Origin of the sequence: Bradyrhizobium sp. (genome assembly GCF_035935975.1) — a bacterium.
Lineage (GTDB): Bacteria > Pseudomonadota > Alphaproteobacteria > Rhizobiales > Xanthobacteraceae > Bradyrhizobium.
Genome location: NZ_DASYWN010000036.1, coordinates 1 through 55,037, shown reverse-complemented (window position 1 = coordinate 55,037; position 55,037 = coordinate 1). Strand labels below are relative to the sequence as shown.

The following is a 55,037-nucleotide window of genomic DNA, read 5'->3' as shown; positions in this document are numbered from 1 at the left end:
CGGCACCACCGCCGAAGGCGACTTCCTGATCGGCGCCGACGGCGTGCACTCGATCGCGCGGCGTCAGGTCGTGCCTGACGGGCCGCAACCCTTCAACACCGGCCTGATCGGCTTCGGCGGCTTCGTACCGCACGCCGTGCTCGACGGCCGGCCGATCGGCCGGCATGTCGAGACCACGTTCGGGCAGAGCGGCTTCTTCGGCTACGGCTATTGCAGCCCCGATCCGACCGACGGCGTGATGTGGTGGAGCACGCAGCCCGCCCACGGCATGGACGCCGCGATGTTCCGCGCGCTCGACCAGGCGACGCTGAAGCAGCATCTGCGCGGCTTCCACCACGGCTGGCGCGATCCGATCCCCGACATCATCCACGCCGCCGAGAACATCGTGGTCACCGACACGCTCGACGTCGCAACCCTGCCGACCTGGTCGCGCAAGCGCTCGCTGCTGATCGGGGACGCCGCGCATGCTACCAGCCCCCATGCCGGCCAGGGCGCCTCGCTCGCGCTGGAAGATGCGATGCGGCTCGCTCGTCTGATGCAGGAGGGCCAGGAACTCGGCGCGACCTTCCAGGCTTTCGAGGCCGAGCGGCGCCCGCGCACTGAAAAGATCGTCGCCATCGCCCGCCGCAATGGCAACAGCAAACGCGAGTTCAGCGCCACCGGCGCGTTTATCCGCAATCAGATGCTGAAATGGCTGTTGCCGCTGGGCTCGAAGAGCATGGATTTCATGTACGCGTATGATGCGCGTGCGGCGTAACGACACGAACGCTGCCGTAGAGTGGGCAAAGGCGCAACGCACCGTGCCCACCATCTCTCTCCAATCGCGACAATGGTGGGCACGCTTCCGCCTTCGCTCTTTGAGCTACGGCGGACAAGTCGCTTTGCCCACTCTACGACACTGAGCTAGCTCTCTAGCGCGAACCTCAGCCCCGCATGCTCCCGCAAGCGCTTGATCAGCTTGTGCTGCATCGCCGCGCCGGGCGTCCAGAGGCCAGCCGGGACATCGGGCGTGTCGCGCAGCAGGCAGATCGCGCATTCGGAGATCATCTTCGCCGTCGACGCGTAACCCGGATCGAGATCGCCCTTCACCGCCGCACGCACCTGACGGCCGTCGGGCGCGATCGCGACATAGAGCAGGTCGTAATGGCCGTTGGCGCGCTCTTCCTTCGACGGCCCCTCGCCGGGCTTGAGTGCTTCGGGGCCGGTCTTTTCGCTGTTGGCGGCCATCACGAGCTTGGCGTTGGCCTGTCCCTCGTCCCCCGCTCCCGTCAGCACCATCTCGTCGTAGACGAAATCCCTGCCATACGGGAATCCCATCAGCATGTTGGAGCGGTGGACATTGCGGGTGTTCAGCGTCGCCATCGCGAACGGAGCGGACCAGGATTGCAGGTCTTCCTCGAAAACAGGCTTGTTGCCGCGCGGCTGTTTCGGCCCTTCGAAGCCGGGTGTGAATGCAAAGGGGTCCTTGAGGACCGACACCAGGCTGAGGTCCTGCGCAACCGCCGCGAACGTGACCCTTGCGCTCGCCGAGGTGCCGCCGGAGAACTTCCAGCTGAGGTCGCGAACGCGTCCCTTGACGCGCGGCACCGGCGCTCCAAACACGCGCCTGGCTTCCTCCTGGACGAAGAACGCACCGAGCTCGAACGGAATGGAATCGAAGCCGCAGGAGAACATGATGCGCGCACCGCTCGCCTTAGCGGCGGCCTCATGCCTGTCGATCATCTGCTTCAACCAGATCGGCTCGCCGCAGAGATCCATGTAGTCGGTGCCCGAGGCGACGCAGGCGGCAACCAGGTCGGAACCGTAGAGCTGGTAAGGACCAACGGTGGTGATGACCAGCTTCGCCTGATCAACCATCGCCTGCAGCGACGCTGGATCGGCTGCATCCGCGACGATGAGCGGCGTGTCAGCGGGCGCGCCGATCGCATCGCGAACGGACGCGAGCTTGTCCCCGCTGCGTCCCGCCATCGCCCAGGTCGGTGCGCCGTCACCGACATAGTGCGCGGCGAGATATTCGGCGACGAGTTGGCCGGTGTAGCCGGTTGCGCCGTAGACGACGATGTCGAACTTCGCTGACACGGATCGCGCTTCCTGCAACGCCGTGGACTTTACGGCTCGACCCTGAACGTCAGCCCGGCATTGTCCTGCAGCCGCTTGATCAGCTTGTGCTGCATCGCTGCGCCCGGCGTCCAGAATCCGGCTGCAACGTCCGTCGTATCGCGCAGCATGCAGATCGCGCATTCGGAGATCATCTTCGAGGTCGAGCCGTAGCCGGGATCGCGGTCGCCGGTGACGCCGGCGCGGACCGCGCGGCCGTCGGGCGCGATCGCGACATAGAGCAAATTGAAGAGCCCGTTCTCCCGCTCCTCCTTCGACGGCCCCTCGCCCGGCTTCGGCGCGTTCGGGCCTGTCTTCTCGGCGTTGGCGGCCATCACGCGCTTGGCGTTGGCCTCGCCCTTCTCGCCTGGACCGGTCAAAACCATCTCGTCGTAGACGAAGTCCTGGCCGTAGGGAAAGCCCATCAACATATTGGAGCGATGGACGTTGCGGGTGTTGATCAGCGCCATCATGAAGGGCGCCGCCCATGATTGCAGGTCCTCCTCGAGCAACGACCTGTTGCCCTTCGGCTGCTTCGGACCTGTGAAGCCGGGCGTCAGCGCGAACGGATCGTTCAGGATCGCGATGAGGCTGATGTCCTTGGCGACTGCATCGAATGTCGCCTTGGCGCTCGCCGCGGTGCCGCCCGAGAGCGTGCCGCGCATGTCGCGCACACGGCCCTTCACGCGCGCGGCGGGCGCGCCGAACACGCGCTTGGCCTCTTCCTGCACGAAGAAAGCACCGAGCTCGAACGGCACGGAATCGAAGCCGCAGGAAAATACGATGCGCGCGCCGCTCTCTTTCGCCGCGGCCTCGTACTTGTCGATCATCTGCCGCATCCAGATCGGCTCGCCACAGAGATCGAAATAATCCGTGCCGGTGTCGACGCAGGCCGCGAGCAGTTGCTCGCCGTAAAGCTGATACGGACCAACCGTCGTGATCACCGACATCGTGCGCTCCGCCATCGCCTTCAGCGAGGCGGCGTCCGATGCATCCGCGACAATCAGCTGCGTATTCCCGGGCGCGCCGATCGCATCGCGCACCGATTTCAGCTTGCCGAGGCTGCGGCCCGCCATCGCCCATTTGAGTGTCCTGTCGCTCTTATAATGCTGAGTCAGATACTCAGCGACGAGTTGGCCGGTGAAACCGGTCGCGCCGTAGACGACGATGTCGAATTTCTCAGAGCTCATGGTCGGCCTTCACTTCTTCGCGTAACTCACGCCCATGCCGGCACGGACGTCGCTTTGAATACCATAGGGCGGGATCGGATAGCGCAGCCCGTTCCTGGCCAGCGCCTTCATGCCCTCGATCGCCTTGGCGAGATGCGCCGGCTTCAGGGCCATCAGCATCTCCTCGTCCGGCACGCCGCCATAGCGCCGTTCGGCATAGCATGGCAAGGACAGGCTCGGCTCGCCGGTTTTCAGCGCCCGCCCCCAGGAATCCGCGCAGGCCGTCTCGCCGACCACGCCCCATTCGAACTTCTTGTAGCCGGTATATTGCAGCCCGTTGATCAGGATGATCATTTGCCCCGGCGTCGCATAGACGAGGCAGATGTCGGGCGGATCGAGCCGGCCGCTGGCGAGCGGACTGACCGCGAGGGCCTGATAGTGACCGAACGGAACCACATCCAGCGCCTCCTGGCGCTTGCGTGCGTCCTCCGCGGTACCGTGCCAGACCCCGACATAGTTCTCGCCGGCGAGCCATTTGTCGTCCTGCGGGCTGAGGCCAATCACCGCGCGGCACTGCGCGCCGACGAGATCGTCACCGGTGATGCCGACGGTCCAGCCGAGCCGCGAGGCCATGCTGACGATCTGGTCGGTGGTGTGAACCGCATTCGGCCGCCGGATCTTCGGGATCGCCTCCATCTCCGCGGCCTGCGCGAACAGCTTCATGCCGATCACGGTCGTCTTCAGCCGCAACAGGCTGTTGAGATCGGCAACGAGACCGGCAAGATCGATCCTGTCTGCGCTTTGCTGCTGCATGGCGTCCTCCCGGCCGGCAATCCACGCGCCGGTGCTGTGTTGTTGTTTCCCTCGTTCTAGTCCTTGCCCGGCCCCGGAAGCAACTCGCCGGTTCGGCCCATGACGCGGTATGCGGCGAGGCCGATCCATTCCCGCATCGCGACGTCGGTCTTCTCGAGCCCCTCCCGTCCGTTACGGGTAAAGGCGAAAAGCTCGTCACGGCCGCCCATGCGCCAGTCGACGGGATAGGCTTCGACGTCAAACCCGGCCTTGCGAAAGATCCCCATCGAGCGCGGCATGTGGAAGGCCGACGTGACCAGCAGCCAGCGCTCGCCCGGCTTCGGCGCGACCATTTGCTTCGTGAAGATCGCGTTCTCCCAGGTGTTGCGGGAGTCGCGCTCGAGGATGATGCGCTCTTTCGGGATGCCGAGGTTCTCCAGGATCGGCGCGGAATAGTCGGCTTCCCTCGCCTCGGTCGCGATCAGGTTCGACGTACCCCCGGTGAAGACGATGCGTGCTTTCGGATAGCGGCGCGCGAGGTCGGCCGGCGCCAGCATCCGATCGGCCGCGTACGCGACGACCGGCGTGCGATGCGCCGCCGACAGATCGGTGTCGACGGAGCCACCGAGCACGATGATTCCGTCGGGCGCGCCGCGCGACGGGTCCCATGCCGGAAAGCGCGACTCCAGCGGATACAGCAGGAGATTGCCGAGCGGCGAGAACGCGGACAGTGCCAGCAGGATCAGCGTGGCTACGGCAAGCTTGCGGCCGAGCGCGACAAAGCGCGTCGCCATCAACAGCAGCGACAGGATCCCGAGCTCGACCAGGAGATTGATCGGCAGCAATGCGGTGCCGAGGGTCTTGGAGAGAACGAAATACAGGGGAGCCTCGCTGGAATGACCGTGCCGGGCTTGACCGGCCCGTCCATCTTCAGAAATCCTTTGAAAGAGGATCGATCGCCCGGTCAAGCCCGGGCATAACAGGTTCTCATGACGAGAGCTGATGAAACCGGACGGACGCGGCAAATGACCCATCACCACCTGCATTCCAGCCCCGAGACCTGCCATTGGGGCTTCTTCGAAGCCGCGCTCAAGCCCGTGCTCACCGTCAAGAGCGGCGACGAGGTGACGGTCGACACCATCAGCGGCGGCCCGGACATGCTGCCCGACCGCGACAAGTTTCACATTCCGCCGGAGATGCACGACGTTCACGCCCGGAGCGAGCGCCTGCTGCCCGGCCACATCCTCACCGGCCCGATCGCCGTCGAGGGCGCCGAGCCCGGCGACGTGCTGGCGGTCGAGATCCTCGACGCCCAGCTCCGGCAGGACTGGGGCTGGAACATGATCAAGCCGCTGTCCGGCACCCTGCCCGACGATTTCCACGAGACGCGCGTCCTCAACATCCCGCTGGACCGGACGCGGATGGTCGGCCGCATGCCCTGGGGCCTCGACCTGCCGCTCAAGCCGTTCTTCGGGGTGATGGGCGTGTCCCCGCCGCCGGCCTGGGGCCGGATCTCCTCGCTGATCCCGCGCGCGATGGGCGGCAATCTCGACAATAAGGAGCTCGGCGCCGGCGCGACCTTGTACCTGCCGGTGTTCGTCCCGGGCGCAATGTTCTCCTGCGGCGACGGCCATGGCGTGCAGGGCGACGGCGAGGTCTGCGTCACCGCGATCGAGACCGCGCTGCAGGGCCGCTTCCGCCTGACGCTGCGCAAGGACCTCAGGCTAAATTATCCCCGCGCCGAGACGGCGAGCCACTACATCACCATGGCGATGGACCCCGACCTCGACCAGTGCGCGGTGCGCGCGCTGCGCGACATGATCGTGCTGCTCGGCGAGAAGCGAAACCTGTCGCGCGAGGACGCCTACACGCTGTGCAGCCTTGCCGCCGATCTCAGGGTGACCCAGACCGTGAACGGCTCCAAGGGCATCCATTGCATGATCGAAAAGGCGCTGGTGCACGGCTGAGCCGGCCCGGCATTTCCTGACCCGTTGACGCCACGTCGCCGCCCGGCCGTCCGCGCGGCGCGCTGAATCGCGTAAAATTTCTCCTGTGATTCCAATCGGATAAACGTCAAGCGCAGGTTGCATTTGACTTCTGGCCATGGACCTAAATAGAGTCTTAATCGTTACTTTTATGTACCCGAGTAAGAGGCTAGCGTTCGGGCCATGGCCACCGAAAAAGCCGAGACTGACCGCATCCCCGTAACCTTGGCGCTCTCGACCATCACCTATCTGGAGAAATTGGTGAGACAGGGCACCCACGGCACCAGCGTTCCCGGCGTCGCACGTACCTTGATCGAGGAAGGCATCCGTCTCGCCATCAAGGACGGGCTTTTGTCGATTCGCGACAATGGCAGGACGTGAGCGCGCGCCGAACGTGAAGCGGACGGATCTCGGATGCGGATGGCCGACATCTGCAACCTGGGACCGTTACAATGCCTGTTCTCTCACCAACCTGGACTGACGAACGAATTGAAATCCTGAGGCGGCACTTCGACGCCGGCCTCACCTGCAGCGAGATCGCCGCCGACATCGGCGTCAGCCGCAACGCCGTGATCGGCAAATTGTCCCGGCTCAATCTCACGCGCGGACGCACGCTCGACGACCGCAAGGTTCACGACAGGAGCACCGCGCGCGCCTCGAGGGCGGTGCCGCGGCTGCAATATGAGATGCTCGCCTCGATCTATGGCGAGACTGATGCGCCGGTGGCCACAGGCCCGATCGACGAGGCCAATCGCTGCTCGCTGCTGGAACTCGCGGAGAACCGCTGCCGCTGGCCGATCTCGACGCCGGGCGCGGAGGATTTCTGCTTCTGCGGCAACACTGCGCCCGACGGCCAGTCCTATTGCGCAGGCCACAGCCGTCTCGCCTACCGGCCGAACTCGCGCGCCCGCATGATGCGCGGCTAAAGGTTGGTTCGAGGCGTTTTCCTGATGCGAAGCGGAACCGCTTCGCTCGAAGATGCCCTGCTGCAAAACGAAAAACCTCCGGCGGGGCATCACCGGAGGTTTCTGGAGGCTTAGCGTGAAGCTAAGAGCCGCAACTTTCGTATTCGGCTGAGAGCTATATAGCTGATCAACTCAGGTAAGTAAATAAATTTGAGCGCGATCGAATCGCATAGCTCGTCTTCGTCTCGCGCACGGGAAAAACGGATTTTCCGAACCCCCCTCTCCCCAAGAAAAAGCCCCGGCGGTTTCCCGCCGGGGCTTCGTCAAGTCCGAAGACCTCTGGGCTTACCAGTTGCGCTGGGCGCGCAGCAGCAGGCTGTAGGTGTCCTGGTCCTTCAGCTCGTAGGTCGCGGCCGGCTTGGCAACGCTCGTCAGCGCACCGGTCGTGATCACGCCCGAGTACTTCTGGTCGAGGTGGCTGTAGGTGAAGTCAGCCGAGAAGGTCAGGTTCTTCACCGGGGTCCAGCGGGTGATGACACCGACCTGACCGATGTTGAAGTCCGGGTTGCAGGTGCCGGTCAGGGTCGCGAACGCAGCGCTACCGCAGATCAGGCCCTTCGCCGTGCTGCTGTAGTTGACCGCAGCCCACGCGCCGTACAGCGCCGTGTTCCAGTACGGGCTCCAGTTGTGGGTGTAGGCGCCACGGAAGCCGTAGGTCTTGGTCAGTTCGAGGCCGCCGCCGGGACCGTACACCGCGTCAGACACGCCGGCGAAGCCGATGCTCTGATACGCGCCGCTGGAGCTGCCGAACATCGAGTAGCTGGTCGCAGCCAGCTCCTGGAAGTTGTAGCGGCTCGCGCCGTCGGTGTAGACGCCCGAAACGTTGATCACGTCGCCAGCACCGGTCGGGATGTTCTTGATCTGCAAGGCCAGCTGAACGGCCCAGCCCCACTTGTCTTCGGGGTGACCGGTGACTTCGGTCGCGCCGTAGTAGCCGACGTGGTTGTCGTGCGCGGCAACCGAAGCCTGGAACAGGCCCCAGGCCTGGTCGACGCGGACCGCGCCGACGAGGTCGGGAGCCCTGCTGCCGCCGAGAGCGTTCGAACCGTAGGCACCGCCGAGAACGCCCGTGGTGGACATGCCGGCGGTGTTCCAGAGGTTGGTCTGGAAGACCTGCGTCTGGTCCTGCGCCGAGAAGATCGCCGTGATGCCCTGGCCGAAGTCAGCCGTGTAGGTGAACTGGGCAACACCGTTGGTGGTGCCGCTGCCGCCGACCAGCTGGTCGAAGTTGTTGCCGGGATAGTTGATCCAGGGTGCGTCGAACTGCGACACGGCCTTACCCATGGTGAAGCCGGCGAACTGGATGAAGGCGTAGTAGACGCCGAGCGCGCCGCCGGAGATACCGCCGTCGGTGCCGTTGACTGCGCCGCCGCTCGAGCCGGTGAGGGCAGTGCCGGCCGCGTTGAGGCCGAGCGTGCCGCTGTACTGGGTTCCGCCCGTCGCCGAGCCGTTGCCGACATAGTTGCCAGTCGTCCAGGTGAAGACCGCATCGAAATAGGTGCGGACCACGCCGTACTCGGTCGCGGTACGCGTGTCGATGTTGAGATCTTCACGAGCGCGCATCGAATAGTAGTTCGTCAGGCGGTTGTTGGCCGCGAAAACGTTGTTGTACTGGGCGCTGTAGTTGCCGCCGGCGTTGAGCGCGACTTCCGCGCGCAGATAGCCGCCGAGCTTGATGCAGGTGTCGGTGCCCGGGATGTAGTAGAAACCCGCGCCATAGAGCGAGCAGATCTTCACGTATTCGACCGCCTTGGCCTTGACCGGAAGATCAGCCGCCTGAGCTCCACCGACGGCGATCAGACCCGCCGCAGTGCCGAGCAAAAGGCTCTTCACCACTTTCATTTAAAACCTCCAAGTTGCTCATTTTACGGAGACCGGACCGTGAGGCCCCCCAGATCCCCGTCTCTTCAAATCCGCTCGGCCGCTGCGCGCTTTCGGACACACCCGCATTCGACGCGAGGGACGTGAGCGAACCACCTGTAACGGGACGATCGAGTACCCCCCACCGTCACGAGCCAATATGCCTGCGCCGTTCGGCTAATCAAAATAGTTTATTAGATCAGCTTTGTGGTTTCACTAAGCCTGTGCCCCGCGGGCAACACCCGGGTGCGACAAAGATGCTGATCTGCTCATCTTTGTAATTTTAGTGACAAAATTACCCTGCTCTGCACTTGCGTCAGGGCAGGCTTGCGTGGACTATGACCTCCCACGACGGCAGCCGGAAGAATCTAGTTCACGGGAGTGACGCTGTGTCCGCGACGAGGAAGGAAGGAGCGCGCATGCGCTCCGTCGGCAACCTGGATATCATCAGGCGCTTCACCTGGGAGATATCGTCGATCAACATGCATCTCGAGGAGCTGCGTCAGTTCTGGGCGAGGACGCTCGGCATCAGCGGCCCGCAATGGTTGATCCTGATGGCGATCTCCGACCTCGACAAGGACGACGGCGTTCCGGTCAACGTGGTCTCCAAGCTGCTCCACGTCGACCCGTCCTTCGTCACCACCCAGTCCAAGCTTCTGGAGAAGAAGGGCCTGCTGCGCCGCCGCCCCTCGCCGACCGATGCCCGCGTGGTGCGGCTATCGCTGGTCGACAAGACGCAGAAGCACATCGCGAGCCTCAACGAACAGTACAAGACGATTCGCGAATTCGTCTTCCAGGAGTTCGACGAGAACGAGCTGACGGAATTCACCGCAAAGCTCGCAACGCTGAAGACCCGCCTCGAGAAGGCCTGCGTGAGAATCTCGCTCGACTTCTGAGCTTCAGGGACTGCCGATCAGATCCGCCGGCCGGCGGCGCCGAGTCGCGTTTCCAGCCAGTCGAAGATGTACTCGTTGGCAAGGCTCGGATTGTCCGCGTGGGCCTGCGCCGCGCCGGTCTCCGCCGCCGTGAACACCTTCAGCACGATATCCGTGCTGCCGAACTGCGATTTCTGCACGATCTGGCGCGCCCGGTCGGCCTTGAGCCAGCCGTCCTCGCCGAGCGTGATCAGCACGGGGCAGTCGGCGCTGGAAGCCATCAGCGGCGTATGCGGCACCGGGACGATGCTGAGATCGCTCATCGCAAAGCGGCTGGCGAAGAAGGATCGTTCATGCAGATCCCACAGCCCGCCGTCGCAGACGGCCGCGGCCAGCCGCGGCTCCTGCAGCACCGCACGCGCCACGAAGGAAGAGCCCCACCCGTCCGCCACGATCGCGACGCGATCGAAATCGACGTCGCCGCGCGTCTCCAGATAGTCCATGGCGCTGGCGATCGCGCTCTCGAGATCGCGGCGCTGCAGAAGCGTATCGGTGTAATCGTCGCGCTCGGTGCCGAGCAGGTCGAGCGCAAGCATCGACAAGCCGCGCTCGCGCGCATGCGGCGCAAGCTTGAACAGAAACTCTTCCTTGCGGTGACCGGGCTCTCCGATGCAGATCACGGTCGGAGCCCGACCGCCCGACGACGACGCGGGCAGGAAGTAACCCTGCAGCGCATGATCCTCGACCCACGGGATGGTCACGACCTCGCCGCCCGGCGCGCGCGCCGTGAGATAGCGGCGGGCGCATTCCTGCATCGCCAGCACGGCGACCCAGCGGCGCTCGTCCGCCTGGTCGAGCGGCATTGCGGCTGCACCGTAGTAATTCAGGGCGCGCAGCCAGTTGCGCTGCGCGGTCGCCATGTGGCCTTCGGCGAAAGCCGCCTCGGCACGATGGCGGTTGGCCCGTGCCAGCTTCTTCCACTCGCGATGCCAGGATTGTTCGTCGCCGCGCTTGAGCTGCCGTGCGATCATCAGGCATTCCGCGATCGTGGCCCCACCCTCCTGGGCTGCTGTGAGGAGCCGCGTGAACTCAGCGGAAATGTCCTCTCTCTCCGGGCAGAGGATCCAGTCGTCGGAGAGGCATGCGGGTATCATCGGAGCTACGCTCTATCATCGCGTTACCCCTGATTCACTAAACTATTTTGGTTCCCCAACCAAGCCGCCGTGCGCCGAATGAGACCCGTTTGCCATCACCATCGCTTGAACGATGCTTGATGGCCAACGGCGTCGCATGCGTGACATTCGAATTTGTCATGCGACGGCAACATTGGCAGGAGATGGCACGTAAAATTACCGGGCGCATCTCTTGCCATGACGATCATCATACCTACATCGGCGCGCGATCGTTGACGATCTCAGCCAACGGGAATTCAGCCGAGTCGCCAGCCGACCTCCTGCGTAAAGCTTTCGTAGAAGCTGCGGTCGTAGGCCTGCTCGGGTGTTGCCCGCACGCGCTCGTCAAGACGTTTTGCGTCCTCGCCCACAAGAATGCGCCAACGCTCCGCCTTGACCCCGTCGAGGATGATTTTTGCGGCCTGCGCGGCCGTCGTCGGCGCATCCTCCAGGAAGCTGCGGGCACGCTCGGCGAACACCGCCTGGATGTCCTCGTCCGACATCTTGTCGGCATCCGGCACGCCGGCCGCGACCATGCGCTTGCGCGTCAGCGCGACCTCGTCGGCGTTGAGCCGCTCCGAGCCGTCACTGCTCTGCACCTTGCGCGAGTTGGAGACGATCGAGGTGCCGATGTGGCCTGGCATCACCACCGAGCATTTGACATGCGGCGCGTGCAGGCGAAGGTCGTTGATCAACGCTTCGGTAAATCCTTTCACCGCGAACTTGGCCGAGCTGTAGGCGGTGTGCGCCTGGCCCATGCCGATCGAGGCCCAGAAGCCGTTGACGCTGGCGGTGTTGACGATGTGGGCCTCGTCGGCTGCGACCAGCATCGGCAGGAAGGTGCGCACGCCGAGATAGACGCCGCCCCAGCAGATGTTGAAGGTGCGCTCCCATTGCTCGCGCGTGTTTGTGAACAGGCTGCCGCCGCCACCGATGCCGGCATTGTTGAACAGCAGATGGATCCGGTCGGTCTTCTGCTGCTCGGCGAGCTCGTCGCGAAAACGCTTGAGATGATCCTCGATCGAGACGTCGGCGACATGCGTGGTGACGCGCAGGCCCTGCGGCAGCTTCTCGACTTCACAAAGCCGCTTGGTCTCGGCCATGGCGGCTTCCGAGACGTCGCACATCGCCACATTGCAGCCCTCGGCAACGAGCTGCCGCGCGAGCTCGCGTCCCATTCCCGTACCGCCGCCGGTGATGACGGCGATCTTTCCTGCAAAATCCTTCATGGGACTTCAGTCCCTCCCCTTGTCGGTATGTTTCTTCACAGCTAGCGCGGTTGGCCGCGGCGCGCGCAAAATGTAGCAGCGCCGCATCCGCAGGTAAAAGCGGATCGGCGCTGCTTTTCGACATCCGTTATTTCGGCGGACGGACTATTCGGCCGCTTCGACGCGCTTCCCGCCCAGCGCCCCGAGCGCCTCCAGCGCCTTGCGGGTCGCAGCCTGCTGCGCGCTCGAGGCTTCCGGCATCGGCGCCCGCGGATACGTCTTCGGCAGGCCCTGGAGCATCTGCGCGTAGCGCGTGCAGGCCGGCAGATTGTCGCCAATGATCGCGTTCCACAGCGTCAGCAGCTTCTTGTGCAGCTCGAGCGCGCGCGGATGATCGCCGGCCTTCACCGCATCCCACAGCGCGACGGAGGCATGCGGCGCCGCGGTCAGGATCGCAGCGATCGAGCCATGGGCCCCGAGCGTATAGGACGGATACATCAGGGCATCGACCGCGCTGTAGATCAGCTTGTCCGGCGCCATCATCATGAGGTCCGCGAACAGCTTGAGATCGCCCGCGCTCTGCTTGACGCCGACCACCAGCGGCACCTCGGTCATGATCCGCGTCAGCAGCGCCGGCGAGAGATACGACCACGGCACGACGTTGTAGATGATGATCGGCATGCCGGTCTCATCAGCCATGGCGCGGAAATGCGCGACCATCGCCTCGTCATCGGGCTTGAACAGGTAATGCACCGGCGTGACCTGGAGGGCCGCGACATTCATGTCGCGCACCAGCTTGCCGCGGCGGATCGCATCGCGCGTGGAGTCCACGATGATGCCGGCGATGACGGGTATGCGCCCGTTCACCGCCTCCACCGTCGCTGCCATCAGGTCGCGATATTCCTCGTGATCGAGCGTGTGGCCCTCGCCGGTCGAGCCGCCGGCGGCAACGCCATGCGCGCCGGCGCCGATCATCCAGTCGACCTGGGGCGCCACCAGCTTGTAATCGATCTCGCCGTCTTTGCGGAACGGCGTCGTCATCGGCGGGATCACGCCGGTCGGTCTCACCTTCATGCTTCAGCCCTCGCGTTTCCAATGTCGTGTGGCGGTCCCGCTCTTTTGACGAGTATCCGCGCGCATCGAAGGGTATCGGCCCGGCCAGACTTGTGAAGGGGTCGCTCGTGCAGCACTGCCCCCACAATCGCTCATTCCGGCGCATTTCCCAGTGAATTTCCCCCGGGTTCCCCGTAGTTGCCCGGCTTCGGTTTAGGGGCAGTTTTTTTACAATCCGAATCGCCAAATGGGGTTGGACGCTGGGTCGAGTCGGCCAGGCCAGCGTGTTGTTCGCGCCACAGGCTCTGGCACTCCACTTGCATCCTCTTCGTGGTCTGAAACTACCGATGAGGTGACTGGAATGTTCGTGACCGTCGTAGCCGTGCTCTGCCGGCTTAGCGCAGCTAGCTCAGGCAGTTGCGTCGAGGAAATCGTGACCGACAGCAACATGACGCCCGAGATTTCGATGATGCAGTGTGCGGTCGGCGCACAGGCACCGCTTGCGAAATGGATGGGCGAGCATCCGATCTATCACGCCAATTGGCGCCTCGAGCGCTACAAATGCGTGCCGGGTCACTACGAGATCAAGGGCCACGCTTAAGGTTCCGCAAAACTACTGGTACCAGGACGACTGATACCAAGACCACGCGAGGAAACGCCCGGGGGCCGCCTTATCCCTCCGCGCGGACGTGCCGGCGCCAGGCCCCGCGTGGCGGCGCGGCCTGTGACATCCGTCACGCTTTTCCCTCACGCCACCGCACGCAGGATCATCGCACGCGCCCGCCGTCCCTCCGGCGTCGGCATCAGCGCATAATTATGCGGCTGGTCGCGGAGCAGATGCAGCTCGACCGGCACGCCCACCGCCCTCGCGCGCTCCGCAAGATCGACGCTATCAGGGTAGAGCAGATCGCGCGTGCCCGAGAAGATCGTCATCGGCGCGAGCGCGCGGAACGCGCCGTTGAGCGGGCTGACGAAAGGATGGCCGAGATCGAGATCGCCGGCATAGAGCCGCCCCGCTTCGACGATCCCCGGAATGTCCTGGATCGGATCGCGCGCCGCGATCGCGACCTGCTCGGGACGGCTCACCGACGCATCTGCCGCGGGCGAGATCAGCATCAGCCGGTTCGGCTGGCGGTGGCCACGATCACGCAGCCATTGGCACGCCGCGAGCGCAAGGCCCGCGCCGGCGGAATTGCCGACCACCGTGACCTTTGCAGACCCCGCATCTTCCAACAGCATCCGCAGCAGCTCGGCCGTCGCCGGCACGACATCCTTCGCCGTGGCGCGCGGCGCCAGCGGATAGATCGGCACGACGCAGACGACGCCCGCCTTGCGCGTCATCTGGCCGACGAAGCGCCAATGCGCCGGCACGATCTCGTTGATGTAGCCGCCGCCATGCAGGAACATGACGAAGTTGCAGCCCTCATGGCCCGAGGACGGCGCGGTGTAATAGACCGGCCATCCGCCCATCTTGGTCAGCGTCGCCTCCACGCCGCGGCCCAGCCCCGTCGGCTCGAACGTTACAGGCTCCAATGCGAGCTTCTGCACATGCGACAGCACGGCCTCAGCGGAGGCAAGCTGCTGCTTGTAGGGGAGCTGCCCGAGCAGCAGGTTGAAGGCGCGACTCTGCAGGCTCGGTGCGGGATCGCGGGGCGCCCGCGCGCCAAACACGCAGCCTCCCGGACAAAACTGCAAAGCCGACACAAGTCTTGCAACGCTCATGATCCGTTCTCCGCGTGGCTCGGCATCCATATGGCGACAGAGGAGGGTTGCCGGAAGGTTGCCGCGCGTGGATATAATGCGAGCATTCGCTCGCTTTTTCCACTCGCATTCGGGACCGCATCGCCATGGCGCGCAAGCCGCCGACAAATCCCCGGAAAAATGCCTCGCAGGCGCGCTCGCGCGCCACCGTCGACGCACTGGTCGAGGCGACTGCTCGCATTCTGGTCCATGACGGTTTCGAGAAGACGAGCACCAACCGGATCGCCGAGGTCGCCGGCGTCAGCGTCGGCTCGCTCTACCAGTATTTTCCAAGCAAGGAGGCGCTCGTCGCCGCCGTGATCGACCGTCACAACGAAGAGATCATGGGCATCGTCCGCGCGGCCCTCAGCGAGGTCGCCGACCTGCCGGTCGACAAAGCCGTACGAAAACTGGTGACCGTCGCGATCGAGGCCCACCGCATCGACCCGAAACTGCATCGCGTGCTGGCCGAGCAGATCCCGCGCACCGGCCAGCTCGCCGACGTCGAAGCCTTCAACCGCGAGGTCCACACGCTGGTGCGCACCTATCTCGAAAGCCGCCGCAAGGAGATGCGCAAGATCGACCTCGACATCGCAACCTTCATCTGCGTCAGCTCGATCGAATCCGTCGCGCACAACACGGTGCTGAACCAGGCCGAGATGCTGACGGAGAAGACGGTGAAGGTGCTGGTGGACGAGACGACGCGGATGGTGGTGGGGTATTTGAGATAGATTGACGTCCGTACCACAACGCGCGTCGTCTCGCCGGTCGCGGGCAAGAGGCAGCGGGTGTTACTTCTGTGGAGCGAGCGGTTAGGAGCACCCCCTAAGCAAACGTACGCCTATCGAGGCAGCATGTAGCGGAGCGTGAAGGATGGCCCGTCCCCAGCTGGAGGGGCATGAATCACCTCGTCCGACGGCTTCTGAAATTCTCGCATCGCAGCGCAAGCCATCGGATGCCGGTTCTCCGACGGGCTAACAACGCGGTGCAACTCGCCCGCGTTGATTTCGACATGCGGTCTTCCTTGTCTAATTGCTCGCTTGATCTGGGCCTGCAACTCTTCGCGGAAATCGTTCATAGTCACCATGATCGCCCCTTGGCTGATCGGCAACATAGCGCTCGAAGCGCTAATGCGCGCCACGGCTTACAAGGAAATAAATCTGGATCAAACAAAAGAGAGAGACGAACCATGCCATCTCATCCGCTCGCGAATACCCCCGGTTTCATTGCAGCGCGAAACATCGTCCAAAAGGAACATGACAAAGCGCAAAAGGAGGTTGATTTCTCGAATAAGCCCGGCAGCACGTTCTCAGCCGCTAATCGCGATAGGGCCATCCTCCGCAGGGACGTTCTGGCGACGCTTTTGAAGGACCTTAACTGAAGTTCAGCACTGACTTAAGTTTCGTTTTTAACGCACTTCAATGCGACGCAACCCCTGAAGCAGCTTTCTTAGATCTTTCTCGATCCAGGCATAATGACATTGTGCTCCTGCCTCGCCCGACAGGTCAAATCGCTTCGGAAAAACGAAATCCGTCAATGACTTCGCTACTGTGCATGGGGTTGTTTTCGGCATTTTGGTTTGCCGCCCCCCGAAGCAGCCACCCACCGCTGATCGGCGTGCATGCGTCCCCGGCGGGAGCGAGCTCACGCCGACCGTAAATCCGCCCGACAGATGATTTGAAAAAAATGGTCGGAGCGAGAGGATTTGAACCTCCGACCCCTAGTCTCCCAGACTAGTGCGCTAACCGGGCTGCGCCACGCTCCGAACGTCGTTCCATTAGCTAGGATCGCTGCTTTGCGCAAGGCAAGGTCACACCATTTTGGTGTGTTGCCTGAATGGGCGCGGAGCCGAAAGCCGCCGGAACTGCCCGCAGGCCGCCCGAACCGCCCCTAGCCGTCCTTCAGCGCCTGGTCCAGCATCTCCCTGATGGCAACGAGGTCGGCGAGCACCCGGCCGAGCCGTTCCCGGTCAAGCGCGCTGGGGCCGGCCGGCGTCGGGGCCGAGCCGCCCTTGCGGAAGGTGGTGAGGATTTCCTCGTCGTCGACCTCGGTGAAGCGGAAGTCGATGCCTTCCTCTTCGTCGCCCTGGTAGTCGTCATCGTCGGCGTCAGTGATGCCCTTGATGGGCGCCTCGTCCTCGGGCTCCATCAGGCTCTGCCCGATGGCGTCCTCGATCGCGCCGAAGGAGACCGCGGCCGAGCCGTCGGCGAGGCCCTGCACCGATTTGACGCCGTGCTCTTTCAGGATCCGCTGCACCCCGCGGATGGTGTAGCCCTCCCCGTAGAGCAGCCGGCGGATGCCCTTGAGCAGATCGACGTCGTCGGGGCGGTAATAGCGGCGGCCGCCGCTGCGCTTCATCGGCTTGATCTGGGAGAAGCGGGTCTCCCAGAACCGCAGCACATGCTGCGGAATGTCGAGTTCCTGCGCTACTTCGCTGATGGTTCGGAACGCATCCGGCGCCTTGTCCAAATGCCATATCCTCCGCGCGGGGCGATTTACGCCTCGGGTTGCGCCTTGCTGGCGTCGCCGTTGCCGCGGTGCTGGGTGTTGATCCGCTGCTTCAGAATCGCCGACGGCTTGAACACCATGACACGGCGCGGCGAGATTGGCACCTCGGTGCCGGTCTTCGGATTGCGTCCGATACGCTGACCCTTCTTGCGAACCATGAAGGAGCCGAACGAGGACAGTTTCACCGTCTCACCCTTTTCGAGGCAGTCGGTGATCTCCTTCAGCACGAGTTCCACGAACGCAGACGATTCCGTCCGCGACAGGCCCACCTTCTGGTAGACGGCTTCGCAGAGATCGACACGCGTTACGGTTTTACTTTGATCGGTCATCGCCCTGCCCCACATCACGGCGAACAATTGTTGTCTGAAATTATGAGCTTACGATACGGCGGTCAACAGCGCTCATCAATGCAGACGCATCGATAATGGCGGCTAATTCCGGCAAAATTTTATCGATTGTGGCTCTACCAGCGCACCAGGGCCGAGCCCCAGGTGAAGCCGCCGCCCATGGCCTCCAGCAGGACCATGTCGCCACGCTTGATGCGACCGTCCTTGCGCGCCACCGCCAGCGCCAGTGGGATCGAGGCGGCCGAGGTGTTGCCGTGACGGTCCACCGTCAGCACCACCTTCTCCGGCGCGATGTGCAGCTTGTGGGCGGAGGCGTCGATGATTCGCTTGTTGGCCTGGTGCGGCACGAACCAGTCGATGCCGTCGGCATTGAGCCCGGTCGCCTTGAAGGCGTCGACGATCACGTCGGTGATCATGCCGACCGCGTGCTTGAAGACCTCGCGGCCCTCCATGCGCAGATGGCCGACGGTCTGGGTCGAGGACGGCCCGCCGTCGACGAACAGTTTGGCCTTGTGGCGGCCGTCGGACCGCAGATGCGTGGTGACGATGCCGCGGTCGGTCGCGGGATTGCCCGGCTGCTCCTGCGCCTCGAGCACGACCGCGCCGGCGCCGTCGCCGAACAGCACGCAGGTGCCGCGGTCGTTCCAGTCCAGGATGCGCGAGAAGGTCTCCGCACCGATCACCAGCGCCCGCTTGTAGGCGCCGGTGCGCAGGAAATTGTCGGCGGTGGCGAGCGCGAACACGAAGCCCGAGCAGACCGCCTGCAGGTCGAAGGCCGCGCCGTGGTTGATGCCGAGCCCGTGCTGCACCGCGACGGCGCTGGCGGGGAAGGTGTTGTCGGGCGTCGAGGTCGCCAGCACGATCAGCTCGATCGACTGGGCGTCCACGCCGGCATCGGTGAGCGCGGCCTGGGCCGCCTTGAGCGCCAGATGCGAGGTGAACTCGCCCTCGGCCGCGATGTGCCGCTCGCGAATGCCGGTGCGCTGCACGATCCACTCGTCGGACGTGTCGATACGCGCCGCCAACTGGGCGTTGGTCACCACCTGCTCCGGCAAATAAGAGCCGCAGCCCAGCACGACCGAACGAATTTGAGTCACGAAACATCCTCCGGCGCGGTCTGCACGGAACTGAGTGCACCACCCTCGCGGTTGAGCATCTGATTGATCTTGTTCAGGAGATCGTAGTGAGCCATCTCATAGCCAACATCGATCGCATAGGCAAAGCCTTCGGCGTTGGTTCCGCCATGGCTCTTGACCACGACCCCTTTCAGTCCCAGCAGCACGCCGCCATTGGACTTGTTGGGATCCATCTTGTCGCGCAGGGCCTGGAAGGCATTGCGCGCAAAGAGGTAGCCGAGCTTGGTCAACCAGCTCCGCTGCAATTCGTTGCGGAGCAAGTCCGCCATCTGGCGCGCGGTTCCTTCGGCGGTCTTGAGCGCGATATTGCCGCTGTAACCCTCGGTCACGATCACATCGGCGACCCCCTTGCCGATGCCGTCGCCCTCGACGAAGCCGATATAGTCGAGCTCGGGCAGGTTCCGCGCACGCAGGATCTCGCCGGCTTCGCGAATCTCCTCGTGCCCCTTGACCTCCTCGGTCCCGATGTTGAGCAGGCCGACCGTGGGCCGCTTCTTGTTGAACAGCACGCTCGCCTTCGCCGCGCCCATGACCGCCATCGACACCAGATGGTGCGCATCGCCGCCGATGGTGGCGCCGAGGTCGAGCACGACGGACGAGCCGCGCCTGGTCGGCCAGATCCCGGAGATGGCCGGGCGGTCGATGCCCGGCAGCGTGCGCAAATGGAAGCGCGACATTGCCATCAGCGCGCCGGTATTGCCGGCGGAGACCGCGACATCCGCCTCGCCCTTTTTCACGGCATCGATGGCGAGCCACATCGAGGAGGTCTTGCGGCCGCGCCGCAGCGCCACGCTCGGCTTGTCCGAGCCGCTGATGGCAACATCCGTATGGACGATCTTCGAAGCGGCCTTGAGCTCGGGATGCTTCTCGAGCTCGGGCTCGATCCGGGCGCGGTCGCCGACCAGCAGGAATTCGGTATCGCGATGCCTGCCGAGCGAGATGGCGGCGCCCGGAATGACCACGGCGGCGCCGTCGTCGCCCCCCATGGCGTCAAGCGCGATGCGAACCTTGCTAGGCATGAAAGTCCTGGAAACCTGGGTCTGGTGCGGTCCTGAACGAGCGGGCCCGCAAAATGGGTTCGCCATGGACATGGCGACCGGTCAAGCGCCACGCCGCACCCGGACCGGGGCGCGACAATAGCGTTTTGTTATCCCGAAACAACCTCTTGCCCCCAGCCTTTTGCACGCGGGACGATCCGGCGGCGGACCTGCGAATTCACGAAGAAATACATAGAAATCAAGAGGATAAACCAGCCTCTCAAACCACTCCCGCAGACACCTCACGCCGCGTCACAAGGTGGTCTTACGGGGAATGCCCAGCTATTTCCCCTTCTTCTTGCCCTTCTTGTTGTCCTGAAGCGCCTTCAGCGCGGCAAACGGGTGATCCTCGGGGTCCGGTGCCGTGACCTCGGCCTCGAACACGGCCCCTTCCTTGCGCGGATAGGGGTCGATCGCCAGGAACAGCGCGTCGGTGGCGAGCCGGCCGAGATCGATGATGCCATTGACGATCGCCTCCGGGGGATCGGCGATCTCCGGCGGCTCCTCGTCGTCCTGGCCCTCCTCGATCAGATCGGCGAGGCGCCGTGCCTCGGCCTCGGGGGCGAATATCAGATCCACATCCTCCTCGATCTCGTTCTCGATCGGATCGAGCGTGACCACGCAGGTCTGGCCGATCCGGGCGCGGACCAGCCCCGTCACCTGAAACCGGCCGCCGCTCTTCGGCACGACGACGAGATCGGCCTGGGCAGACAGAACCTCCCGCACGCCGGCGAGTTCGGCCATGGCCTGCCGTTCAGCGGCGGAGGCCTCGAGCTTGCGATGCAGGCCGGTGTCCGGAATCTGCGCGACGATGACCGGCGACCGCCAGGGATCGGGCTTGGTTTCGGCGTTTGGTCGACTCATGGCGTGACATCCTCAGGAAGCGCCGGGGGAAACTTGCGGGGGAAACTTGAAGGACGCACGCAGCAGCGCGGCCTCATCGGTCCGGCCGAGATCGGCCTCCGTGGCCCGGGCATAGGCCGCGAGCTGCCGCGCGTGGTCCATGCCGGTCCCGTTCAGGATATTCTTGCAGATCGCCGCCGCCAGCGCCTCACCACCGGCATCCACCGCTTGGTCATAGGCCTGCACCCGACCGTAAAAGGCCTCGCCGAACGCCTTCATCCGCTTCGGCACGGTCTGGTCGCCGACCCCCATCTCGCGCAGATTGTCGTCCATGTCCTCACAGAACCGGTCGAACAGCGCCTGCGACAGCTCCGTGGCGCCCTGAACCGTGCGCAGGCGACGCAGCAGCAGCCAGAGATGCAGCAGCAACAGATCGAAACGCCCGTTAACCGTATCCGGCACGCTCAAGTCCCGGTAAAATATGGGTTCTCGCGCCTGCGTCACGATCATGCCATAGATGGCTTCAATGGTGCCCGCAGGGGTTAGCCGGGGTTTCCTGAAGTGATTGAACGGCCAAAGCATTGTGGTTTCCGCAAGCGGGCGCGCGCGTGTTGCATTCAGAGCCCCCGCCCGGTACTTCAGCGCCTCGCGCGACGCAAGGGGACGGAATCAGTTCCGCTATGACGATAACGAACCAGACCAGCCTGCGCGCAACCAAGCGGCGCGGCCTTCATGCACGCTGGCGCGGCTTGCGCTTGGCCGCGGCCGTCGCCCTGGTCGGCGTGGCGCTCGCGGGCTGCACCGGAGAGCAGTTCCAGAAGGGTTACATCCTGCCGCCCGGCGCGCTGGAGCAGATTCCGATCGGCGCGAGCCAGGACCAAGTGCTGATCGTGATGGGCACCCCCTCCACGGTCGCGACCCTCGACGGCGAGGTCTTCTATTACATCTCGCAGCGCTCCGAGCGCATGGTCGCCTTCATGAACCAGAAGGTGGTCGACCAGCGCGTCATCGCGATCTATTTCGACAAGAACCGGCGCGTCCGGCGCCTGGCGAATTACGGGCTGCAGGACGGCAAGATCTTCGACTTCATCAGCCGCACCACGGCGACGTCGGGTCAGGAGATGAGCTACCTCGCGCCGCTGTTCAAGCTGCTCAGCTTTAACTGAGCATTCAGCCTGCGGCGTCGTGCCGCTCTTGGCGCGGCACTTGCCCTCGCGTGCGACTTGCCGTTGCGCGCCGGGTTCCATACGCTCCCTGCAAAACAAGAAGCAGGGAGTAGATTCGTGCCCACCAAATTTCTGTCTCGTCGCCAGGTGCTCTCCGGCGCGGCCGGCATCTCGGCCGCAGCGATCCTGCCACGATCGAGCCTGGCGGACTGGAAACCGACCGAAACCGTTCGCGTCATCGTGCCGGCTGCGGCCGGCGGCTCGACCGACGTCATGGGCCGGCTGCTCGCCGCCCATCTGCAAACCGCCTGGGGCCAGTCGGCCGTCGTGGAAAACCGCTCCGGCGGCGGCGGCACGATCGGCACCGCCGAGGTGGTCCGCGCCAAGCCTGACGGACAGACCATCCTGATCGGCAATCCCGGCCCGAACGCGATCGCCTACAGCATCTTCAAGAACCTGACCTACAAGCCGGACCAGCTCCAGCCGGTCTCCAACATGATCCGGATCCCGAACATCGTCTCGGCGCATCCAAAGACCGGCATCAAATCGGTCCCTGAGCTGATCGCCTATCTCAAGGCCAATCCGGACAAGCTCAGCTACGCCTCCTCGGGCGTGGGCCAGAGCCCTCACCTCACCGGCGCCTGGTTCCTCCAGCTCACCGGGCTGAAGATGACCCATATTCCGTTCCGCGGCGCCGGCCCCGCGCTCCAGGCCGCGCTCGCCGGCGATATCCAGATCCTGTTCGACAATCTCTATCCGAGCCTGCCGCAGGTGCAGAACGGCACCCTCACCGGCCTCTGCGTCACCACGCCCGAGCGCAGCGACCTCGCCAAGGAGCTGCCGACCATGCGCGAGAGCGCGCCGGAGCTGGCCAATTTCGACGTGTCGTCCTGGTTCTCGGTGTTCCTGCCGAAGGGCGTGCAGCCGGCCGTGCTCGAAGCGCTCAATCTCCAGGTCAAGGCGATGCTTGAGCGCGACGACATCAAGAAGAACATCGCCGCCATGGGCGCCCGCGCCGACTACGGCACGCCGGAGCAGTTCGCCGCCTTCGTCGACGCCGAGACGAAGAAATTCGCCGGCATCATCCAGAAGGAAGGGCTGCAGATGGACGTGCAGTAGGCGCCGCGCGTCGAATCCACCCTACCAGAACACAGAAACCCCACGGCGCGAGCCGCGGGGTTTTGTCTTTTGTCATGGAGGCTAGGCCACAGAAACTCTCTTGACTTAGAGTGCGCTCGAATTCGTAGTTTCCGTGCGTCGTGATGAGAGACAGGAATGAAGATCGGCGAACTCGCGAAGCGTTCCGGACTGACCGCCCATACGATCCGCTACTACGAGCGGATCGGACTGTTGCCTTACGCCGACCGGGATCGATCCAGCCGACGTGACTACGATGCCTCGATCCTTGTGTGGATCGAGTTTCTCGGCCGGCTGAAGACGACCGGCATGCCGATCCGGGACATGCTGCTTTACGCAGAACTCCGGGACCGAGGCAGCGGCACCGAGGCCGAGCGGCGCGCGCTGCTTGAGCGGCACCGTGAAAGCGTGCGTGCCCACGTCGACGAACTGAATGCCTGTCTTCTCGTCCTCGACACCAAGATCGGCGGTTATGCCGAAACGGAACAGAGGATGAAGGATTATGATGCAACACTTCCCGAACGCCGGCGAAAGCCGGTTGGAGCGCGGTCGCCGCGCACTCGCTGAGATCGACGGAGAGGCCGGCCATAAGGTCGTGGCGGCGCTTGGTGATATCGCCCCGGACTTCGCCACCTATGTATTCGAATTTCCATTTGGCGACATCTACTCACGGCCCGGGCTCGACCTCCGTTCGCGCGAAATCGCAACGATCGCCGCGCTCGCGGCCATGGGGAATGCCGCACCCCAGCTCAAGGTGCATATCGAGGCAGGCCTGAATGTCGGGCTTGGCCGAGAGGAAATTATTGAGATCCTCATCCAGATGGCCGTCTATGCCGGCTTCCCTGCTGCCCTCAACGGCCTGTTCGCAGCAAAGGAAGTATTTGCGCAAAGAGCCAAGGACGGATCGGAGCCGAAAGCCTGAAGCTCGACCGTCGACCTCTGTTGTGTCGTGCAGCCGGACTGCGCTGCCCCTGACAAAAACCCCGCGGCTTTCGCCGCGGGGTTATCTTGAGCCACTGCTCGCAGTTCAGTGCGCCAGGATCGCCAGCAGCAGCAGGGCCACGATGTTGGTGATCTTGATCATCGGGTTCACTGCGGGGCCGGCCGTGTCCTTGTAGGGATCGCCGACGGTGTCGCCGGTCACGGCCGACTTGTGGGCATCAGAACCCTTGCCGCCGAAATGACCGTCCTCGATGTACTTCTTGGCGTTGTCCCAGGCGCCGCCGCCCGAGGTCATCGAGATCGCGACGAACAGGCCCGTCACGATCACGCCGAGCAGCATGGCACCCACGGCCGAGAACGCCGCCGACTTGCCGGCAGCACCGCCGCCCGCGATCACGTAGATCAGGAAGTAGACGACGATCGGCGACAGCACCGGCAGCAGCGAGGGGATGATCATTTCCTTGATCGCCGCGCGGGTGAGCAGGTCGACCGCCTTGCCGTAATCCGGCTTGTCGGTGCCCTGCATGATGCCCGGCTTCTCGCGGAACTGGCGACGGACCTCCTCGACGATCGCGCCCGCCGCCCGGCCGACCGCGGTCATGCCCATCGCGCCGAACAGGTACGGCAGCAGGCCGCCGAACAGCAGGCCCACCACGACGTAGGGATTGTTCAGCGAGAAGTCCGGATTGACGCCGGCGAAGTAAGGATGCTGCGCGGACCCCGCGACGAAGAACTTGAGGTCCTGGTTGTAGGCCGCGAACAGCACGAGAGCACCGAGACCGGCGGAGCCGATCGCATAGCCCTTCGTCACCGCCTTGGTGGTGTTGCCGACCGCATCGAGCGCGTCGGTCGACTTGCGCACTTCCTTCGGCAGGCCCGCCATTTCGGCGATGCCGCCGGCGTTGTCCGTCACCGGGCCGAACGCGTCGAGCGCGACGACCATGCCGGCCAGCGCCAGCATCGTGGCGGTCGCGATCGCGATGCCGAACAGGCCGGCAAGGCTGTAGGTGACCAGGATGCCGGCGATGATGACGATCGCGGGCAGCGCGGTCGCTTCCATCGAGACGGCGAGGCCCTGGATCACGTTGGTGCCGTGACCGGTCACCGACGCCTGGGCGATCGACTTCACCGGACGATAGTCCGTGCCGGTGTAGTATTCGGTGATCCAGATGATCAGCGCGGTGACGACGAGACCGACCACGCCGCATTCGAACAGCGCCGCGCCGGTGTAGTCGACGCCGTCGAGCTTGCCGAAGCCGATCAGGTAGTAGATCACGCCGGCGATGCCGATCAGCGACAGGACGCCGGTTGCGATCAGGCCCTTGTAGAGCGCGCCCATGATCGACTGGCTCGGCCCGAGCTTCACGAAGAAGGTACCGATGATCGAGGTGATAATGCAGATGCCGCCGATGGCAAGCGGCAGCGTCATCATGTTGGAGAGGATCGGCGTCTTGGCGAAGAAGATCGCCGCGAGCACCATGGTGGCGACCGCGGTCACCGCATAGGTCTCGAACAGGTCGGCGGCCATGCCGGCGCAGTCGCCGACGTTGTCGCCGACGTTATCGGCGATGGTCGCGGGGTTGCGCGGATCATCCTCCGGGATGCCGGCCTCGACCTTGCCGACGAGGTCGCCGCCGACGTCCGCACCCTTGGTGAAGATGCCGCCGCCGAGACGGGCGAAGATCGAGATCAGAGAGGCGCCGAAGCCGAGCGCCACCATGGCGTCGATGACGGTGCGGCTATCGGGCGCAAGCTTCAACGAATGCACCAGGAAGCCGAAATAGAGCGTTACGCCGAGGAGCGCGAGACCCGCCACCAGCATGCCGGTGATCGCGCCCGCCTTGAAGGCGAGCTCGAGGCCGCCGGCGAGCGACGTCGTCGCCGCCTGCGCGGTACGCACATTGGCGCGGACCGAGACGTTCATGCCGATGAAGCCGGCCGCCCCCGACAGGATGGCGCCGATAGCAAAACCGATCGCGACATAAAGACCGAGGAAATAGACGAGCAGCAAGAAGATGACGATGCCGACGATACCGATCGTGGTGTACTGGCGCCGGAGATACGCCTGTGCGCCTTCACGCACAGCTCCCGCGATCTCCTGCATACGCGGTGACCCCGCATCCGCGCTCAACACCGAAGACGTCGCCCAAATCGCGTAGACGACGGAAAGCACTCCGCAGAGCACTATCAACCATAATGCTGTCATGTGATTTTTGCCTCAGATCCTTGATGTACCCCCGGCGCCTTTTGTTGTCCGTCGAGCGGTGCGGCGCCTTGATTTTGAACAAAGCCGCCCCCAGGCGGCTTTAATCGGTTGCGAGCTTGCCAAAATCAAATTGAGGGTGCAACGCCGGATAAGGCCGAAAAGGCCGATCTCGGCTGGTATTTAGGCTGAGCCCAAGCGCCCGGCCCCCGGTTTGGAGCAATTCCTAGAAATGGCTGTAGGACAGCCGCTTCAAGGCCAGTTCCTGGCCCTGCCCGTCCAGGAAGCGCGGCCGTTCGTGACCCGCGACAATCGTGCCGATCGCCGTGACGGCAACGCCGACGGCGCGGCCTGCGGCAATCAGCGCATCAGCCTGCGCGGCCGGCACCGTACAGAGCACCTCGTAATCGTCGCCCCCGGCAAGCAGCGTCTCGATGCCAATTGCGTTACGGGCGATCAGTCCTGCCGCCGCCGCGGACAGCGGCACGCGCGCTACGTCGACCGTCGCCGAGACGCCTGAGGCCGCGCAGAGCTTGGTCAGATCGCCGGCCAACCCGTCGGACACGTCCATCGCGGCTGTGGCATGATCGCGCACGGCCTGCGCCAGCGTGTTGCGTGGCTGCGGGATGCGATAGCGCGAGATGAGCGCTTCCTTGGCGGCGGGATCGGAGGCAAGCGCCGCCACTGCCGCGCCGCCGGTGAGCACGTCGAGCCCGAGCGCGGCATCGCCGATCGTCCCCGTCACCAGGATGCGGTCGCCTGGCCTTCCGCCGGTGCGGCCGACCATCCTCCCCTTCGGCACGCGGCCGAAGGCGGTGATCGAGATCATCTGCGGCCCCGGCGTCGACACCGTGTCGCCGCCGAGCAGCGGACATGCGAAGGCTGTCGAATCCTCACCCAGCGCATCCGCGAACGGCCGGAGCCACGAATCTTCCTTGCTGCGCAGCGCCAGCGTCAACACGAAACCTGCGGGCGCAGCGCCCTTGGCGGCGAGATCGGACAGGTTCACCCGCAGCGCTTTTCGCGCGATCGTGTCGGGCGGGTCGGTGGCAAGATAATGCACGCCCTCGACCACGGCGTCAGTGGTGACGACGATGTCGTCACCGGATGAGGACAGCACCGCGGCATCATCGACGAGGCCAAACGCACCGGGATCAGTCGCCAGCGGCTTGAAATAGCGCGCGATGAGGGAGTCTTCGGCGGAGGGGTTTTGCGGATTTGCCACTTGCCTAGCCTTACACTCCGCTGTCATCGCCCGGCTTGACCGGGCGATCCAGTACGCCGAGACGCCTGATATCAATTATCGCTGCCGCGGCGTACTGGATCACCCGCCTTCGCGGGTGATGACAGCGGAATGTGTGTCCTACCCCCGCCCGAACTCGTCACCGCGAAACTGGCGGCCGATCTGGTCGAGCACGGCGTTGACCATGCCGGTCTCCTCGCGGTCGACGAAGGCGTTGGCGACGTCGACATATTCGGACACCACGACGCGGCCCGGCACGTCCTTGCGATGCTGGAGCTCATAGGCCCCTGCCCGCAGCACCGCGCGCAGGATCGCCTCAATCCGTTTCAAGGGCCAGCCCTTCGACAGCGCCTCGTCGATCAGCGGATCGAGCTCCTTCTGGTCGCGCACGACGCCGGAGACGACGTCGCGAAAGAACGCGGCTTCCGCCGGCAGATAGGTGTCACCCTCGACCTCGTTGCCGAGCCAGTGACTCTCGAACTCGGCGAAGATGTCGTTGATGCCGGCGCCGGCGATGTCCATCTGGTACAGCGCCTGGACGGCTGCGAGCCGCGCCGCACCGCGCTTGTTCGCTTTCTTCTCCGCCGCGCCGGCCGGTTTCTTGATGTCAGCCATTTTCTTGGGATCAGCCATGGCTCAGGCCCGCGCCAGGCGGCGCTTGATGCGCAGCATCGCGAGCGCGGCGCGCGCGGCGTCGCCACCCTTGTTGAGCTCGCTGGCACGCGCCCAGGCCTGGTCCTCATTGTTGACGGTGAGGATGCCGTTGCCGAGCGGCAGCTTGCGCGCGACCGCAAGGTCCATCAGCGCGCGCGAGGATTCCTGCGAGACGATCTCGAAATGGATGGTGTCGCCGCGGATGACGCAGCCGAGCGCGATCACCGCGTCATAGGGCTTGCCGTTGGCCGCAGCCGCATCGACGGCGATCGCCACCGCTGCCGGGATCTCCAGCGCACCGGGAACCGTGATGACGTCATGGGTCAGGCCGGCGGCCTTCAGTTCGGTCACCGCGCCGTCGAGGAGCGCGTCCTGGAGATCGTCATAGAACCGAGCCTCGACAATCAGCGCCCGTGCGCCGGAAATGTCGGTCTGGTCCTTCAGGGGTGCGCGCCGCGCGTCTGCCATCGTCTCAATCCGTTCTAGTAAATCGTCTCTTGGGTCGGCGCGTTATGTAGTCGCCGCAGGCACGTAAGCCAAGTTCAAAGACGCTGTCATTCCGGGGCGGCTCGAAGTGCCGAACCCGGAATCTTGGGATTCCGGGTTCGATGCTAACGCATCGCCCCGGAATGACGGCTACGCCGTCATTTCCGTCAGCCGCGCCGCATAGCGGGCCATCAGATCGACCTCGATATTGACTTCAGTGCCCGCCTTCCAGCCGCCGATCGTGGTGACATCGAGCGTATGCGGGATGATCAGCACCGAAAAGGTCACATCCTTCACCGTATTGACGGTCAGCGAGACGCCGTCGAGCGTGATCGAGCCCTTGGTGGCGATGAAGCGCGCCAATTCCCGCGTGGTGGAGAGCTCGAACCGTGCCATGTCGGGCAGGTCCTCGCGACTGACGACGGTTGCGATGCCGTCGGCATGGCCGGCGACGATGTGGCCGCCGAGCTCGTCGCCGATCTTGAGCGCGCGCTCGAGATTGAGCCGCGTGCCCAGCTTCCAGTGCTTGGCCGTCGTCAGCGCCAGCGTCTCGGCCGCCGCATCGACGTCATACCAGGTCTTTTGAGGAGAATCCTTGCCGCCTGCGACGCCGGAAGCAACCACAGTCAGGCACACGCCGTTGCTGGCAATCGAGGCGCCGTCGGCAATGGTGGTCTGGTCATAGCTGCAGGCGATGCGCAGCCGGTGCAACTGGCCCTGCGCCACAGGCGTGAAGCTGACGATCTCGCCGATATCGGTGACAATGCCGGTGAACATGTTAAGCGCGCTCGTAGATGGTGAGAGTATCCTTGTCGAATGTCTCGCTAGCATGAACCTTGTAGGCCTGCGACTGCGTGATTTTCGACAGGGGCAATGCATCGAGCGCATCGACGCCGCCGGGGCCCGCCTCTTCCGCGCCGCGGAACAGCCAGATCTCGTCGACGAGGTCGGCCGCGACGAACGATGCCGCAACGCGGCTACCGCCCTCGACCATCAGCCGCGAGATGCCCTTTTCGGCCAGCGCATGCAGCACGGCCGGAAGATCGAGGCCCGATGCGTCGCCGGGCGGTACGCGGATGATCTGCGTGCCCGCAGCCCCCAGGCGTGTCGCGGCGGCTGCCTCCGCAAGCTCGGAGGCGATTACCCAAAGCGGCGTCTCGCGCGCGGAGCCCACGAGCTGGCTCGAAGCCGGAATGCGCAGGCTCTGGTCGAGCACCACCCGCACCGGCGATCGTGCCGCCATGCCCGGCAGGCGGCAATTGAGCTGCGGATCGTCCGCCAGCACCGTGCCGATCCCGACCAGGATGGCGTCGCACCGCGCGCGCAGGAGATGCACGCGGTCGCGCACGGCCTCACCGGTGATCGCGAGCGGCTTGCCGCCGGCCGCGCCGATCTTGCCGTCGGGCGAGACCGCAAGCTTCAGGATCACATGCGGGCGGTGATCGCGGATGCGGCGGAAATGGCCGGCATGGTCGAACGCGGCCTCTGCCGCGCACAGACCCACATCGACCGTGATGCCGGCGGCGCGCAGGCGCGCATGGCCCTGGCCTGCGACTTCAGGATTGGGATCCTCGATCGCCGCCACGACGCGCTTGATGCCGGCGGCGATCACCGCATCGGCACAGGGCGGCGATTTGCCGAAATGCGAGCATGGCTCGAGCGTGACGTAGAGCGTGGCGCCGCGCGCGGCCTCGCCTGCGCGCCGTAGCGCCTCAGGCTCGCCATGCGGCCGTCCGCCCGGCTGCGTCCAGCCGCGGCCGACGATCAGGCCGTCTTTCACGATGACGGCGCCCACGGCCGGATTGGGCCAAGTGCGCCCCTGCCCACGCCGGCCAAGCGACAGCGCAAGCTGCATGAAGCGGCGATCGGCGTCCTTGGTCTCGCGGATCTTCTGGGCGAACTGATCTTCCAGGATGCGGAAGATCATTTGCGGATCGCGGCGAGCCGCGCTTCCTCCTCACCGGAGAGCTCGCCGAGCACGTCGGCGAAATCCTTGGCCTCGCGGAAATTGCGGTAGACGGAGGCGAAGCGCACATAGGCGACGTCGTCGAGCGTGCGCAGATGCTCCATCACGGTCTCGCCGATCACCTCGGAGGAGATCTCGGCCTCGCCGCCGGTCTCGAGCTCGCGCACGATGGTGGAGACCATCTTCTCCACCCGCTCCGGCTCGACCGGCCGCTTGCGCAGGCTGATCGACACCGAACGCATCAGCTTGTCGCGGTCGAACGGCACGCGGCGGCCGTTGCGCTTGATCACCGTGAGCTCGCGCAGCTGCACGCGCTCGAAGGTGGTGAAGCGGAAATTGCAGGCGACGCACACGCGCCGCCTGCGGATGACGGAAGAGTCCTCGGTCGGACGCGAGTCCTTTACCTGCGTATCGAGACTGTTGCAGTTCGGGCAGCGCATCCGTTTGCCTTGACCGGTTTTCTTGGACCTTACTGGTAGATCGGGAACCGGTCGGTGAGCGCCTTGACCCGTTCCTTGATCGCAGCTTCCACCAGCGGCGCCTTGCCGTCGGAGGATTGCGCGATCGCGTTGAGGACCTCGGCGATCATGCCGCCGACCTGCTGGAATTCGGCGACGCCGAAGCCGCGCGTGGTCGCCGCCGGGGTGCCGAGACGAATACCGGAGGTGACAAACGGCGACTCGGGGTCGAAGGGAATGCCGTTCTTGTTGCAGGTGATGGCGGCGCGAACCAGCGCCTTCTCCGAGGCGTTGCCCTTCAGGCCTTTCGGCCGGAGGTCAACCAGCATCAGATGGTTATCGGTGCCGCCGGAGACAATATCGAAGCCGTGGCCCTTCATCGCCTCGGCCAGCGCCTTGGCGTTCTCGACGACGTTCTTCGCGTAGACCTTGAAGTCCGGACGCAGCGCCTCGCCGAAGGCGACCGCCTTCGCCGCGATCACGTGCATCAGCGGGCCACCCTGCAGGCCCGGGAAGATCGCCGAGTTGAACTTCTTGGTCAGCGCCTCGTCATTCCACAGCATCAGGCCGCCGCGCGGACCGCGCAGCGACTTGTGCGTCGTGGTCGTGGTGATGTGGGCATAGGGCACCGGGGAGGCATGCACGCCGCCGGCAACGAGGCCCGCGAAGTGCGCCATGTCGACCAGCAGATACGCGCCGACCGAGTCCGCGATCTCGCGGAAACGCTTGAAGTCCCAGGCGCGCGAATAGGCCGAGCCGCCGGCGACGATCAGCTTCGGTTTGACCTCTTCGGCCTGCTTGGCGACCGCGTCCATGTCGATGAGCTGGTCCTCGCGGCGCACGGTGTAGTGCGCTGCCTTGAACCACTTGCCGCTCATGTTGACGGGCGAGCCGTGGGTGAGATGGCCGCCGGCCGCGAGGTCGAGACCCATGAAGGTGTCGCCGGGCTGCAGCAGCGCCAGGAACACGGCCTGGTTCATCTGGCTGCCCGAGTTCGGCTGCACGTTGGCGAAGTTGGCGCCGAACAGCTTCTTGGCGCGATCGATCGCGAGGTTCTCGGCGACGTCGACCCACTCACAACCGCCGTAATAGCGCGCGCCCGGATAACCCTCGGCGTATTTGTTGGTCATGACCGAACCCTGCGCTTCCAGCACGGCCCGGCTGACGATGTTCTCGGAGGCGATCAGCTCGACTTCATGGCGCTGCCGGCCGAGCTCGCCCTTGATGGCGGCGGCGATTTCCGGGTCGGCCTGCTCGAGCGAGGCGGTGAAAAACGAATCGGGCGCAGAGGCGGTTTTGGCGAGGGTCATCTTGCGAATATCTCCACCGCCGCAGCCTTTTGGCGGGCTACGGGGGTCTTGGTGTGGCGATCGGAAGCGGCGAGCGCGATCTACCACATCGCCCGCCCCCGGCCAAGCATTTGCGGGTCGGGCCTGATATTTATGCAAGATATGGTGGGGATTGAAGGATTTCGGAGCGAGGACGGTCCTCGGGAGCCGCCTCAATCGGATCATCCCTAAAGGGCCGCTTCGGACCCTAAATGGCGCCCCCGGCGCCGGTCGGATTTCCCCTACAGCCCGGTATACCCCGCCTTCACGGGGTCCACGCTGCCGTCGAGCTGGCGCAGATAGGTCAGGCCGCAGACGGTCAGCCTGTGGGGGTCCTTTTCTCCGGCTTCCATCAGGGTATTGAGGTAGTTCGTCACCTTCATGCGCGCCTCCTCGCTCGCCGCTGCGGTGCGGTTTGCGAGCAGGTCATAGGTCTGCATGATGCGGTCGATGGCGGCTTCCATGGCACCCTCTGGTTCGTCGATGATTTGGGAATCTTGATCAGGCAACCGCTCTGGCCTCGGACTGCGCCTCGAACCGGGCGATCGCCTTGTTGGCGAGCCTGATCTTGTTGAATTCGCCGTGCTGGATCAGCTTGATGATGATCTCGAGCAGGCGTTCGTTGGTGACGAGCGTGTCGGGGATCGCGCCGGAGCGGCGGAGGTAATTCGCGGCGATGGCATAGGCATCGCTCACGAGCTCGACGTTCATTGCCTGCAACCCGCGCTCGACCAGCATCGCATCCTCCGATCCGCAGAGACAACTGCGACGCGAGGACCTGGTTCCAGCCGGCCGGCACATTTTTTCGCAAGTGCGAAACAAATGCGAAAAGACGACAAAACGCACCGGTCCGGGACAGTCCGGGCCGGCGCGCTTGGGGAAGTTAGGCACGTTCGGGAGGCTTGCCGGTCTTGTTGCGGGCCGGCTTGGCCTTGATCCCTTGGAAACTCAGAGGCGATACAGGATCTGGTCGGTCCAGAACCGCTCGAGGCGGTGCAGCGACTTGTTGAGCGTGGAGAACTCCTCGCCCGAGATGCCACCGACCTGCTCCACCGTCTTGACGTGCTTCTGGTAGAGCGAGTCCACGATGCGGCGAACTTCCTGGCCCTGCGGCGTCAGGCGGATGCGCACCGAGCGGCGATCAACGCGCGAGCGCTGATGGTCGAGGAAGCCGAGCTCGACGAGCTTCTTCAGATTGTAGGAGACGTTGGAGCCGAGATAGTAACCGCGCGTGCGCAGCTCGCCCGCGGTCAGCTCCTTGTCGCCGATGTTATAGAGCAGCAGCGCCTGCACCGAATTGATGTCCGCGCGGCCGCGGCGATCGAACTCGTCCTTGATGACGTCGAGGAGCCGACGATGCAGCCGCTCCACCAGAGTCAAAGCTTCCAGATAGAGCGACTGCACCGAGCCCTGCTGGCCGGAGACGCGCTCTGCGGTATCTGCCGCAGTTGCGACGGCTTTCATCATGACACTTCCCCTGTTGTCGTTTTTATCGACACTTATTCGACGAAACTTGTGTCCCGCCTGATAGGTGCAACTTAAGAGGGGCGTTTGAAGATCGGCTTAAATAAGAGAATAAAGAGATCATGAATTTAAGACAGTGAATTGCGGATTAAGCCTGTGCCACAAGGGCTTTTCGCAACCGTCTGTTGACCCTGGCAAGGTCCTGTTCACCCTCCGTCCGCCCTCTCTGTCACATTCCAGAACAGCCCCGCCCCGTTTCGAAACGGACGCGCAACAGCTGTGGCGGATATCGCTAGGTCAACGAAAAGTTACCTCGAATTTTACGAAACCAACAGTCAACCAACCGAGCGTGAAACCTTGCGTGTCCCGGAGCTGGACAGACCGTAGGATGGGTAGAGCGAAGCGAAACCCATCACCCTCGCGCGACTGCATCGATGGGTTTCGCTTCGCTCTACCCATCCTACAAGATGACTGCGTGCGTGACTGCTACGGCGGCCGTTCGCGCGCGGCCATCCAGGCGAGCGCGAGATACGCGGCGAGCATGAAGACCTCGACGCCGACGACGATCAGGCTGCCGCCATAGATGCCCGGGAACATCAGCTCGATCACCGCCATCGACACCACGGTGGTCAGCCACACCACCGCGCCCCAGGGCGTGGCGAGCCACAGGCCGACCGCGGCGACAAGCTCGATCACCGCGAAGTAGACGGTTGCGGCCTGCCAGGCCATCGACTGGTTCTCGAACGCCTCGTCCTCGCCGCCGACGAAGCCCGTGACCTGCGCCCAGTGATAGAGGCCCTTCAGGATCGCGAGCAGCGCCATCACCCGCAGGAACAGCACCAGCCGGCGCGTCCAGACATTGTCGTCGGACTCCGCGCGCTCCGACGAGATCGCCGCCACCGACATGGCGTTGTCCCTGGCGTTGTCTCGGGCGGTGTCACGGGCGGCATCCCTGGCATTGGTGCCGTCGCGGGCCGCATCGCGGGTGGAGATCTCGGACATGGCTCCCTTCTGGCTGTTTCGCCCCGCAAAATCAATCGGCTGCCATCCCCTTGCGGCAGGTCAAGCCGCGGTGGCAGGAACCATGCGAGCTGGTATAAGAATAATTCCAGCCGGAGGAAGAGTGATGGCGATCAAATACGGACGTCCGATCGAATTGCGCGAGGTTTCGCGCCGGGATGGCACGACGGCCTCCCCTGCCCTCGATCTGACCATCCGGCCGCGCCGCAACCGCAAGGCCGAATGGGCCCGGCGAATGGTGCGCGAGAACGTGCTCACCACCGACGACCTGATCTGGCCGCTGTTCCTGATCGACGGCAACAACAGGCGCGAGCAGATCGCCTCGATGCCCGGCGTCGAGCGCCTCAGCGTCGACCAGGCCGTACGCGAGGCCGAGCGCGCGATGAAGCTCACCATCCCCTGTCTCGCGCTGTTTCCCTACACCGACCCGTCCTTGCGCGACGAAGAGGGCTCGGAAGCGACCAACCCGAACAACCTGGTCTGCCAGGCCGTGCGCGCGATCAAGAAGGAGTTTCCCGAGATCGGCGTCCTCTGCGACGTCGCGCTCGATCCCTTCACCAGCCACGGCCATGACGGCCTGATCTCCGACGGCAAGATCCTGAACGACGAGACGGTCGCCGTGCTGGTGCGTCAGGCCCTGGTGCAGGCCGAAGCCGGCTGCGACATCATCGCGCCCTCCGACATGATGGACGGCCGCGTCGCCGCGATCCGCGAGGCGCTGGACCGCACCGGCCTGCTCGACGTGCAGATCATGGCCTATGCCGCCAAATACGCCTCCGCCTTCTACGGCCCGTTCCGCGACGCCATCGGCTCGGCCAAGACGCTGACCGGCGACAAGCGCACCTACCAGATGGACAGCGCCAACACCGACGAGGCGCTGCGCGAGGTCGAGCTCGACATCTCCGAGGGCGCCGACATGGTGATGGTGAAGCCGGGCATGCCCTATCTCGACGTGGTCCGCCGCGTGAAGGACACCTTCGCGATGCCGACCTTCGCCTACCAGGTCTCCGGCGAATACGCGATGATCGCGGCCGCCGCCAATAACGGCTGGCTCGACGGCGAGCGCGCGATGATGGAGAGCCTGCTCGCCTTCAAGCGCGCCGGCGCCGACGGCGTGCTCAGCTACTTTGCGCCGAAGGCGGCGGAGAAGCTGCGCGCCCAGACGTAACAGCGACGTCGGAAGCGTGTCCAACAGCTACCGTCATTCCGGGGCGATGCGTTAGCATCGAACTATGGTGCGCAATTGCGCACCTGAGAATCTCGAGATTCCGGGTTCGGTCCTGCGGACCGCCCCGGAATGACGGTGGTAAGAGAACCGCCCCCGAATCGCCGGAATAATTCGGCTTGTTGACACCCGCGCGCCCTTGGCAGGGGAAGAGCCTGTTCCCATGTCCTGCCTCGAGGGTTTTCCCTCTGTTTCCCCCTGGGAGGACGGACGATGTCGTATGACTCCGGTAGTTCAGGCGCCTGGCGCAATGACGGCGCGGTGCAGCCGCACGCCTACGATCCCTATCTGCACCCGGAACTGTTCCGCGGCGTGGCGACGCGGCGGGTGTTCGCGTTCCTGATCGACATGGTCGTGATCTCCGTCCCCGTCATCCTCGGCTACATCTTCATCGCGTTGTTCGGCGTAGTCACGCTCGGCATCGGCTGGGCGCTGTTCTGGCTGGCGTGGCCCGCCTCCGTGGTCTGGGCCATCGTCTATTACGGCGCCTGCATCGGCGGTCCTTCGTCGGCGACGATCGGGATGCGGATCATGGACCTGGAGCTGCGCACCTGGTACGGCGCCCCCGGCTATTTCGTGCTCGGCGCCACCCATGCCGTGCTGTTCTGGGTGACGGTCTCGTTCCTGACGCCCTTCGTGGTGCTGCTCGGCCCGTTCAACGGCCGCCGGCGCCTGCTGCACGATTTCGTCCTGGGAACGGTCGTGATCAACAATTCCGTCCGGGCCCCCCTGCCCCAGGCTGCCAGGACCTACTGATCAAGGACCTATCAACCTGGACCTACTAAGCTGGCTGATCTGACCTGCCACGCAGGCCAATTGACCGGGGGCTTCCGTAGCGCGATGCTTATGTTCACTTTGGAGGCCCACGACGTCCCTTGACCCAGCACTCGCGCGACACCCCCCAGTTTTACCTCACGGCGCCGTCCCCCTGCCCGTATCTGCCGGGCCGGCATGAGCGCAAGGTGTTTACGCACCTCGTGGGTGAGCGCGCCGGTGACCTCAACGACCTCCTGACCCATGGCGGGTTCCGCCGCAGCCAGTCGATCGCCTATCGGCCGGCCTGCGACCAGTGCCGCGCCTGCGTCTCGGTCCGGGTCGTCGCCAACGAGTTCCGCCCGTCCCGCAACTTCCGCAAGGTGATGGCGCGTAACGCCGACATCATCGGCGAGCAGCGCAGCGCGGTGCCGACCTCCGAGCAGTATTCGGTGTTCCGCGCCTATCTCGACGCCCGCCACCGCCATGGCGGCATGGCCGACATGACCGTGCTCGACTACGCCATGATGGTCGAGGACAGCCATGTCGAGACCCGCATCATCGAGTACCGCAAGCGCGGCCCCGACAGCGGCATCACCGGCCGCGGCGAGGAGCTGATCGCGGTGGCGCTGACCGACGTGCTCAGCGACGGCCTGTCGATGGTCTATTCCTTCTTCGAGCCGAGCCAGGTCAGCCGCTCGATGGGCACCTTCATGATCCTCGACCACATCGCCCGCGCCCGCCGCCAGGGCCTGCCTTACGTCTATCTCGGCTACTGGATCGAAGGCTCCAAGAAGATGGACTACAAGGCCCGCTTCCTGCCGCAGCAGCGCCTCGCCCCCTCAGGCTGGCTGCGCATCGACGCGCAGGGCGACGCGGCGTCCGAGCCGCAGGATTAGTTCTCTGTCATGCCCCGCCTAGTGCGCAATTGCGCACGGGGGGCGGGGCATCCAGTACGCCGCGGCTTCTCGGTTCTATCGCAGGTGTCTCGGAGTACTGGATCGCCCGCCCCAGTGCGCAATTGCGCACAAGGCGGACGATGACAACGGTATTTTGCGGACACTCACCCGAACAGCGTATCCACCAGCAGCTTCACGTTCAGAACCACGATGATGCCCGCGACGATCCACGCGATCGCGGCGACGTAAGGCGGTATCGCGAACTTCCCCATCTTGCGGCGATCGGAGACGAACCGCACCAGCGGGATGACCGCGAAGGGAAGCTGCATCGACAGCACGACCTGGCTGAACACCAGCAGATCCGCCGTGCCGCGCTCACCGTAGATTGCGGTGACGATAATCACCGGGATGATGGCGATGCCGCGCGTCAGCAGGCGGCGCGCCCAGCTCGGCAGGCGCAGATCGAGAAAGCCTTCCATCACGATCTGGCCGGCGAGCGTCGCCGTTACCGTCGAGTTGAGACCTGAGGCGAGCAGCGCCACCGCGAACAGTGTCGAGGCGATGCCGAGGCCCAGCAGGGGGGAGAGCAACTCGAACGCCTGGCCGATCTCGGCGACATCCGAATGGCCGCTCTTGTGGAACGTCGCGGCCGCCACCACGAGGATCGCGGCGTTGATGAACAGCGCCAGCATCAGGGCGATGGTCGAGTCCGTCGTCGCCCATTTGATCGCCTCGCGCCGGCCCTCCTCATTGCGCTCATAGGCGCGCGTCTGCACGATCGAGGAGTGCAGGTAGAGATTATGCGGCATCACGGTCGCGCCGATGATGCCGATCGCGATGTAGAGCATCTCGGAATTGGTGAAGATCTCGGTCTTCGGCATGAAGCCGCGCAGAACTTCCGCGACCGGCGGAGCGGCCGCCACGATCTGGACCGCGAAGCACACCGCGATCACGGCGAGCAGCGCCATGACGAAGGCTTCGAGAAAACGGAAGCCACGGTTCATCAGGAGCAGGAGCAGGAAGGCGTCGAGGGCTGCGAGCAGCGCGCCGCCGATCAGGGGAATGCCGAACAGCAGCTTCAGCGCGATCGCGGTGCCGATGACCTCGGCGAGATCGCAGGCGATGATCGCGGCCTCGCAGGCGAGCCAGAGCAGGAAGTTGACCGTCGGCGAATAGGTCGCGCGGCAGGCCTGGGCGAGGTCGCGGTCGGTGACGATGCCGAGCCGCGCCGCCAGCGACTGCAGCAGGATCGCCATCAAATTGGAGAGCAGGATGACCGAGAGCAGCGTGTAGCCGAACCTGGAACCGCCGGCGAGGTCGGTCGCCCAATTGCCGGGGTCCATGTAGCCGACCGAGACCATATAGCCCGGGCCGACGAAGGCGAGCAGCCGCCGCCACCACTGCCCCGCGGCCGGAATGGCCACCGTGGCGTTCACCTCGGCGAGGCTTTTGGTGGTCGGCGCATCGGCGCGCCAGCCGGTATCGGGGGTTAGATCGGGTGATCGGGCATCCATGCGGTCAGAATACCGAAGTCGAGGCTTATTGCAACTCATTTGCAACTGCATCTAGCCGCATCGGTTCCTCGATGCGGCTGCGTTTTACCCGCTCCTGTCGGGAAGCGGGTGGGTTTGGCCGGCGTCGGGGGCGAATACTGGCGCCAATCCGACTTTGCAGGAAATGCGCCATGTCAAATCCGCCCCGCCTCCCCGACACTTTCAGCCGCCTCGCGTGGTCCAACCTCGCCGCACAATCCGCCGAGCAGATCGCGCTGGCCGCCGCCCCCATCGTCGCCGTGCTGACGCTCGGGGTCGCTGAGGGCCAGACCGGCGCATTGCAGACCGCCCTGACCCTGCCCTTCGTGCTGTTCGCCATTCCGGCCGGTCTGCTCGCCGACCGCATCTCCCGCCGCTCGCTGATGGCGAGCGCCGAAGCGCTGCGGGCCGCCGCCCTCGCGACCATCGTCGTGCTGCTGGCGCTCGGCGGGCTCAATCTGCCGCTGCTGGCGCTGCTCGGCTTTGCGGCGGTGTGCGGCACCGTCGTCTACAGCGTGGCAGCGCCGGCTCTGGTGCCATCGCTGGTGAGCGCGGAGCTGCTGCCGGCGGCGAATGCCCGGATCGAGCTTGCCCGCACCATCGCCTTTGCCAGCGGCCCTGCGCTCGGCGGCGCGCTGGTCGGATGGTGGGGCGCAAGCCCGGCCTTCGGCTTTGCCGCGGCGCTCTCGGCGATCGCCGTGGTGCTGCTCTCCGGCATCTATGAGCCCGCGCGCGCCCCGGCGCCGCGACGCCATCCGTTGCAGGACATCCGCGAGGGCGCGGGCTTCGTCTTCCACCATGCGCTGCTGCGGCCGGTCTTCATCACGCAGTTCATCTTCAACACCGGCTGGTTCCTGCAGATCGCGGTGTTCGTGCCCTACGCGGTTCGCCATCTCGGCCTGACCGCCGCGGGCGTCGGCACGGTGCTGACCATGTACGGCATCGGCATGGTGATCGGCGCGCTGTTCGCAACGCGCGTGATGAAGCGCATCGCCTTCGGCACGGTAGTCGGCCTCGGCCCGGTCACGGCCTTCGTTGCCGCATTGGTGATGGCACTGACGGTGCTGGTCCCCTCGCCCTGGCTTGCTGGTCTCAGCTTCTTCCTGCTCGGCGTCGGGCCGATCCTGTGGGTGATCTCGACCACGACCCTGCGCCAGTCGGTGACGCCACCGCGCCTCTTGGGCCGCGTCTCCGCCATCAACATCATGAGCTACGGTGCCCGCCCGCTCGGCTCGGCGCTCGGCGCGATCGTCGGCGGCCTCTGGAGCGCGGAGGCGTGCCTGTATCTGGCAGCAGTGGTGTTCGGCGTGCAGGCGCTGGTGATCTGGCTGTCGCCGGCGGTGGCGCTGGACCGGCAGCCCAGCATGGTGGGAGATGAGGTGGCGGCGCGGTGCTAGGTGCGCCCATCATTGCGAGGAGCGAAAGCGACGAAGCAATCCAGAATCCCTCCGCGGAAACAACCAGGATTGCTTCGCTGCGCTCGCAATGACCGATTGTGTTGAAGCGGCGAAGCCTAATTCGCCAGATACCGCTCGTAGCTCCCCGTCACCGGCTCGTTCGCATCGACATCGGGGTCGAGCGTATAGAGATCCTGCGCATGGCCGATGCCGCGCAGCGCGTAGCGGCCGGTGGAGACGAGATAGCGACGCCCGGCGGCGTCCAGGCCCTTGTAGAACTCGGCTGAGGCCAGCAGCTCGCGGTCGACCGAGCGGCTCATCGAGGCGATGCGGCTGACCTCGTTGACGGTCGGGCCGACCACGGTGAAGTCGAGCCGGTCCTCGCTGCCGATATTGCCGTAAAAGACCTCGCCGACATGCAGGCCGATATAGGCGGACGTGGTGGGACGGCCGTCGGCCGCCCGGTGCGCGTTCAGCTTCGCGACGTTCTGACGGAACAGGTGCTCGGCGCGCAGCGCGGCGCGGCGGGCATGCGCCATGTCCTCACCGGTGAACATCGCCAGCACGCCATCGCCGATCAGCTTCAGCACGTCGCCACCGGCGTCGTGGATCGCGTCGATCACGGCCTGGGCATAGTCGTTGAGGAACGGGATGATCTCGTCCGGCCCGATGCTCTCGCTGATCCCGGTCGAGCCGCGCAAATCCGAGTACCAGAGCACGGCCTTGATGCGCTCGGTGACGCCGCGCGAGATGCGCCCGCCCAGCACCTGCTCGGAGGCGCCGCGGCCGAGATAGACCCGCCCCAGCGTACGCGCGATGTCCACCTGCTGCGCCGACTTGATCGCGAGCCCCAGCACCGGCACGAGATCGCGCATGGCTTCGAGCTGGGCTTCATCAAACCCTTCATCACGCCGCGTGGTCCAGCAGGAATAGAGGCAGTCCATCAGTCCGAGCGCGCCGTTCTCGCCGAAGCGATGCACGAAGGCCAGATAGTGCTTATGGCCCTTTTCGGCGAGCTCGCCGATCTGCGAGAAATCCATCGATGGCGCGTCGGCGAGATCGATCACCATCTCGTCGTGGCCGTGCTCGAGCATGTGGAAGAACACCGAGCGGCGCCAGCTCTTGGCGGCATCGCCTTCGGCGGTCGAGCCGTATTCGAACATTTCGCTCTCGTTGCTGGCGCGATCGCTCCAGCGGAAGCCGCGCCCCTCATAGATCGGATGCAGCGTGTCGATGACGACCAGCGCACGCGAGAGTTCCAGGCCCTCGGCGCGGCAGCGCTCGCAGAACCCGCGGAGCAGTTCGTTTTCGGGCAGGCCGGTGAGCCCCTGGCCGGTCAGCCAGTTCATCAGCGCCAGGCGGGAGGTCAATTGCATGCGCCATTATGGCGTGCATTCGTGACGAGCGAAAGGCCGCTTGCGAACGCCGCGCGACCAAGGCTCCCATCCGTGGCAGGTCGAATATGCCGCAGGCGCTGTTGACGCACTCGCGCCGCAGGCGGCAAATGGAACAGATGACACCGCCGACCATACGTACCGAGACATGAGCCAGCGCCAGCTTCCGATCATCCTGGCGCTCGGCACGACGCAGACCCTGGCCTGGGCGTCCAGCTACTACCTGCCGGCGCTGGTTGCCGATCCCATGGCGCACGACCTCGGCATCTCCACCAACTGGATCTTCGGCGCGTTCTCGGCCTCGCTTGTGATCTCGGCGATGCTCGGCCCGCGGATCGGACGGCAGATCGATCTCGTCGGCGGACGGCAGGTGTTGTCGGCCTCCAACCTGATCATTGCCGCCGGCCTGGTGCTGCTCGGCCTCTCGCAATCCGCAGCGGTGATGGCATTCGCCTGGCTCGTGCTCGGCCTCGGCATGGCGATGGGGCTCTACGACGCCGCCTTCGCCGCGCTCGGCCGGATCTACGGCACCGAGGCACGCGGCTCGATCACCGGCATCACGCTGATGGCGGGCTTTGCCTCCACCGTCGGCTGGCCGCTCACCGCCTGGGGCCTCGCCCATATCGGCTGGCGCGAGACCTGCTTTGCCTGGGCCGCCGCCAACATCGTGATCGGCCTGCCTCTCAACTTCTTCATGCTGCCGGCGATCAAGGGCGCCAAGCAGGCGGCGGCGACGGCGGAAAAACCGCATGTGCCGCTCGATCGCACCATGGTGCTGCTCGCCTTCGTCTTTGCCGCGGTCTGGACCGTCACCGGCGCGATGGCCGTGCATTTCCCGCGCATCCTGGAGGCAACAGGCGCGACGCATGTCGAGGCGATCGCGGCCGGCGCGCTGATCGGCCCGGCGCAGGTGGTGGCGCGCATCTTGGAAGCGAGCGTTCTCAGCCGCTTTCATCCGCTGTGGTCGACGCGGCTTGCCTGCCTCACCCACCCGATCGGAGCGGCCGTCGTCGCCATCTTCGGCGGCGCCGCCGCGAGCGCCTTTGCGCTGCTCCACGGCTCCGGCAACGGCATTCTGACGATCGCCCGCGGGACGCTGCCGCTGGCGATCTTCGGGCCGAAGGATTTCGGCTATCGCCTCGGTATCATCGGAGCACCGGCGCGGATGGCGCAGGCGGTGGCGCCGCTCGCCTTCGGCCTGCTGATCGACGTCATGGGCGCAAAAGTGCTGATGGTCTCCTCCGCGCTCAGCCTGTCGGCACTGGCGGCGCTGTTCCTGATCCGCGCCGGCAAGCGGCCGGATTGACCGCTTGGCTGCTTTCGCGCACAAGCGGGCCATGACCGACAATGACAGCCCACCGCCCCGCACCTTCAAAGGCCTCTTGCGCTGGGCAATGACACCGCCGCAGGCCTGGGGCGTCTATCTCCTCGCCGTCCTGCTGGTGTGGCTGCTGTCGTTCTATGCCGGCACGCTGAAGCCGAAGAAGACGCCGGACGCGAGCCCGCCTCCAGTGACCGCGCCGCGCTGAAACCTCTCGCGCGTCAGGCCGCCCGGACCTCCTCGACGAAGCTGCCGACCTCGCTCGTCAGTTGCTCGGCCTGTCGCGACAGACCGTCGGCCGCGCTCAGCACCTCGGTCGCCGCGACGCCCGTTTCCGTTGCCGCCTTGCTCACGCCGCTGATGTTCGCGGTCACGTCCTTGACCGATTGCGAGGTCTGCTGAACGTTGCGGGCGATTTCGGCCGTGGCCACGCCCTGCGCCTGGACCGCCGTCGCGATGACGTTCGAGATCGAGCTGACCTCCTCGATCGTCCCGCTGATGCCGCGGATGGCGTCGACGGCCTCCTTGGTGGCGTCCTGAATCTGCGTGATCTGGGCGCCGATCTCCGCCGTTGCCGACGCGGTCTGGTTCGCCAGCATCTTCACCTCGGAGGCGACCACGGCAAAGCCTCTGCCGGCCTCCCCGGCCCGCGCCGCCTCGATCGTCGCGTTCAGGGCCAGAAGGTTGGTTTGAGCGGCGATCGCCTGGATCAGGGTGACCACCTCGCCGATCTTCTCGGCGCCTTCGGCCAGGGTCTGCACGATCTTGTCGGTACGCTGCGCGTCGGCCACCGCGCGCCCGGTGATGGTCGAGGATTGCGCGACCTGGCGGCTGATCTCGCTGATCGATGCCGTCAGCTCTTCGGCCGCAGAGGCCACCGTGCTCGCACCGACGCTCGCTTCCTCGGCGGCCGCGGCAACCGTTGTCGCCTGCCCCTTGGTCTGCGTCGCGGTCGAGGACATCGATCGCGCGGTGGTCTCGAGCTCGGTGGCTCCCGACGCCAGCAGCGCCACCATGGCTCCCGCCTTGGCCTCGAAATCGCTGACCAGGCCTTCCAGGCGCGCCGTGCGCTTCTCCTTGACGATCCGCTCGGCGGCCTGCTCGCCGGCCAGCCTGTTGGTGGTAGCCATGGCCTCCTTGAACACCTGCACCGCAAGCGCCATGCCGCCGATTTCGTCCTTGCGGGCGGCGAACGGCACCTCGGCCTCTTCGTTGCGGGCAAGCCGGGTCATGACGTCCGAAAGCTTCGAGATCGGCGTGAGCAGATGACGCACGAGCAGCACCGAGGAAGCGGCCGACAATCCGAGCACGACCAGGATGGCCGCGCCGGCGAAGAGGATGCCGCCAAGCCCATCGGCTTCGTCGCGTTCGGCCACGGCCTGCGCGTCGCGCAGGGCGGCATCGCGGATCCCCAGCAGCGAGGCGTTCGCAGCCGTGGCGGATTTGCGCCAGTCGTCCACCGACACCTCGTAAGGCGTGCCGTTGAAGGCAGCCTTGGTCAGGCCGTCGCGCAGCGGCTTGTCCGAGCCGAAGTAGCGATCCCGGGCAACACCGACGCTGGCCCGCGTGTTCTTGGGCGCGAGAACGTCATCGCCGCGGTCGAGAATTTCAGCCCAGAGCCGCATCATCTGGCCATTGGCGGCGTTCATTTCGTCCCGCTCCGCCAGGGTGGCCGGACGGTTGGATGCCACCAGCCCCGAGATCAGCAGCGAGACCTGGCCGGCGGTCTGCCGGATCACCCAGCCCTTCTGTGCGACGTCGAGCAGGTTTCCTGCCGTGGTGCTCAGCCGCATCGTCGCCTTGATGCCGGACTCGAGCAGCTCGTTCAGGCTGGCCATGGCCTCGCCGTAGTCGCGCATGGCCTTGGCGGCGATGCCGCTGGGACGCTCCGTCAGCGGCTTCTTCCATTGCGAAGCGGCCTCCTCGCGCGCGGCGGCGATCTTCGCCGTGGCGGCCTTGACCCGCTGCGTCAGGTCGGCATCGCCGCTGCCGAGCGCCTCCAGCTTTGCCAGGGCTTCGTCGCTGGTCCGGCGATTGTCGGCAAACTCCTTGAGCACCGCATCGTCGGCCGCGGATTTTCCGAGCAGCGCGCGATTGACCGGCCCACGCTCGATGGTCAGGCTGCCGACGGCGTCGAAGCCTGCGGCGAGACGCGTCTCCAGGGCATGCGCCGCGATGGCGTCCTGGTAAGCGCTCCAGCGCTCACGCAGTTGCAGGCCCGACGTCAGGACGACGATGCCCGACATCAGCGCTGCAATCGCAATACCCGACCGCTTGATAGACATGCCCCGCTCCTCATTCGCATCAAAACCCGCGACGTGAGGACCGGCCCCCGCCAGCCCTCGCGCCCCGCACGTGTCGCTATTTCAGTTCGAACTCGACGAGCTCGACGGTCGACGTTCCCGCGTTTCGCATCGTCCGCACCGGACCCGTATTCTGCCAGGCGAAGTCGCCGTATTTCAGGTTGAGCTTGTGGTCCGGCTTGCCCTGCACGCCCTCGATCAGCACGCCGCCCTGCACCACGATCCGCACGCCGGGTGCGGCCTGCGTCATCGCGGGCGCAACCTCGCCCGGCTTCAGGATCAGCCGCCACGCCTGGACGCGGTGGTTGTCCATCACCGAGACATAGGGCTCGGGGCGAGCCTGCGGCGAGAAGCGGCCGGGCTCCGAATCGAACAGCTCGAATCCCATGATCCGAAAGTCGCTGGCGCCGACATTGGCGACCTGGTGCACGCCCGGCTTCTTCGTGTAGTTCGTGAACAACACTTCGCCGACCTTGCGCGGCGTGATGACGGGCTTGCCGCCGAGCGGCGTGCCCTCCGCATCCGAGACGGCCATGTAGACCTGAGCAAAGTCCCTTGTGTGACTGTGATAGGCCGCGATCTGTCCGGGCGGGATCGTTACATTCATGAACTGCAGATATTCGTTCTTGAACGTCTGATCGTGAAAGCTCGCGAACTCGATCGGAACGATCTCGGGATCGCCAGCGGCACTCACGCGCCGCGGCAGTACAGTCGCTCCAAGCACCGCGCAACACCCGCACAAGAACTGACGCCGTCCCATCGAATTACGCATATGCTTGCCGCTCTGTTGAATTACGCACGTCAGCATGCATATCGGCCGACTCTTTAAGGCCCGCTTAAATGAAGGCCTGGTCGAACTTCGGAGAACGCATGCCCATCTCCTTCGAGCGGCATGCCTGTTGAACTGATGATGAGCAGCATGCCGAAATGATGAGCAGCACAGTCACGACGCTTCGCTTGCATCTGCATCGATCTGCACGACGTCCCACGATTTTGAGGCAGACTGTTTCGTAAAATTGCGACGACATTTTTGTGTCGGTCGCAATGCGCGCGGCAGATCAATTCGGCTTCGCCTCGCTGGTTGCGATCCAGATGCCGGCGAACACGGCGACGAGTCCGATCAGGAGATTGGCCGTGATCGGCTCGCCGATCAGCAGCGCAGCCAGCAACGTCGCGGCGATCGGATTGACCGTCATCGTATTGGCAACGCGGGTCGGCGTCGCCCGCGCCAATGCCATGACCCAGAGGATGAAGGCGAGCGCGCCGCCGCCGGCGCCGAGATAGATGCCGGCGATCCACTGCGCCGTGGTGAAATGATCGAGCGCCGCAAAGCTGCCCTTCACCATCCCCGCCACGACAAGCACGGCGGCGCCCGCGCCCATGCCGACGGTGAGAAAGCCGAGCGCGCTCGAGCGCTGCATCAGCGGCCGCGACAGCACGTTGTAGAACGCCATGCAGAACACCGCGCCGGTCATGATCAGCTCGCCGCGCCAGGCGCCGGGCGGACTCTGCGCAAGGCCCGCGGCGAGCGCCGCCGTCACGCCGAGCACGGCGATGCCGACGCCAAGGATTTTTTGCCCGGTCAGCCGCTCAACGCCGAGGATCGCGCCGACCACCATGGTGTGGAGCGGCAGCGTCGCCAGCGCCAGGCTCGCGCGCGCCGCGGTCGTGTAGGACACTGCGATGTTGTAGAGGATGAAGAACAGGCCGAAGAAGCAGATGCCGAGCAGCGCCACGGCCGGCCAGTCCGAGCGTTGCGGAAAACGCACGCGGAGCAGCAGCGCGCAAGGCAGCAGGCAGAGAAAGCCGATCCCCCAGCGCAGGATCGCCAGCAGGACCGGATCGGCGCCGGCGACGAGATAGCGGGTGATCGCGGCGGCGGTGCCGCCGATGCTGCTCGAGACCAGCGCGATCGCAACGCCGAGCCACTCCCCCACGCCTCGCCTCCTGTCCCGGAGCCTTTTGGGAGCGGCTAGCACAATCCTGCTGCCACCAGTGTGGCAACAGGTGGCTCAGGGAAAGCTAGTCGTAAAACTCCGGCGCCATCTTCTGGCTGTCGCGCTGGGCCTTGTCGTGGTTGATCCAGAGCTGCGCCTTCTCCTTGGCGAGCGTGTCGGAGATCTTCTGCATCGAGGCTGCGCTCAGCTCCTTGCTGACGTTCATGCTGGGCACTCGGCGATTATCCCAATTGTCTTTGAAGTGCACGGCATCGCCCGAGAGCACCACCGCGCCGGTTTTCGGCAGCTTCACCAGCAGCGACTGGTGCCCCGGCGTATGGCCTGGCGTGGAGAGAATGGTCACGCTGCCGTCGCCGAACACATCCTTGTCGCCCGACAACAGCTCGACCGGATGCGAGGGCTTGAAGCGCGGCTCGTTGTTGGCGCCGGGCCAATCATACTCGGCCTTCTGCACATAGAGCGTGGCCTGCGGGAACAGCTCGACATTGCCGGAATGGTCCGGGTGCGTGTGCGAGACCGCCATCGCCTTGACGTCATCGGGCTTGAGACCGAGCTGCTCGAGCTGGCCGGCAAGCGTCTTCGGCCTGCGCCAGGCGACGGCCTTCGGATCGGCGGGCGCAAGACCATTGGGCATGGCCGCGACGGCATCGGCGATGCCGGTATCCCACAGGAACCAGCCCTTGGCGTGCTTGATCAGATAGCAGCTGTCGACGAAGTCCATCGTCTTGCCCTCGTTCAGGCCGGGCGTCCAGCGCGAGATGTCGCCGGCAGTGCCCTCCCCGCAATTGAGGACGTAGAGCCTTTCGACCCCGGTCTTTTCCGATTGCGCCATCGCCGCGTGAGCGGACAAGGTGAGCACGGCGGCGGCGAGAGCGAGCTTGATCTTGAACGTGATTCTGGACGTCATCCCTGGTCCCTCCTTGGCAAGCCCTCGGGTCGGCTGCGACCGAGGATCAACCCCGGCCGCGCCGCAGAATTCCACGCCCGCAGATCACGTCAATGCGGGCAGGTCTCGACCTCGACCGTGACGTGGCTGAGCCGCTTCAGCCCGGCAAGCCGCTTCTTGTAGACGGCCGGTTGCTTCGGCTGGTCCGACACCACCGACAGCAGCACGGCGCAATGGCCGGGACCGACCTGCCAGAGATGCAGATCGGTGACGCGATCGTCGCCGACCTCCATGCGCGCCCGGATCACCCGCTCCAGCTTCTCGTCGGCGCGCACGTCGAGCAGCACCGCGCCCGAAGACTTGATTAGGCCGAACGCCCAGCTCGCGATCACGGCGCTGCCGATCAGGCCGACGGCGGGGTCGGCCCAGACCCAGCCCGAATACATCGCGACGACGAGCGCCCCGATCGCCAGCACCGAGGTCGCGGCGTCTGCCATGACGTGGACATAGGCGGCGCGGAGATTGTTGTCGTGATGATGGTGGTGGTGATCATGGTCGTGGTCATGATCGTCGTGATCATGATGCGCATGGCCGTGGCCATGATCATGGCCGTGGTGGTGATAATCGTGGCTATCGCGCAGCAGCCACGCGCTGACGAGATTCACGCACAGACCCAGCACGGCCACCGCAATCGCCTCGCCATAGACGATCGGCACTGGCGTGATCAGCCGCAGCACGCTCTCATAGGCGATCTCGACCGCGATCAATCCCAGGATGATCGCGCTGGAGAAGGCGGCGAGATCGCCGAACTTGCCGGTGCCGAAGGTGAAATGCGCGTTGCCGAGGTGCCGGCGCGCGAAGCGGTAGGCGAACGCGGCAATCCCCAGCGCCGCCGCGTGCGTACCCATGTGCCAGCCGTCGGCCAGCAGCGCCATCGAGCCGAACAGCGAGCCGGCGACGATCTCGCCAACCATCATGACCAGCGTCAGCACGACCACGAGCCAGGTGCGCCGCTCGTTCTCGTCATGCTTCTCGCCCAGGAAGGCGTGGTCATGGGTCCACTGTTCAATGGAGTGGGAATGCATCGAATTCTCCAGAAGATTCAGGTCTGTTGGCGCCCATTATAGACCGGGCAAGGCTGATTTTCTAAGGCCCAATCACCGTGCCGATTGACAGCCATGCTTAGTTTCGCTGTAATCTGGGCCATGGGGATTTGAGCGATCTCCCCACGAGGCGACATGCCCAAGTATCGCGTCCCGTTCGGTTCCTACGAGGACGCACCGACATGTCTACATTCACGACTATTTCATCCGATAAGCTGTCGCGCCTGATCGGCACGGCCAATGCTCCTGTCCTGATCGACGTCCGCACCGAGCAGGATTTTGCCGCCGACCGGCGGCTGATTCCCGGCTCGATCAGGCTCAGCCACGAGACCGTTGCGGAATGGGGCGGCGAGTTTGCCGGCCGCTCCGCCATCGTCTCCTGCCTGCGCGGCGCCAAGCTCGCACAGGGCACCGCCGCTTGGCTGAGGCAGCTCGGCGCCGACGCCGAAACCCTGGAAGACGGTTTTGAGGGCTGGAAGGCGGCCAAGCTGCCGCTGGTCGATGCCCGCAAGCTGCCGCCACGCGATGCCAAGGGGCGCACCGTCTGGGTGACGCGGGCGCGGCCGAAGGTCGACCGCATCGCCTGCCCCTGGCTGATCCGCCGCTTCGTCGATCCCAACGCGGTGTTTTTGTATGTGGCGCCGTCCGACGTGGTCGCCGTCGGCGAGCGCTTCAATGCCGCCCCGTTCGACATCGAGAACGTGTTCTGGAGTCACCGCGGCGAGCTCTGCACCTTCGATGTCATGATCGAGGAGTTCGGGATCGCGACCCCGCCTTTGCTCCGGCTCGCAACGCTGGTGCGCGGCGCCGACACCGCGCGGCCTGACCTCGCGCCGGAAGCACCCGGCCTGCTCGCGGCCTCGCTCGGGCTGTCGCGGATGTACGATGACGACCTCGAACAGCTCGAGGCCGGCATGCTGCTCTACGACGCCTTCTACCGCTGGTGCCGCGACGCCACGACCGAGACGCACAACTGGCCGACCAACAAGGTCAAGGCGTGATGGACACCCGCGCCGATCCAACGGAAGCTGATGCCGGTCACGGCATCAGCTTCGGCGAAGCCTTTCGCGTCTGGCTCCGCGTCGCCTGTCTGAGCTTTGGCGGGCCCGCGGGCCAGATCGCGGTGATGCACCGCATCCTCGTCGAGGAGAAGAACTGGATCTCCGAGGGCCGTTTCCTGCATGCGCTGAACTATTGCATGCTGCTGCCGGGCCCGGAGGCCCAGCAGCTCGCGACCTATGTCGGCTGGCTGATGCACCGCACCGCCGGCGGCCTGATGGCGGGCGGGCTGTTCGTCCTGCCCGGCATCATCGCCATCATGGGCCTGAGCTACATCTACGCGGCTTTCGGCAATGTCAGCTTCGTCGAGGCGCTGTTCTTCGGGCTGAAGGCCGCGGTGCTCGCCATCGTGGTCGAAGCGGTCTTCCGTGTCGGCAAGCGCGCGCTGAAGAACCGCATCATGATCGCGCTCGCGGCGATCGCGTTCGTTGCGATCTTCTTCTTCGCGGTCCCCTTCCCGATCATCATCATTGCCGCCGGCGTGATCGGATATGTCGGCGCAAGGCAAGGTCGTCCGGAATTCGCTCCGGCCGGTCACGGCCATGGCGGCAGCGGTGCCGTGATCGACAGCATGCTCGGCGAGGCTGTGCCCGAGCATGTCCGCCCCGACACCGCGCGCGCGATCCGCACAACTGCCCTATGGCTCGCACTCTGGCTGGTGCCCGTGATCGCGCTGATCCTGGTCCTCGGTCAGGCCAACGTGTTCAGCCAGATCGCGCTGTTCTTCTCCAAGATGGCGCTGGTCACGTTCGGCGGCGCCTATGCGGTGCTGGCCTATGTCGCCCAGCAGGCGGTCGAGCATTATCACTGGCTGAAACCGCACGAGATGCTCGACGGCCTCGGCATGGCCGAGACCACGCCGGGCCCGCTGATCATGGTGCTCCAGTTCGTCGGCTTCATGGCGGCCTACCGCGATCCGAGCGGACTGTCACCGATGCTTGCGGCGACCTTGGGCGGCCTGCTCGCGACCTGGGTCACCTTCACGCCCTGCTTCCTCTGGATCTTCGTCGGCGCCCCCTATATCGAGCGCCTGCGCGGCAACACGGGGCTGGCCGGCGCGCTGAGTGCGATCACGGCAGCGGTCGTCGGCGTGATCCTCAATTTGTCGATCTGGTTCGCGCTCCACACGCTGTTCCGCGAGACCGTGCCGGTGCACGCCTTCCCGCTGAATTTCGACATGCCGGTGCTGCGAAGCGTGGACATCCCCGCGCTGCTGCTGGCGATCGCGGCGGCAACCGCGATCTTCCGCTTCAAGCTGGGGATGCTGACGGTGCTGGCGGGCAGTTGCGCTGCCGGTGTGGTGCTCCGGCTGGTGGGAGTGATCTGAGGCGCTGCTAGCCCCACCCTCCCTGTCGTCGCCCGGCTTGACCGGGCGACCCAGTACGCCGAGACAGTCGTGTTTGAACGGATGAGCCGCGGCGTACTGGATGCCCCGCTTTCGCGGGGCATGACACCGCCGTCGTAGGGGCAGACTGCCCCCTACCCCATCCGCGAGAACCGGAAATTGCAGTGGCTCGCGCCGCCGGCCAGCGTTTGCGTCCTCTCCAGATGGATGCCCCGCGTTGCATAGGCATCGAAATCAAGCCCGCAAATGTTCGGCAGGATCTCCTTGTCGCCGTGCCGCGCTGCGAATTTGCAGAAGCCGCAGGCCTTGTAGTCGATGCCGAACTCAAACTTGTCACCCGGACCGGGCGCGACGAAGTCGTAGACGAAATCCTCCGGAAACGCGTCCCGATGGCCGCTTGTCGCACTCAACGCCGCCTGGTCGCGCAGCAAGGCCTGGTTCTCTGGCGACATGAACTGACGTCCCGAGGCGAGACGTTCCGCTTCGGGCACCGTCAGCAATTGCGCCTTGTAGGTTTCCCGCTCGATCTCGCCGATCACGGGCAGCGGCACACCATGTCGCCGCAACACGCGGCTGATCGCCATGAAGCCGATCAGGCGCATGAAGAAATCGCTCATGCGGCTCGCCGCGCCGCCGACATAAGGCATCTGGGTAAGCACGATCTCGAACTCGCCCATCACCTCCTGCCTGATGCCTTCGATATCGGCGAGATGCGCGCGCTCGCGCAGCATCGCTTCCGCAAGATCGAGCCGCTGGCGCATGGCGGCCTCCATGGCACCGCGATGTGCCTCATAGAAGGGATGGACGGTCTCAGCCATTGGACACCTGACACATCGCAAGGTCGGCGACAGCGGCGATCATTCAGCCGCGATCGCCTCGATCTCCAGCAGCCATTTGCTGGCGACGGTTTCAACGACGACGACCGTCAAGGCGGGCTCGTGTTCGCCGAGCACCTTACGCCTGATCATGCGGTTGGGCACGAGTTGGCTCCGATCGGTCAGGAACGTCGTGACCTTGACCAGATGCCCCACGCCGAGACCGGCGGCGGCGAGCACCGCGATGACGTTGCGCCAGGCCTGCTCGCATTGCGCCTCGAATCCCTCCGGCACGGCGCCGTCGGTCTCCTCGGGCACCTGGCCGCTGACGAACAGCAGGCGCCGATGCTGGCTGAGCTCAACGCCCATGCTGTAACCACCGGCGGGCGGATGCACCGTTGCGGGATTGTGGGTGAGGATGTGAGCCATGTCAGTTTGCTTCCTGTTCGACGAATTCCAGCGCCAGCCCATGCGTGACGGCGGGCGGGACCAGCAGCATACGCCCCGTCATCGCGAAGCCGACGCCGTTGCTCTCCAATGTCCGCCGCGTCGCATCGAGATCGGCGACTGTGATGCGCGCAGCGCAGAAGCGTGGCGATGAGCCCCCTTCGACGCCCGGCAGCCGACGCGCCAGCTCGGACGGGCCGAGCAACGTGATCCGGTTATTGCGGTCGCCGACTGTCAGGCTATCGGGTGCAAGCTCGGCGGGGCCTTCCATGAGGCGCTCGAGGAAATCGCGATGGGCCGCCGGCTCCGGCGCCGACATCACGATTTCGACCACGCGCGCGGCGCCGTTGGCATGCCGCTGATATTCCGGCTTCCAGAACAGTTCCGGCGGATGACGCTGCTGGCACGTGAAGAACGCGATCCCGGGCATGGCGGGATCGGTCGCGAAGGCCAGGGAAAATCCAACGCGCGCCTTGCCTCCATCCGGCAGCACCGCATCGCGGCCAAAATCAAACGGCGCGTAGGCACCGATGCCATCGGCCCTGAAGCGCGCCGCATCGGCATGGGCGTCGGTGCTGTGCAGGACCAGCATCGACATGCCTTCGGCCTTCTTCAGGAAATCCCGGTTGTGGGCCGCGAAGCTGAAATGGCCTTGTGTTGCTGCGGGCACCAACGCCTCGTTCGTAACGGCCAGCAGCTCCACGAAATTGTCGCCGAACTGCGCAAGGCGATTGCTGGTTCCGAACGGATGCTCGCCTGCTGGCGTGAGGCTGAAGCCCAGCCTCTGCCAATCCTGCGCGGTCTGTTCGAGATCGTGGACGCAAACGACGAAATGATCCAGTCGGCGGGGCATGGGTTTCTCCGGATTGCGCGCCGACCGTATCCGGCGAGATCGCCACGGCACAAAGCATTATTCCTGCAGTTCAGCGCAAGAAAATCTATTGCAAGGCCGCAGGCGATCGGTGTCAAACTTGCCGTGCGATGACCTACACCCTTCCGCCGCTCAACGCGCTCCGCGCCTTCGAAGCCGCCGCGCGCCATCTCAGCTTCAAGCTCGCCGCGCACGAATTGCACGTGACGCCCGCGGCCGTGGGGCAGCAGGTGAAGGCGCTGGAGGCGCGTCTCGGCGTGCAGCTGTTCGAGCGGCTGCACAAGCAGCTCGTCCTCACCGCGGCCGGCCAGGCCTATCTGCCCGGAATATCCGACGGCTTTCGTCGCATTGCGGATGCGACCTCGCGATTGAAGCCGGCGGGTGCGGTGCTGCTGCAGCTCGGGGTCCATGGCGCCTTCGACCTCCGCCGGCTCGATCTGGCGGAGTTTCGCAGCGCGCATGCGGAGATCGGCTTGCGCGTGCTGCAGCCCGCCGGCCTGCACGAGCTGGTCGAAGGCAAGGTCGACGTGCTCATCGCGCGCGGCCTCGGCCACCATCCCGGCTATCGCTGCGACCGGATCGATGAGGGATCGGGTCTCGGCGACTGGCTGATTGCACCCGAGGGCACCGCGGATTGCCCCGAGATCGTCAGCTTCCGCGAGTGGCTGCGCGCCCTGTCGGCCAAGGTTTCGCTCGGCAACCGCCGCCCTCGCCTCGTCGGCACCTAGCAAATTGCCCGTCGAGGCCGAGCAAGAACTCGGCATTTCGGGGAGTTGATGTACGATTCTGTTCATGACGAATCGCACATTCAAGTCCGGCGAGAGCCGAGAGCAACTCAGTCTGCTTCCAGCGCGGGTTGAGGACTATGTCGGGGC

General features: G+C 65.1%; 58 protein-coding genes and 1 tRNA gene (1 of these 59 running past the window's edge). 21 read left to right on the top strand and 38 right to left on the bottom strand.

What is annotated here, in order from left to right; all coding sequences use genetic code 11:
- A protein-coding gene (locus VGR99_RS19805) for an FAD-dependent monooxygenase (RefSeq protein ID WP_326900653.1) crosses the window boundary here: on the top strand, positions 1–757 show its 3' portion. Its footprint begins 440 nt before the window's first position; 757 of the gene's 1,197 nt are visible here — the last part of the coding sequence; the start codon falls outside the window, past its left edge; its stop codon occupies positions 755–757.
- A 146-nt stretch (positions 758–903) separates the two neighbouring features.
- Here the strand turns inward: VGR99_RS19805 and VGR99_RS19800 are convergent, their stop codons facing one another.
- From VGR99_RS19800 to VGR99_RS19785, 4 genes are read right to left on the bottom strand one after another with little or no spacing between them, the layout of a single operon-like run.
- Positions 904–2,079, bottom strand: a complete 1,176-nt coding sequence (locus tag VGR99_RS19800; RefSeq protein WP_326900652.1) for a saccharopine dehydrogenase family protein — start codon at positions 2,077–2,079, stop codon at positions 904–906.
- Between the two features lie 29 nt (positions 2,080–2,108).
- Entirely contained in the window at positions 2,109–3,287 is a 1,179-nt protein-coding gene (locus VGR99_RS19795; protein WP_326900651.1) for a saccharopine dehydrogenase family protein, read from the bottom strand.
- A gap of 9 nt (positions 3,288–3,296) precedes the next feature.
- Positions 3,297–4,079 carry a DUF169 domain-containing protein gene (locus tag VGR99_RS19790; protein WP_326900650.1) on the bottom strand — a complete coding sequence of 261 codons (783 nt, stop codon included), beginning with the start codon at positions 4,077–4,079 and terminating at the stop codon, positions 3,297–3,299.
- Positions 4,080–4,135: 56 nt separating this feature from the next.
- Complete coding sequence (locus tag VGR99_RS19785; RefSeq protein ID WP_326900649.1) at positions 4,136–4,903, bottom strand: YdcF family protein; 768 nt, start codon at positions 4,901–4,903, stop codon at positions 4,136–4,138.
- A 180-nt stretch (positions 4,904–5,083) separates the two neighbouring features.
- On the opposite strand from VGR99_RS19785, the gene VGR99_RS19780 reads away from it, so the two are divergent.
- The 3 genes from VGR99_RS19780 (at position 5,084) to VGR99_RS19770 (ending at position 6,969) form a co-directional block, all read left to right on the top strand.
- Positions 5,084–6,025 carry an acetamidase/formamidase family protein gene (locus VGR99_RS19780; RefSeq protein ID WP_326900648.1) on the top strand — a complete coding sequence of 314 codons (942 nt, stop codon included), beginning with the start codon at positions 5,084–5,086 and terminating at the stop codon, positions 6,023–6,025.
- Between the two features lie 201 nt (positions 6,026–6,226).
- Positions 6,227–6,424, top strand: a complete 198-nt coding sequence (locus VGR99_RS19775; protein ID WP_007603456.1) for a hypothetical protein — start codon at positions 6,227–6,229, stop codon at positions 6,422–6,424.
- Positions 6,425–6,495: 71 nt separating this feature from the next.
- On the top strand, positions 6,496–6,969 hold the full coding sequence (locus VGR99_RS19770) for a GcrA family cell cycle regulator (protein WP_326900641.1): 474 nt from the start codon (positions 6,496–6,498) through the stop codon (positions 6,967–6,969).
- Between the two features lie 324 nt (positions 6,970–7,293).
- Here the strand turns inward: VGR99_RS19770 and VGR99_RS19765 are convergent, their stop codons facing one another.
- Positions 7,294–8,850 (bottom strand): porin, encoded by a 1,557-nt coding sequence (locus VGR99_RS19765; protein ID WP_326900639.1) that lies wholly within the window; start codon positions 8,848–8,850, stop codon positions 7,294–7,296.
- A gap of 407 nt (positions 8,851–9,257) precedes the next feature.
- Here VGR99_RS19765 and VGR99_RS19760 point away from each other — a divergent pair, with 407 nt between their 5' ends.
- A complete protein-coding gene (locus VGR99_RS19760; RefSeq protein ID WP_326900638.1) occupies positions 9,258–9,764 on the top strand; it encodes a MarR family winged helix-turn-helix transcriptional regulator in 507 nt (168 codons plus the stop codon).
- A 17-nt stretch (positions 9,765–9,781) separates the two neighbouring features.
- On the opposite strand, the gene VGR99_RS19755 is transcribed toward VGR99_RS19760, so the two are convergent.
- The 3 genes from VGR99_RS19755 to VGR99_RS19745 all read right to left on the bottom strand — a co-directional run bounded on the left by VGR99_RS19755 (position 9,782) and on the right by VGR99_RS19745 (position 13,197).
- Entirely contained in the window at positions 9,782–10,897 is a 1,116-nt protein-coding gene (locus tag VGR99_RS19755; RefSeq protein WP_326900637.1) for a dienelactone hydrolase, read from the bottom strand.
- A gap of 275 nt (positions 10,898–11,172) precedes the next feature.
- Positions 11,173–12,144, bottom strand: a complete 972-nt coding sequence (locus VGR99_RS19750; RefSeq protein WP_326900635.1) for an SDR family NAD(P)-dependent oxidoreductase — start codon at positions 12,142–12,144, stop codon at positions 11,173–11,175.
- Positions 12,145–12,288: 144 nt separating this feature from the next.
- Entirely contained in the window at positions 12,289–13,197 is a 909-nt protein-coding gene (locus VGR99_RS19745) for a dihydrodipicolinate synthase family protein (protein WP_326900633.1), read from the bottom strand.
- 340 nt (positions 13,198–13,537) lie between these two features.
- On the opposite strand from VGR99_RS19745, the gene VGR99_RS19740 reads away from it, so the two are divergent.
- Positions 13,538–13,777 (top strand): hypothetical protein, encoded by a 240-nt coding sequence (locus VGR99_RS19740; RefSeq protein ID WP_015685698.1) that lies wholly within the window; start codon positions 13,538–13,540, stop codon positions 13,775–13,777.
- Between the two features lie 146 nt (positions 13,778–13,923).
- On the opposite strand, the gene VGR99_RS19735 is transcribed toward VGR99_RS19740, so the two are convergent.
- Positions 13,924–14,847: an alpha/beta hydrolase fold domain-containing protein gene (locus tag VGR99_RS19735; protein WP_326900632.1), complete on the bottom strand. Its 924-nt coding sequence runs from the start codon at positions 14,845–14,847 to the stop codon at positions 13,924–13,926.
- Between the two features lie 176 nt (positions 14,848–15,023).
- Here VGR99_RS19735 and VGR99_RS19730 point away from each other — a divergent pair, with 176 nt between their 5' ends.
- A complete protein-coding gene (locus VGR99_RS19730; protein WP_326900631.1) occupies positions 15,024–15,647 on the top strand; it encodes a TetR/AcrR family transcriptional regulator in 624 nt (207 codons plus the stop codon).
- A gap of 167 nt (positions 15,648–15,814) precedes the next feature.
- On the top strand, positions 15,815–16,297 hold the full coding sequence (locus VGR99_RS19725; RefSeq protein ID WP_326900630.1) for a hypothetical protein: 483 nt from the start codon (positions 15,815–15,817) through the stop codon (positions 16,295–16,297).
- A gap of 306 nt (positions 16,298–16,603) precedes the next feature.
- Here the strand turns inward: VGR99_RS19725 and VGR99_RS19720 are convergent.
- From VGR99_RS19720 to VGR99_RS19690, 7 genes are all read right to left on the bottom strand, one after another.
- Positions 16,604–16,681 (bottom strand) — tRNA-Pro (locus VGR99_RS19720).
- Positions 16,682–16,806: 125 nt separating this feature from the next.
- Entirely contained in the window at positions 16,807–17,385 is a 579-nt protein-coding gene (locus tag VGR99_RS19715; RefSeq protein WP_326900629.1) for a MerR family transcriptional regulator, read from the bottom strand.
- Between the two features lie 26 nt (positions 17,386–17,411).
- Positions 17,412–17,753, bottom strand: a complete 342-nt coding sequence (locus VGR99_RS19710; RefSeq protein ID WP_028152484.1) for an integration host factor subunit alpha — start codon at positions 17,751–17,753, stop codon at positions 17,412–17,414.
- A 134-nt stretch (positions 17,754–17,887) separates the two neighbouring features.
- Positions 17,888–18,868 (bottom strand): beta-ketoacyl-ACP synthase III, encoded by a 981-nt coding sequence (locus VGR99_RS19705; RefSeq protein WP_326900626.1) that lies wholly within the window; start codon positions 18,866–18,868, stop codon positions 17,888–17,890.
- Positions 18,865–19,926, bottom strand: a complete 1,062-nt coding sequence (gene plsX / locus VGR99_RS19700) for a phosphate acyltransferase PlsX (RefSeq protein WP_326900625.1) — start codon at positions 19,924–19,926, stop codon at positions 18,865–18,867. Before plsX ends, VGR99_RS19705 begins: the two co-directional genes overlap by 4 nt.
- 300 nt (positions 19,927–20,226) lie before the next feature.
- Positions 20,227–20,808 (bottom strand): DUF177 domain-containing protein, encoded by a 582-nt coding sequence (locus tag VGR99_RS19695; protein ID WP_326900624.1) that lies wholly within the window; start codon positions 20,806–20,808, stop codon positions 20,227–20,229.
- Between the two features lie 12 nt (positions 20,809–20,820).
- Positions 20,821–21,369, bottom strand: coding sequence for a ubiquinol-cytochrome C chaperone family protein (locus VGR99_RS19690; protein ID WP_326900623.1), 549 nt, complete (start codon positions 21,367–21,369; stop codon positions 20,821–20,823).
- Positions 21,370–21,467: 98 nt separating this feature from the next.
- Here VGR99_RS19690 and VGR99_RS19685 point away from each other — a divergent pair, with 98 nt between their 5' ends.
- The 4 genes from VGR99_RS19685 to VGR99_RS19670 all read left to right on the top strand — a co-directional run bounded on the left by VGR99_RS19685 (position 21,468) and on the right by VGR99_RS19670 (position 24,012).
- A complete protein-coding gene (locus VGR99_RS19685; RefSeq protein WP_326900622.1) occupies positions 21,468–21,953 on the top strand; it encodes an outer membrane protein assembly factor BamE in 486 nt (161 codons plus the stop codon).
- A 117-nt stretch (positions 21,954–22,070) separates the two neighbouring features.
- A complete protein-coding gene (locus VGR99_RS19680; protein WP_326900621.1) occupies positions 22,071–23,072 on the top strand; it encodes a tripartite tricarboxylate transporter substrate binding protein in 1,002 nt (333 codons plus the stop codon).
- Between the two features lie 156 nt (positions 23,073–23,228).
- Positions 23,229–23,657 carry a MerR family transcriptional regulator gene (locus tag VGR99_RS19675; protein WP_212432257.1) on the top strand — a complete coding sequence of 143 codons (429 nt, stop codon included), beginning with the start codon at positions 23,229–23,231 and terminating at the stop codon, positions 23,655–23,657.
- A complete protein-coding gene (locus VGR99_RS19670; RefSeq protein WP_326900683.1) occupies positions 23,596–24,012 on the top strand; it encodes a carboxymuconolactone decarboxylase family protein in 417 nt (138 codons plus the stop codon). The genes VGR99_RS19675 and VGR99_RS19670 overlap by 62 nt, the downstream gene beginning before the upstream one ends.
- Before the next feature lie 105 nt (positions 24,013–24,117).
- Here the strand turns inward: VGR99_RS19670 and VGR99_RS19665 are convergent, their stop codons facing one another.
- The 12 genes from VGR99_RS19665 to VGR99_RS19610 all read right to left on the bottom strand — a co-directional run bounded on the left by VGR99_RS19665 (position 24,118) and on the right by VGR99_RS19610 (position 34,836).
- The gene (locus VGR99_RS19665) at positions 24,118–26,238 is read right to left on the bottom strand and encodes a sodium-translocating pyrophosphatase (RefSeq protein WP_326900620.1); all 2,121 of its coding nucleotides are present in this window, start codon (positions 26,236–26,238) and stop codon (positions 24,118–24,120) included.
- Positions 26,239–26,461: 223 nt separating this feature from the next.
- The gene (gene thiL, locus VGR99_RS19660; RefSeq protein ID WP_326900618.1) at positions 26,462–27,487 is read right to left on the bottom strand and encodes a thiamine-phosphate kinase; all 1,026 of its coding nucleotides are present in this window, start codon (positions 27,485–27,487) and stop codon (positions 26,462–26,464) included.
- Between the two features lie 111 nt (positions 27,488–27,598).
- A complete protein-coding gene (gene nusB, locus VGR99_RS19655; protein WP_326900682.1) occupies positions 27,599–28,093 on the bottom strand; it encodes a transcription antitermination factor NusB in 495 nt (164 codons plus the stop codon).
- Positions 28,094–28,114: 21 nt separating this feature from the next.
- Positions 28,115–28,600: a 6,7-dimethyl-8-ribityllumazine synthase gene (ribH, locus tag VGR99_RS19650; RefSeq protein WP_326900617.1), complete on the bottom strand. Its 486-nt coding sequence runs from the start codon at positions 28,598–28,600 to the stop codon at positions 28,115–28,117.
- Positions 28,601–28,768: 168 nt separating this feature from the next.
- Positions 28,769–29,395 (bottom strand): riboflavin synthase, encoded by a 627-nt coding sequence (locus VGR99_RS19645; protein WP_326900616.1) that lies wholly within the window; start codon positions 29,393–29,395, stop codon positions 28,769–28,771.
- Position 29,396: 1 nt separating this feature from the next.
- Entirely contained in the window at positions 29,397–30,545 is a 1,149-nt protein-coding gene (gene ribD / locus VGR99_RS19640; RefSeq protein ID WP_326900615.1) for a bifunctional diaminohydroxyphosphoribosylaminopyrimidine deaminase/5-amino-6-(5-phosphoribosylamino)uracil reductase RibD, read from the bottom strand.
- Complete coding sequence (gene nrdR / locus VGR99_RS19635) at positions 30,542–31,024, bottom strand: transcriptional regulator NrdR (RefSeq protein ID WP_128951432.1); 483 nt, start codon at positions 31,022–31,024, stop codon at positions 30,542–30,544. Before nrdR ends, ribD begins: the two co-directional genes overlap by 4 nt.
- 29 nt (positions 31,025–31,053) lie before the next feature.
- Positions 31,054–32,352 carry a serine hydroxymethyltransferase gene (gene glyA / locus VGR99_RS19630; RefSeq protein WP_326900614.1) on the bottom strand — a complete coding sequence of 433 codons (1,299 nt, stop codon included), beginning with the start codon at positions 32,350–32,352 and terminating at the stop codon, positions 31,054–31,056.
- Positions 32,353–32,612: 260 nt separating this feature from the next.
- Positions 32,613–32,834 (bottom strand): hypothetical protein, encoded by a 222-nt coding sequence (locus VGR99_RS19625; RefSeq protein WP_326900613.1) that lies wholly within the window; start codon positions 32,832–32,834, stop codon positions 32,613–32,615.
- Positions 32,835–32,871: 37 nt separating this feature from the next.
- Entirely contained in the window at positions 32,872–33,108 is a 237-nt protein-coding gene (locus VGR99_RS19620) for a hypothetical protein (protein ID WP_326900612.1), read from the bottom strand.
- 210 nt (positions 33,109–33,318) lie between these two features.
- Positions 33,319–33,837, bottom strand: coding sequence for a transcriptional regulator LdtR (ldtR, locus tag VGR99_RS19615; protein WP_011087797.1), 519 nt, complete (start codon positions 33,835–33,837; stop codon positions 33,319–33,321).
- A gap of 483 nt (positions 33,838–34,320) precedes the next feature.
- The gene (locus tag VGR99_RS19610) at positions 34,321–34,836 is read right to left on the bottom strand and encodes a DUF6163 family protein (RefSeq protein WP_326900610.1); all 516 of its coding nucleotides are present in this window, start codon (positions 34,834–34,836) and stop codon (positions 34,321–34,323) included.
- Positions 34,837–34,960: 124 nt separating this feature from the next.
- On the opposite strand from VGR99_RS19610, the gene hemB reads away from it, so the two are divergent.
- The 3 genes from hemB (at position 34,961) to VGR99_RS19595 (ending at position 37,731) form a co-directional block, all read left to right on the top strand.
- On the top strand, positions 34,961–36,022 hold the full coding sequence (gene hemB / locus VGR99_RS19605) for a porphobilinogen synthase (RefSeq protein ID WP_326900609.1): 1,062 nt from the start codon (positions 34,961–34,963) through the stop codon (positions 36,020–36,022).
- Positions 36,023–36,292: 270 nt separating this feature from the next.
- Positions 36,293–36,835 (top strand): RDD family protein, encoded by a 543-nt coding sequence (locus VGR99_RS19600; RefSeq protein ID WP_326900607.1) that lies wholly within the window; start codon positions 36,293–36,295, stop codon positions 36,833–36,835.
- A gap of 119 nt (positions 36,836–36,954) precedes the next feature.
- Positions 36,955–37,731 (top strand): arginyltransferase, encoded by a 777-nt coding sequence (locus VGR99_RS19595; protein ID WP_326900605.1) that lies wholly within the window; start codon positions 36,955–36,957, stop codon positions 37,729–37,731.
- A 164-nt stretch (positions 37,732–37,895) separates the two neighbouring features.
- On the opposite strand, the gene VGR99_RS19590 is transcribed toward VGR99_RS19595, so the two are convergent.
- The gene (locus tag VGR99_RS19590) at positions 37,896–39,245 is read right to left on the bottom strand and encodes an Nramp family divalent metal transporter (protein ID WP_326900602.1); all 1,350 of its coding nucleotides are present in this window, start codon (positions 39,243–39,245) and stop codon (positions 37,896–37,898) included.
- Between the two features lie 170 nt (positions 39,246–39,415).
- Between VGR99_RS19590 and VGR99_RS19585 the strand changes: the two genes are divergently transcribed.
- Positions 39,416–40,660, top strand: a complete 1,245-nt coding sequence (locus VGR99_RS19585) for an MFS transporter (RefSeq protein ID WP_326900601.1) — start codon at positions 39,416–39,418, stop codon at positions 40,658–40,660.
- Between the two features lie 116 nt (positions 40,661–40,776).
- Here VGR99_RS19585 and VGR99_RS19580 read toward each other — a convergent pair whose 3' ends face one another.
- The gene (locus VGR99_RS19580) at positions 40,777–42,036 is read right to left on the bottom strand and encodes an adenylate/guanylate cyclase domain-containing protein (protein ID WP_326900600.1); all 1,260 of its coding nucleotides are present in this window, start codon (positions 42,034–42,036) and stop codon (positions 40,777–40,779) included.
- Between the two features lie 166 nt (positions 42,037–42,202).
- On the opposite strand from VGR99_RS19580, the gene VGR99_RS19575 reads away from it, so the two are divergent.
- Together VGR99_RS19575 and VGR99_RS19570 are read left to right on the top strand one after the other, a co-directional pair.
- On the top strand, positions 42,203–43,360 hold the full coding sequence (locus VGR99_RS19575) for an MFS transporter (protein WP_326900598.1): 1,158 nt from the start codon (positions 42,203–42,205) through the stop codon (positions 43,358–43,360).
- Between the two features lie 31 nt (positions 43,361–43,391).
- Complete coding sequence (locus tag VGR99_RS19570) at positions 43,392–43,583, top strand: hypothetical protein (protein WP_326900597.1); 192 nt, start codon at positions 43,392–43,394, stop codon at positions 43,581–43,583.
- A 13-nt stretch (positions 43,584–43,596) separates the two neighbouring features.
- Here the strand turns inward: VGR99_RS19570 and VGR99_RS19565 are convergent, their stop codons facing one another.
- The 5 genes from VGR99_RS19565 to dmeF all read right to left on the bottom strand — a co-directional run bounded on the left by VGR99_RS19565 (position 43,597) and on the right by dmeF (position 49,607).
- On the bottom strand, positions 43,597–45,660 hold the full coding sequence (locus tag VGR99_RS19565; protein WP_326900595.1) for a methyl-accepting chemotaxis protein: 2,064 nt from the start codon (positions 45,658–45,660) through the stop codon (positions 43,597–43,599).
- A gap of 76 nt (positions 45,661–45,736) precedes the next feature.
- Entirely contained in the window at positions 45,737–46,402 is a 666-nt protein-coding gene (locus VGR99_RS19560; RefSeq protein WP_326900594.1) for a hypothetical protein, read from the bottom strand.
- Positions 46,403–46,736: 334 nt separating this feature from the next.
- The gene (locus tag VGR99_RS19555) at positions 46,737–47,615 is read right to left on the bottom strand and encodes a DMT family transporter (protein WP_326900593.1); all 879 of its coding nucleotides are present in this window, start codon (positions 47,613–47,615) and stop codon (positions 46,737–46,739) included.
- An 85-nt stretch (positions 47,616–47,700) separates the two neighbouring features.
- Complete coding sequence (locus VGR99_RS19550; protein ID WP_326900592.1) at positions 47,701–48,543, bottom strand: N-acyl homoserine lactonase family protein; 843 nt, start codon at positions 48,541–48,543, stop codon at positions 47,701–47,703.
- Between the two features lie 89 nt (positions 48,544–48,632).
- Complete coding sequence (gene dmeF, locus VGR99_RS19545) at positions 48,633–49,607, bottom strand: CDF family Co(II)/Ni(II) efflux transporter DmeF (RefSeq protein ID WP_326900591.1); 975 nt, start codon at positions 49,605–49,607, stop codon at positions 48,633–48,635.
- Positions 49,608–49,807: 200 nt separating this feature from the next.
- Between dmeF and VGR99_RS19540 the strand changes: the two genes are divergently transcribed.
- Together VGR99_RS19540 and chrA are read left to right on the top strand one after the other, a co-directional pair.
- Complete coding sequence (locus tag VGR99_RS19540) at positions 49,808–50,626, top strand: chromate resistance protein ChrB domain-containing protein (RefSeq protein WP_326900590.1); 819 nt, start codon at positions 49,808–49,810, stop codon at positions 50,624–50,626.
- On the top strand, positions 50,626–52,011 hold the full coding sequence (gene chrA / locus VGR99_RS19535; RefSeq protein ID WP_326900681.1) for a chromate efflux transporter: 1,386 nt from the start codon (positions 50,626–50,628) through the stop codon (positions 52,009–52,011). Before VGR99_RS19540 ends, chrA begins: the two co-directional genes overlap by 1 nt.
- A 152-nt stretch (positions 52,012–52,163) precedes the next feature.
- On the opposite strand, the gene VGR99_RS19530 is transcribed toward chrA, so the two are convergent.
- The 3 genes from VGR99_RS19530 to VGR99_RS19520 are packed head-to-tail and all read right to left on the bottom strand — an operon-like array spanning position 52,164 to position 54,144.
- Positions 52,164–52,847 (bottom strand): L-2-amino-thiazoline-4-carboxylic acid hydrolase, encoded by a 684-nt coding sequence (locus VGR99_RS19530; RefSeq protein WP_326900588.1) that lies wholly within the window; start codon positions 52,845–52,847, stop codon positions 52,164–52,166.
- 39 nt (positions 52,848–52,886) lie between these two features.
- Positions 52,887–53,273, bottom strand: coding sequence for a RidA family protein (locus tag VGR99_RS19525; protein ID WP_326900586.1), 387 nt, complete (start codon positions 53,271–53,273; stop codon positions 52,887–52,889).
- A 1-nt stretch (position 53,274) separates the two neighbouring features.
- Positions 53,275–54,144 carry a VOC family protein gene (locus tag VGR99_RS19520; RefSeq protein ID WP_326900584.1) on the bottom strand — a complete coding sequence of 290 codons (870 nt, stop codon included), beginning with the start codon at positions 54,142–54,144 and terminating at the stop codon, positions 53,275–53,277.
- 128 nt (positions 54,145–54,272) lie between these two features.
- Here VGR99_RS19520 and VGR99_RS19515 point away from each other — a divergent pair, with 128 nt between their 5' ends.
- Complete coding sequence (locus tag VGR99_RS19515; protein WP_326900583.1) at positions 54,273–54,890, top strand: LysR family transcriptional regulator; 618 nt, start codon at positions 54,273–54,275, stop codon at positions 54,888–54,890.
- The last annotated feature ends 147 nt before the right edge of the window (positions 54,891–55,037 follow it).

What these genes read in the sequence shown, in the direction of transcription:
- nusB (WP_326900682.1), bottom strand. Translation starts at nt 28,093, where the DNA reads ATGGCTGACATCAAGAAACCGGCCGGCGCGGCGGAGAAGAAAGCGAAC.
- VGR99_RS19780 (WP_326900648.1), top strand. Translation starts at nt 5,084, where the DNA reads ATGACCCATCACCACCTGCATTCCAGCCCCGAGACCTGCCATTGGGGC.
- VGR99_RS19730 (WP_326900631.1), top strand. Translation starts at nt 15,024, where the DNA reads ATGGCGCGCAAGCCGCCGACAAATCCCCGGAAAAATGCCTCGCAGGCG.
- VGR99_RS19520 (WP_326900584.1), bottom strand. Translation starts at nt 54,144, where the DNA reads ATGCCCCGCCGACTGGATCATTTCGTCGTTTGCGTCCACGATCTCGAA.
- VGR99_RS19625 (WP_326900613.1), bottom strand. Translation starts at nt 32,834, where the DNA reads ATGGAAGCCGCCATCGACCGCATCATGCAGACCTATGACCTGCTCGCA.
- VGR99_RS19745 (WP_326900633.1), bottom strand. Translation starts at nt 13,197, where the DNA reads ATGAAGGTGAGACCGACCGGCGTGATCCCGCCGATGACGACGCCGTTC.
- VGR99_RS19590 (WP_326900602.1), bottom strand. Translation starts at nt 39,245, where the DNA reads ATGGATGCCCGATCACCCGATCTAACCCCCGATACCGGCTGGCGCGCC.
- VGR99_RS19540 (WP_326900590.1), top strand. Translation starts at nt 49,808, where the DNA reads ATGTCTACATTCACGACTATTTCATCCGATAAGCTGTCGCGCCTGATC.
- ribH (WP_326900617.1), bottom strand. Translation starts at nt 28,600, where the DNA reads ATGGCAGACGCGCGGCGCGCACCCCTGAAGGACCAGACCGACATTTCC.
- VGR99_RS19675 (WP_212432257.1), top strand. Translation starts at nt 23,229, where the DNA reads ATGAAGATCGGCGAACTCGCGAAGCGTTCCGGACTGACCGCCCATACG.
- chrA (WP_326900681.1), top strand. Translation starts at nt 50,626, where the DNA reads ATGGACACCCGCGCCGATCCAACGGAAGCTGATGCCGGTCACGGCATC.
- VGR99_RS19530 (WP_326900588.1), bottom strand. Translation starts at nt 52,847, where the DNA reads ATGGCTGAGACCGTCCATCCCTTCTATGAGGCACATCGCGGTGCCATG.
- ldtR (WP_011087797.1), bottom strand. Translation starts at nt 33,837, where the DNA reads ATGATGAAAGCCGTCGCAACTGCGGCAGATACCGCAGAGCGCGTCTCC.
- VGR99_RS19690 (WP_326900623.1), bottom strand. Translation starts at nt 21,369, where the DNA reads ATGCTTTGGCCGTTCAATCACTTCAGGAAACCCCGGCTAACCCCTGCG.
- VGR99_RS19750 (WP_326900635.1), bottom strand. Translation starts at nt 12,144, where the DNA reads ATGAAGGATTTTGCAGGAAAGATCGCCGTCATCACCGGCGGCGGTACG.
- VGR99_RS19670 (WP_326900683.1), top strand. Translation starts at nt 23,596, where the DNA reads ATGCAACACTTCCCGAACGCCGGCGAAAGCCGGTTGGAGCGCGGTCGC.
- VGR99_RS19570 (WP_326900597.1), top strand. Translation starts at nt 43,392, where the DNA reads ATGACCGACAATGACAGCCCACCGCCCCGCACCTTCAAAGGCCTCTTG.
- VGR99_RS19740 (WP_015685698.1), top strand. Translation starts at nt 13,538, where the DNA reads ATGTTCGTGACCGTCGTAGCCGTGCTCTGCCGGCTTAGCGCAGCTAGC.
- ribD (WP_326900615.1), bottom strand. Translation starts at nt 30,545, where the DNA reads ATGATCTTCCGCATCCTGGAAGATCAGTTCGCCCAGAAGATCCGCGAG.
- VGR99_RS19665 (WP_326900620.1), bottom strand. Translation starts at nt 26,238, where the DNA reads ATGACAGCATTATGGTTGATAGTGCTCTGCGGAGTGCTTTCCGTCGTC.
- VGR99_RS19770 (WP_326900641.1), top strand. Translation starts at nt 6,496, where the DNA reads ATGCCTGTTCTCTCACCAACCTGGACTGACGAACGAATTGAAATCCTG.
- VGR99_RS19575 (WP_326900598.1), top strand. Translation starts at nt 42,203, where the DNA reads ATGAGCCAGCGCCAGCTTCCGATCATCCTGGCGCTCGGCACGACGCAG.
- hemB (WP_326900609.1), top strand. Translation starts at nt 34,961, where the DNA reads ATGGCGATCAAATACGGACGTCCGATCGAATTGCGCGAGGTTTCGCGC.
- VGR99_RS19775 (WP_007603456.1), top strand. Translation starts at nt 6,227, where the DNA reads ATGGCCACCGAAAAAGCCGAGACTGACCGCATCCCCGTAACCTTGGCG.
- VGR99_RS19580 (WP_326900600.1), bottom strand. Translation starts at nt 42,036, where the DNA reads ATGCAATTGACCTCCCGCCTGGCGCTGATGAACTGGCTGACCGGCCAG.
- plsX (WP_326900625.1), bottom strand. Translation starts at nt 19,926, where the DNA reads ATGCCTAGCAAGGTTCGCATCGCGCTTGACGCCATGGGGGGCGACGAC.
- VGR99_RS19550 (WP_326900592.1), bottom strand. Translation starts at nt 48,543, where the DNA reads ATGACGTCCAGAATCACGTTCAAGATCAAGCTCGCTCTCGCCGCCGCC.
- VGR99_RS19610 (WP_326900610.1), bottom strand. Translation starts at nt 34,836, where the DNA reads ATGTCCGAGATCTCCACCCGCGATGCGGCCCGCGACGGCACCAATGCC.
- VGR99_RS19645 (WP_326900616.1), bottom strand. Translation starts at nt 29,395, where the DNA reads ATGTTCACCGGCATTGTCACCGATATCGGCGAGATCGTCAGCTTCACG.
- VGR99_RS19525 (WP_326900586.1), bottom strand. Translation starts at nt 53,273, where the DNA reads ATGGCTCACATCCTCACCCACAATCCCGCAACGGTGCATCCGCCCGCC.
- VGR99_RS19765 (WP_326900639.1), bottom strand. Translation starts at nt 8,850, where the DNA reads ATGAAAGTGGTGAAGAGCCTTTTGCTCGGCACTGCGGCGGGTCTGATC.
- dmeF (WP_326900591.1), bottom strand. Translation starts at nt 49,607, where the DNA reads ATGCATTCCCACTCCATTGAACAGTGGACCCATGACCACGCCTTCCTG.
- VGR99_RS19600 (WP_326900607.1), top strand. Translation starts at nt 36,293, where the DNA reads ATGTCGTATGACTCCGGTAGTTCAGGCGCCTGGCGCAATGACGGCGCG.
- thiL (WP_326900618.1), bottom strand. Translation starts at nt 27,487, where the DNA reads ATGACAGCGGAGTGTAAGGCTAGGCAAGTGGCAAATCCGCAAAACCCC.
- VGR99_RS19725 (WP_326900630.1), top strand. Translation starts at nt 15,815, where the DNA reads ATGAATCACCTCGTCCGACGGCTTCTGAAATTCTCGCATCGCAGCGCA.
- VGR99_RS19685 (WP_326900622.1), top strand. Translation starts at nt 21,468, where the DNA reads ATGACGATAACGAACCAGACCAGCCTGCGCGCAACCAAGCGGCGCGGC.
- VGR99_RS19790 (WP_326900650.1), bottom strand. Translation starts at nt 4,079, where the DNA reads ATGCAGCAGCAAAGCGCAGACAGGATCGATCTTGCCGGTCTCGTTGCC.
- VGR99_RS19710 (WP_028152484.1), bottom strand. Translation starts at nt 17,753, where the DNA reads ATGACCGATCAAAGTAAAACCGTAACGCGTGTCGATCTCTGCGAAGCC.
- glyA (WP_326900614.1), bottom strand. Translation starts at nt 32,352, where the DNA reads ATGACCCTCGCCAAAACCGCCTCTGCGCCCGATTCGTTTTTCACCGCC.
- VGR99_RS19585 (WP_326900601.1), top strand. Translation starts at nt 39,416, where the DNA reads ATGTCAAATCCGCCCCGCCTCCCCGACACTTTCAGCCGCCTCGCGTGG.
- VGR99_RS19565 (WP_326900595.1), bottom strand. Translation starts at nt 45,660, where the DNA reads ATGTCTATCAAGCGGTCGGGTATTGCGATTGCAGCGCTGATGTCGGGC.
- VGR99_RS19795 (WP_326900651.1), bottom strand. Translation starts at nt 3,287, where the DNA reads ATGAGCTCTGAGAAATTCGACATCGTCGTCTACGGCGCGACCGGTTTC.
- VGR99_RS19695 (WP_326900624.1), bottom strand. Translation starts at nt 20,808, where the DNA reads ATGAGTCGACCAAACGCCGAAACCAAGCCCGATCCCTGGCGGTCGCCG.
- VGR99_RS19620 (WP_326900612.1), bottom strand. Translation starts at nt 33,108, where the DNA reads ATGCTGGTCGAGCGCGGGTTGCAGGCAATGAACGTCGAGCTCGTGAGC.
- VGR99_RS19515 (WP_326900583.1), top strand. Translation starts at nt 54,273, where the DNA reads ATGACCTACACCCTTCCGCCGCTCAACGCGCTCCGCGCCTTCGAAGCC.
- nrdR (WP_128951432.1), bottom strand. Translation starts at nt 31,024, where the DNA reads ATGCGCTGCCCGAACTGCAACAGTCTCGATACGCAGGTAAAGGACTCG.
- VGR99_RS19755 (WP_326900637.1), bottom strand. Translation starts at nt 10,897, where the DNA reads ATGATACCCGCATGCCTCTCCGACGACTGGATCCTCTGCCCGGAGAGA.